The 55,627-nt window shown below is 69.5% G+C and carries 52 protein-coding genes and 1 pseudogene (2 of these 53 running past the window's edge); 31 read left to right on the top strand and 22 right to left on the bottom strand.

The genetic code is table 11. From position 1 onward, the window contains the following. Together dnaA and rpsT are read right to left on the bottom strand one after the other, a co-directional pair. Positions 1 to 663, bottom strand: the beginning of a protein-coding gene (dnaA, locus tag FFK22_RS00755; RefSeq protein WP_138887622.1) for a chromosomal replication initiator protein DnaA. It extends 729 nt beyond the left edge of the window; only the first 663 of its 1,392 coding nucleotides appear in the window; it begins with the start codon at positions 661 to 663; its stop codon lies off the left edge, out of view. A 514-nt stretch (positions 664 to 1,177) separates the two neighbouring features. Continuing rightward, the gene (rpsT, locus tag FFK22_RS00750; RefSeq protein ID WP_138887623.1) at positions 1,178 to 1,438 is read right to left on the bottom strand and encodes a 30S ribosomal protein S20; all 261 of its coding nucleotides are present in this window, start codon (positions 1,436 to 1,438) and stop codon (positions 1,178 to 1,180) included. 164 nt (positions 1,439 to 1,602) lie between these two features. On the opposite strand from rpsT, the gene FFK22_RS00745 reads away from it, so the two are divergent. Further along, the gene (locus tag FFK22_RS00745) at positions 1,603 to 2,712 is read left to right on the top strand and encodes a PA0069 family radical SAM protein (RefSeq protein WP_138887624.1); all 1,110 of its coding nucleotides are present in this window, start codon (positions 1,603 to 1,605) and stop codon (positions 2,710 to 2,712) included. 39 nt (positions 2,713 to 2,751) lie between these two features. Here FFK22_RS00745 and FFK22_RS00740 read toward each other — a convergent pair whose 3' ends face one another. After that, positions 2,752 to 2,958, bottom strand: coding sequence for a hypothetical protein (locus tag FFK22_RS00740; RefSeq protein ID WP_138887625.1), 207 nt, complete (start codon positions 2,956 to 2,958; stop codon positions 2,752 to 2,754). 123 nt (positions 2,959 to 3,081) lie between these two features. On the opposite strand from FFK22_RS00740, the gene FFK22_RS00735 reads away from it, so the two are divergent. Further along, entirely contained in the window at positions 3,082 to 3,702 is a 621-nt protein-coding gene (locus FFK22_RS00735) for a ribonuclease HII (protein WP_138887626.1), read from the top strand. A gap of 48 nt (positions 3,703 to 3,750) precedes the next feature. After that, the gene (locus FFK22_RS00730) at positions 3,751 to 4,869 is read left to right on the top strand and encodes a site-specific DNA-methyltransferase (protein WP_138887627.1); all 1,119 of its coding nucleotides are present in this window, start codon (positions 3,751 to 3,753) and stop codon (positions 4,867 to 4,869) included. A gap of 21 nt (positions 4,870 to 4,890) precedes the next feature. On the opposite strand, the gene FFK22_RS00725 is transcribed toward FFK22_RS00730, so the two are convergent. Next, positions 4,891 to 5,994, bottom strand: coding sequence for a P1 family peptidase (locus FFK22_RS00725; protein ID WP_138887628.1), 1,104 nt, complete (start codon positions 5,992 to 5,994; stop codon positions 4,891 to 4,893). 25 nt (positions 5,995 to 6,019) lie between these two features. Beyond that, the gene (locus tag FFK22_RS00720; protein WP_138887629.1) at positions 6,020 to 6,373 is read right to left on the bottom strand and encodes an MmcQ/YjbR family DNA-binding protein; all 354 of its coding nucleotides are present in this window, start codon (positions 6,371 to 6,373) and stop codon (positions 6,020 to 6,022) included. Between the two features lie 167 nt (positions 6,374 to 6,540). On the opposite strand from FFK22_RS00720, the gene FFK22_RS00715 reads away from it, so the two are divergent. Next, on the top strand, positions 6,541 to 8,133 hold the full coding sequence (locus FFK22_RS00715; protein WP_138887630.1) for an ABC-F family ATP-binding cassette domain-containing protein: 1,593 nt from the start codon (positions 6,541 to 6,543) through the stop codon (positions 8,131 to 8,133). Between the two features lie 50 nt (positions 8,134 to 8,183). Here FFK22_RS00715 and cysK read toward each other — a convergent pair whose 3' ends face one another. From cysK to FFK22_RS00680, 7 genes are all read right to left on the bottom strand, one after another. Continuing rightward, positions 8,184 to 9,158 (bottom strand): cysteine synthase A, encoded by a 975-nt coding sequence (gene cysK, locus FFK22_RS00710; protein ID WP_138887631.1) that lies wholly within the window; start codon positions 9,156 to 9,158, stop codon positions 8,184 to 8,186. A gap of 89 nt (positions 9,159 to 9,247) precedes the next feature. Then, entirely contained in the window at positions 9,248 to 9,706 is a 459-nt protein-coding gene (locus FFK22_RS00705; protein WP_138887632.1) for an Rrf2 family transcriptional regulator, read from the bottom strand. 3 nt (positions 9,707 to 9,709) lie between these two features. Beyond that, positions 9,710 to 10,168 (bottom strand): dUTP diphosphatase, encoded by a 459-nt coding sequence (gene dut, locus FFK22_RS00700; protein WP_138887633.1) that lies wholly within the window; start codon positions 10,166 to 10,168, stop codon positions 9,710 to 9,712. Between the two features lie 10 nt (positions 10,169 to 10,178). Then, positions 10,179 to 11,408 carry a bifunctional phosphopantothenoylcysteine decarboxylase/phosphopantothenate--cysteine ligase CoaBC gene (gene coaBC / locus FFK22_RS00695; protein ID WP_221938283.1) on the bottom strand — a complete coding sequence of 410 codons (1,230 nt, stop codon included), beginning with the start codon at positions 11,406 to 11,408 and terminating at the stop codon, positions 10,179 to 10,181. 126 nt (positions 11,409 to 11,534) lie between these two features. Continuing rightward, complete coding sequence (locus FFK22_RS00690; RefSeq protein ID WP_138887634.1) at positions 11,535 to 11,852, bottom strand: CcdB family protein; 318 nt, start codon at positions 11,850 to 11,852, stop codon at positions 11,535 to 11,537. 8 nt (positions 11,853 to 11,860) lie between these two features. Beyond that, the gene (locus FFK22_RS00685) at positions 11,861 to 12,106 is read right to left on the bottom strand and encodes a type II toxin-antitoxin system CcdA family antitoxin (protein WP_138887635.1); all 246 of its coding nucleotides are present in this window, start codon (positions 12,104 to 12,106) and stop codon (positions 11,861 to 11,863) included. A 93-nt stretch (positions 12,107 to 12,199) separates the two neighbouring features. Continuing rightward, positions 12,200 to 12,976 (bottom strand): class I SAM-dependent methyltransferase, encoded by a 777-nt coding sequence (locus FFK22_RS00680; RefSeq protein ID WP_138887636.1) that lies wholly within the window; start codon positions 12,974 to 12,976, stop codon positions 12,200 to 12,202. 47 nt (positions 12,977 to 13,023) lie between these two features. Between FFK22_RS00680 and mutM the strand changes: the two genes are divergently transcribed. The 3 genes from mutM (at position 13,024) to FFK22_RS00665 (ending at position 17,386) form a co-directional block, all read left to right on the top strand. Continuing rightward, positions 13,024 to 13,854: a bifunctional DNA-formamidopyrimidine glycosylase/DNA-(apurinic or apyrimidinic site) lyase gene (gene mutM, locus FFK22_RS00675; RefSeq protein ID WP_138887637.1), complete on the top strand. Its 831-nt coding sequence runs from the start codon at positions 13,024 to 13,026 to the stop codon at positions 13,852 to 13,854. Positions 13,855 to 13,891: 37 nt separating this feature from the next. Next, entirely contained in the window at positions 13,892 to 14,671 is a 780-nt protein-coding gene (locus tag FFK22_RS00670; RefSeq protein WP_138887638.1) for an enoyl-CoA hydratase, read from the top strand. Between the two features lie 210 nt (positions 14,672 to 14,881). Beyond that, positions 14,882 to 17,386 carry a calcium-binding protein gene (locus FFK22_RS00665; protein WP_138887639.1) on the top strand — a complete coding sequence of 835 codons (2,505 nt, stop codon included), beginning with the start codon at positions 14,882 to 14,884 and terminating at the stop codon, positions 17,384 to 17,386. Between the two features lie 57 nt (positions 17,387 to 17,443). Here FFK22_RS00665 and FFK22_RS00660 read toward each other — a convergent pair whose 3' ends face one another. The 5 genes from FFK22_RS00660 to FFK22_RS00640 form a co-directional block, all read right to left on the bottom strand. Then, positions 17,444 to 17,848 carry a DoxX family protein gene (locus FFK22_RS00660; protein ID WP_138887640.1) on the bottom strand — a complete coding sequence of 135 codons (405 nt, stop codon included), beginning with the start codon at positions 17,846 to 17,848 and terminating at the stop codon, positions 17,444 to 17,446. A 100-nt stretch (positions 17,849 to 17,948) separates the two neighbouring features. Beyond that, positions 17,949 to 18,845, bottom strand: coding sequence for a myo-inosose-2 dehydratase (gene iolE, locus FFK22_RS00655; protein WP_138887641.1), 897 nt, complete (start codon positions 18,843 to 18,845; stop codon positions 17,949 to 17,951). 34 nt (positions 18,846 to 18,879) lie between these two features. Further along, positions 18,880 to 20,733: a 3D-(3,5/4)-trihydroxycyclohexane-1,2-dione acylhydrolase (decyclizing) gene (gene iolD, locus FFK22_RS00650; RefSeq protein WP_138887642.1), complete on the bottom strand. Its 1,854-nt coding sequence runs from the start codon at positions 20,731 to 20,733 to the stop codon at positions 18,880 to 18,882. 13 nt (positions 20,734 to 20,746) lie between these two features. Continuing rightward, entirely contained in the window at positions 20,747 to 22,666 is a 1,920-nt protein-coding gene (gene iolC / locus FFK22_RS00645; RefSeq protein ID WP_138887643.1) for a 5-dehydro-2-deoxygluconokinase, read from the bottom strand. After that, the gene (locus tag FFK22_RS00640; protein WP_138887644.1) at positions 22,659 to 23,477 is read right to left on the bottom strand and encodes a 5-deoxy-glucuronate isomerase; all 819 of its coding nucleotides are present in this window, start codon (positions 23,475 to 23,477) and stop codon (positions 22,659 to 22,661) included. The genes iolC and FFK22_RS00640 overlap by 8 nt, the downstream gene beginning before the upstream one ends. Before the next feature lie 136 nt (positions 23,478 to 23,613). On the opposite strand from FFK22_RS00640, the gene iolG reads away from it, so the two are divergent. The 4 genes and pseudogenes from iolG to betI all read left to right on the top strand — a co-directional run bounded on the left by iolG (position 23,614) and on the right by betI (position 26,287). Next, complete coding sequence (gene iolG / locus FFK22_RS00635; RefSeq protein WP_138887645.1) at positions 23,614 to 24,600, top strand: inositol 2-dehydrogenase; 987 nt, start codon at positions 23,614 to 23,616, stop codon at positions 24,598 to 24,600. A 319-nt stretch (positions 24,601 to 24,919) separates the two neighbouring features. Then, positions 24,920 to 25,150: pseudogene (locus tag FFK22_RS44285) on the top strand (cold-shock protein); the annotation flags it as partial. A 219-nt stretch (positions 25,151 to 25,369) separates the two neighbouring features. Further along, positions 25,370 to 25,558, top strand: a complete 189-nt coding sequence (locus tag FFK22_RS44280) for a cold-shock protein (protein WP_306770059.1) — start codon at positions 25,370 to 25,372, stop codon at positions 25,556 to 25,558. Between the two features lie 129 nt (positions 25,559 to 25,687). Further along, the gene (betI, locus tag FFK22_RS00625; protein WP_221938282.1) at positions 25,688 to 26,287 is read left to right on the top strand and encodes a transcriptional regulator BetI; all 600 of its coding nucleotides are present in this window, start codon (positions 25,688 to 25,690) and stop codon (positions 26,285 to 26,287) included. On the opposite strand, the gene FFK22_RS00620 is transcribed toward betI, so the two are convergent. Next, a complete protein-coding gene (locus FFK22_RS00620; protein ID WP_138887648.1) occupies positions 26,284 to 27,153 on the bottom strand; it encodes a LysR family transcriptional regulator in 870 nt (289 codons plus the stop codon). The two genes, betI and FFK22_RS00620, sit on opposite strands and share 4 nt — an antisense overlap. 153 nt (positions 27,154 to 27,306) lie before the next feature. On the opposite strand from FFK22_RS00620, the gene FFK22_RS00615 reads away from it, so the two are divergent. The 17 genes from FFK22_RS00615 to FFK22_RS00535 all read left to right on the top strand — a co-directional run bounded on the left by FFK22_RS00615 (position 27,307) and on the right by FFK22_RS00535 (position 46,569). After that, a complete protein-coding gene (locus tag FFK22_RS00615; protein WP_221938281.1) occupies positions 27,307 to 28,281 on the top strand; it encodes an aldo/keto reductase in 975 nt (324 codons plus the stop codon). Positions 28,282 to 28,389: 108 nt separating this feature from the next. Further along, positions 28,390 to 30,006, top strand: coding sequence for a hypothetical protein (locus FFK22_RS00610; RefSeq protein ID WP_138887650.1), 1,617 nt, complete (start codon positions 28,390 to 28,392; stop codon positions 30,004 to 30,006). 5 nt (positions 30,007 to 30,011) lie between these two features. After that, the gene (locus FFK22_RS00605; RefSeq protein WP_138887651.1) at positions 30,012 to 30,404 is read left to right on the top strand and encodes a response regulator transcription factor; all 393 of its coding nucleotides are present in this window, start codon (positions 30,012 to 30,014) and stop codon (positions 30,402 to 30,404) included. Continuing rightward, positions 30,401 to 31,756 carry a YaiO family outer membrane beta-barrel protein gene (locus tag FFK22_RS00600; RefSeq protein ID WP_138887652.1) on the top strand — a complete coding sequence of 452 codons (1,356 nt, stop codon included), beginning with the start codon at positions 30,401 to 30,403 and terminating at the stop codon, positions 31,754 to 31,756. Before FFK22_RS00605 ends, FFK22_RS00600 begins: the two co-directional genes overlap by 4 nt. A gap of 4 nt (positions 31,757 to 31,760) precedes the next feature. Continuing rightward, positions 31,761 to 32,798 (top strand): HEAT repeat domain-containing protein, encoded by a 1,038-nt coding sequence (locus tag FFK22_RS00595; RefSeq protein ID WP_138887653.1) that lies wholly within the window; start codon positions 31,761 to 31,763, stop codon positions 32,796 to 32,798. Beyond that, positions 32,795 to 34,225 (top strand): glycosyltransferase family 2 protein, encoded by a 1,431-nt coding sequence (locus tag FFK22_RS00590; RefSeq protein WP_138887654.1) that lies wholly within the window; start codon positions 32,795 to 32,797, stop codon positions 34,223 to 34,225. The genes FFK22_RS00595 and FFK22_RS00590 overlap by 4 nt, the downstream gene beginning before the upstream one ends. 79 nt (positions 34,226 to 34,304) lie before the next feature. After that, complete coding sequence (locus FFK22_RS00585) at positions 34,305 to 35,510, top strand: aromatic ring-hydroxylating dioxygenase subunit alpha (protein WP_138887655.1); 1,206 nt, start codon at positions 34,305 to 34,307, stop codon at positions 35,508 to 35,510. 33 nt (positions 35,511 to 35,543) lie between these two features. After that, on the top strand, positions 35,544 to 37,172 hold the full coding sequence (locus FFK22_RS00580; RefSeq protein ID WP_138887656.1) for an NAD(P)/FAD-dependent oxidoreductase: 1,629 nt from the start codon (positions 35,544 to 35,546) through the stop codon (positions 37,170 to 37,172). 34 nt (positions 37,173 to 37,206) lie between these two features. Next, positions 37,207 to 38,247: a succinylglutamate desuccinylase/aspartoacylase family protein gene (locus FFK22_RS00575; RefSeq protein WP_138887657.1), complete on the top strand. Its 1,041-nt coding sequence runs from the start codon at positions 37,207 to 37,209 to the stop codon at positions 38,245 to 38,247. A gap of 42 nt (positions 38,248 to 38,289) precedes the next feature. Then, a complete protein-coding gene (locus FFK22_RS00570) occupies positions 38,290 to 39,066 on the top strand; it encodes a transporter substrate-binding domain-containing protein (RefSeq protein WP_138887658.1) in 777 nt (258 codons plus the stop codon). A gap of 10 nt (positions 39,067 to 39,076) precedes the next feature. After that, positions 39,077 to 39,790 (top strand): ABC transporter permease, encoded by a 714-nt coding sequence (locus tag FFK22_RS00565; protein WP_138887659.1) that lies wholly within the window; start codon positions 39,077 to 39,079, stop codon positions 39,788 to 39,790. A 3-nt stretch (positions 39,791 to 39,793) separates the two neighbouring features. Continuing rightward, positions 39,794 to 40,540 carry an ABC transporter permease gene (locus FFK22_RS00560; protein WP_138887660.1) on the top strand — a complete coding sequence of 249 codons (747 nt, stop codon included), beginning with the start codon at positions 39,794 to 39,796 and terminating at the stop codon, positions 40,538 to 40,540. A 99-nt stretch (positions 40,541 to 40,639) separates the two neighbouring features. Then, positions 40,640 to 41,473: a transporter substrate-binding domain-containing protein gene (locus FFK22_RS00555; protein ID WP_138887661.1), complete on the top strand. Its 834-nt coding sequence runs from the start codon at positions 40,640 to 40,642 to the stop codon at positions 41,471 to 41,473. A gap of 4 nt (positions 41,474 to 41,477) precedes the next feature. After that, the gene (locus FFK22_RS00550; protein WP_221938280.1) at positions 41,478 to 42,467 is read left to right on the top strand and encodes an amino acid ABC transporter permease; all 990 of its coding nucleotides are present in this window, start codon (positions 41,478 to 41,480) and stop codon (positions 42,465 to 42,467) included. Positions 42,468 to 42,645: 178 nt separating this feature from the next. Continuing rightward, positions 42,646 to 43,941, top strand: coding sequence for an ABC transporter substrate-binding protein (locus tag FFK22_RS00545; protein ID WP_138887662.1), 1,296 nt, complete (start codon positions 42,646 to 42,648; stop codon positions 43,939 to 43,941). Positions 43,942 to 44,029: 88 nt separating this feature from the next. After that, entirely contained in the window at positions 44,030 to 44,671 is a 642-nt protein-coding gene (locus FFK22_RS00540; RefSeq protein WP_138887663.1) for a ThuA domain-containing protein, read from the top strand. Then, a complete protein-coding gene (locus tag FFK22_RS00535) occupies positions 44,668 to 46,569 on the top strand; it encodes a DUF2264 domain-containing protein (protein WP_138887664.1) in 1,902 nt (633 codons plus the stop codon). The genes FFK22_RS00540 and FFK22_RS00535 overlap by 4 nt, the downstream gene beginning before the upstream one ends. 172 nt (positions 46,570 to 46,741) lie before the next feature. On the opposite strand, the gene mdoH is transcribed toward FFK22_RS00535, so the two are convergent. The 4 genes from mdoH to FFK22_RS00515 all read right to left on the bottom strand — a co-directional run bounded on the left by mdoH (position 46,742) and on the right by FFK22_RS00515 (position 52,881). Further along, positions 46,742 to 48,823, bottom strand: a complete 2,082-nt coding sequence (gene mdoH, locus FFK22_RS00530; RefSeq protein ID WP_138887665.1) for a glucans biosynthesis glucosyltransferase MdoH — start codon at positions 48,821 to 48,823, stop codon at positions 46,742 to 46,744. Between the two features lie 22 nt (positions 48,824 to 48,845). Next, positions 48,846 to 49,334 (bottom strand): hypothetical protein, encoded by a 489-nt coding sequence (locus FFK22_RS00525; RefSeq protein WP_138887666.1) that lies wholly within the window; start codon positions 49,332 to 49,334, stop codon positions 48,846 to 48,848. Between the two features lie 20 nt (positions 49,335 to 49,354). Next, positions 49,355 to 50,887 (bottom strand): glucan biosynthesis protein, encoded by a 1,533-nt coding sequence (locus FFK22_RS00520; protein WP_221938279.1) that lies wholly within the window; start codon positions 50,885 to 50,887, stop codon positions 49,355 to 49,357. A gap of 335 nt (positions 50,888 to 51,222) precedes the next feature. Continuing rightward, a complete protein-coding gene (locus FFK22_RS00515) occupies positions 51,223 to 52,881 on the bottom strand; it encodes a sulfatase-like hydrolase/transferase (RefSeq protein WP_186002235.1) in 1,659 nt (552 codons plus the stop codon). A gap of 118 nt (positions 52,882 to 52,999) precedes the next feature. Between FFK22_RS00515 and FFK22_RS00510 the strand changes: the two genes are divergently transcribed. The 3 genes in view from FFK22_RS00510 to FFK22_RS00500 are tightly spaced (at most 25 nt apart) and all read left to right on the top strand, a layout consistent with a single transcriptional unit that may run on beyond the window. Then, positions 53,000 to 54,136: a GNAT family N-acetyltransferase/peptidase C39 family protein gene (locus FFK22_RS00510; RefSeq protein WP_138887668.1), complete on the top strand. Its 1,137-nt coding sequence runs from the start codon at positions 53,000 to 53,002 to the stop codon at positions 54,134 to 54,136. Further along, on the top strand, positions 54,133 to 55,596 hold the full coding sequence (locus FFK22_RS00505) for a RimK family protein (protein ID WP_138887669.1): 1,464 nt from the start codon (positions 54,133 to 54,135) through the stop codon (positions 55,594 to 55,596). The genes FFK22_RS00510 and FFK22_RS00505 overlap by 4 nt, the downstream gene beginning before the upstream one ends. Positions 55,597 to 55,621: 25 nt before the next feature. Then, positions 55,622 to 55,627, top strand: partial view of a DUF4893 domain-containing protein gene (locus FFK22_RS00500; protein ID WP_186002234.1) — the 5' portion only. Its footprint extends 588 nt past the window's final position; the window shows 6 of its 594 coding nt (coding positions 1–6); its start codon is at positions 55,622 to 55,624; its stop codon lies off the right edge, out of view.

The raw sequence follows: 55,627 nt of genomic DNA, 5'->3' as shown, positions 1-55,627 counted from the left end.
CATCTCCTTGAACGTCATCGTGTCCTTGAACCGCAGGGCACGGATGAACTGGTACATGAACTTCTCGGCGGACATGTAGAGCACGCGCCGCTCGGGATGCTTCACCCGGATGTGCCAGGCGATGGCATGCATCAGATGGGTCTTGCCCAGGCCCACCCCGCCATACAGGAACAGCGGGTTGAAGGTGACGCTGTTGGCCTCCGCCACCCGGCGGGCGGCGGCATGGGCCAGTTCATTCGGCTTGCCGACGACGAAATTGTCGAAGGTGAAGCGCTGGTCGAGCACCGCGCCGAACTCGGCCGCCGATTCGGGCGGGCGCTCATGTGTCGGCGCCGGCGACTCGGCGCGCGAGGCCGGCGCCGTTGCGGCCGGCTTGGCGGCGGCCGGTCGGGCGGCCAGCCGGTCGGGCACCACGATCACGTCGACGCTGTGGATGTCCGGGTTCTCGGAATGCCACAGGTTGCGGATGCGGTCGGCGTAATGAGCGGCGACCCAGTCGCGCATGAAGCGGGTGGGGGCGGCGATGCGGACCTCGCCGCCGTCGAGATCGACCACGACCACCGGGCGCAGCCAGCTCTTGAAGGCGCCCTCGCCCACCTCCTCGCGCATGCGGCCGCAGACCCGGGCCCATTGCTGCTCGATCGATGCGATGACTCCCCCCATCGACGACATGCTGCCTTCCGACCCCTCTTCGACTGCGGCGGCCGCGACGCGCTGCCTATCCACGACCCGGACTGTACCTGTTCCCACCATCAGCGGCACCCGATGTCCGATGCGCGGCTGCCATGCCCCAGAACTTCAAACTGTAATAATCACAGTATCACGACCGACGAGCAGGAACAATTCCTCGCAGCTACTTATGAAGTTGCGAAGTTGGTTAATAGAAACTGTACGAATATTGCTAAGGGACGCTCGCGGACTTCTGCCGGTCTTCGTGGTGAAGGCTGGTAGCCGGGCAAGTTGTGTCCTGAGGCGATCTTCAACCTGCCGATAGCAGGCGAACGACGATCATATGCAGGGTGGGCAAGGGCTGGCAACGGAACAAATCCGGACCATCCCAAAACGCAAAAAACGGTCCCGGACAGCGGCTGGTTGTGCCGCATCCCACCGTTCCCCTGGACATGAGAAAAGCCGTTCCGCGGCCGCCGCCGCGGAACGGCTTATCGGTGATCCGGGCTCAGAGAGCCTTGATGCGGCCGGACAGGCGCGACAGCTTGCGCGCGACCGTGTTCTTCTGCAGCACGCCCTTGGTGACGCCGCGATGCATCTCCGGCTGCGCCGCCTTGAACGCCTCGGCCGCGGCGGTCTTGTCGCCGGACAGGATCGCCGCCTCGACCTTCTTGACGAAGGTGCGGATGCGGCTGACGCGGTTGCGGTTGACCAGCGTACGGCGCTCGGTCTGACGGATGCGCTTCTCGGCGGACTTGTGGTTGGCCATTGTCGGTCCCAGTTCGGGCCAACGACGGCCCCAAGAAAAACGAGGGCGCTTGATAGTCCCTCCGCGCCCGGGCGTCAAGACGAGTCTCGACGCTGGCTGCGGCCGAGATGTGGACTGCGCGGTGGGGGTTGGCAAATCGGCCTTTGTGTTCTATATTTGTTCTCATGACGCTCAAACCGCCCGACATCGAAGAACTGGCCGACCAGCCGCGCAAGGGACGCGGCGCGGTCAGCAACCGCACCGGCCGCTTCGAGACCGCGACCCGACACCGGGTCGACGACGGCTGGGCGGGGCTGGCGCCGGAGGGTGAGGAGGGGGAACCGCCGCTGCGCACGCAGCTGCATGTCGACACCGCCCGCACCATCATCACCCGCAACGACTCGCCGGACATCATGTTCGACCGCTCGATCAACCCCTATCGGGGGTGCGAGCACGGCTGCATCTACTGCTTCGCCCGGCCGACCCATGCCTGGCTCGGCCTGTCGCCCGGCCTCGATTTCGAGACCCAGCTATTCTACAAGCCGGACGCGCCGGAGCTGCTGGAGGCCGAGCTGCGGCGCCCCGGCTATGTCCCGGCGGTGATGGCGATGGGCACCAACACCGACCCGTACCAGCCGATCGAGCGCGAGCTGAAGTTGACCCGCCGGGTGATCGAGGTGCTGTCGCGCTTCAACCATCCGCTCGGCATCGTCACCAAATCGGCGCTGATCACCCGCGACATCGACCTGCTGGCGCCGATGGCGGCCAAGGGGCTGGCGGCGGTCTGCATCTCGCTGTCGACGCTCGACCGCGAGCTGGCGCGGACGCTCGAGCCGCGGGCGGCGACTCCGCCGCGGCGGCTGGAGACGATGCGCCAGCTGACCCAGGCCGGCATCCCGGTGATCGTGCTGACCTCGCCGATGATCCCGGGCCTCAACGACCATTCGCTGGAGCAGGTGCTGGAGGCTTCGGTGAAGGCCGGCGCCACCGCGGCCGGCTGGACCCTGCTGCGGCTGCCGCTGGAGATCGCCGGCCTGTTCGAGGAATGGCTCAAGGCGCATGCACCGGATCGCGCCGGGCGGGTGATGTCGCTGATCCGCCAGACCCGCGGCGGCCGGCTCTACAAGTCGGGCTTCGGCGAGCGGCATCGCGGCGAGGGGCCGGTGGCCGACCTGATCCGCGCCCGTTTCAACCACGCCGTCCGCCGTCTCGGCCTCGACCGCAAGCGCTGGACGCTGGACATCACCCAGTTCTCCCCGCCGCCGCGGCCGGGGGATCAGATGAGCTTGTTCTGAGGGGGACATGTTGGCCACCGGTTTGACATCCCGCACGGCTCACCGCAGATTCATGGCATGACGACCGAACCTGAAAACCTCGTCATGGAGCTTCTGCGCGCCGTCCGTGCCGACGTGGCGGAGATGCGGTCGGAACAGCGCGAGCAGCGCGTCCGCCTCGCCGCGATCGAGCGGCATCTGGCACATCTGGAGCGCGACGGCGCAGAGTTCCGCGCCGAGATCGGCGGCCGGTTCGATCGCATCCATGACCGGATCGAGCGGCGCCTCGACCTTTCGGATCAGCCCGCCTAGCCACATTCGGGGACTGCAGGACGCTACGGGCTTGGCTCTTCCGCCCGCCGGCGCTATGCCCTGAGGCAGGAGGGGCGGATGCCGGATTGGAGTCTCGAGATCGAGTGCGGCGCGCCGGTGCGGAGCGTCGCCGGGCTGGACGAGGTCGGCCGCGGTCCGCTGGCCGGTCCGGTGCTGGCCGCGGCGGTGGTGCTGGTCCGGCCGCTCGATCCCGATCTCGCGGGTCTTATAGACGACAGCAAGGTGCTGACGGCGCAGCGGCGCGAGGCGCTGGTGCCGCGCATCCGGGCGGTGGCGCAGGTCGGCATCGGCTGGGCCTCGGTCGAGGAGATCGACCGAATCAACATCCTTCAGGCCAGCATGCTGGCGATGCGGCGGGCGCTGGACGCCTTGCCGGAGCGTCCCGACATCGCCCTGGTCGACGGCAACAAGGTGCCCGACGGGCTGTCCTGCGACGGCCGGGCGGTGGTCGGCGGCGACGCCCTGTCGCTGTCGATCGCGGCCGCCTCGATCCTGGCAAAAGTTGTGCGTGACCACGAGATGTTGCGTCTCTCTACCCATCATCCCGGCTATGGGTGGGAACGCAACGTCGGCTACGGGACACCTGAGCATGTCGCCGCGCTCGACCGGATCGGGGTCTGCGAACATCACCGCCGGTCGTTTGCCCCGGTGCAGCAGCGACTCGCCATAAGAGGCTGATTCAGACGGGGGATTGACGGCGACTCCGCGGCGAATCATCGTCGGCCTATGAGCGAATCACCCATCATCACCGAGCGCCTGCCGCCGGGCTGCCGGATCGTCCTCGGCGACTGCATCTCGGCGATGCGGTCGCTGCCCGCCGGCTCGGTCGATTGCGTGTTCGCCGACCCGCCCTACAATTTGCAGTTGGGGGGCGAGCTGCGCCGGCCGGATGAGAGCCGGGTCGACGGCGTCGATGCGGAGTGGGACAAGTTCAGCGACCTCGCCACCTATGACCGCTTCACCCGCGACTGGCTGGCCGCGGCGCGCCACGCGCTGAAGGACGACGGCACGCTGTGGGTGATCGGCACCTATCACAACATCTTCCGGGTCGGCGCCATCCTGCAGGATCTCGGTTTCTGGATCCTGAACGACATCGTCTGGCGCAAGTCGAACCCGATGCCGAACTTCCGCGGCACCCGCTTCACCAACGCCCATGAGACGCTGATCTGGGCCGCCAAGTCGCCCGACAGCCGCTACACCTTCAACTACGACGCCATGAAGGCGCTGAACGAGGAACTGCAGATGCGCAGCGACTGGACGCTGCCGATCTGCAGCGGCGGCGAGCGGCTGAAGATCGACGGCCGCAAGGCGCATCCGACGCAGAAGCCCGAGGCGCTGCTGTGGCGCGTCCTCCTGTCTTCTACCCGGGCGGGGGAGACGATCCTCGACCCGTTCTTCGGCAGCGGCACCACCGGCGCGGTGGCCAAGCGCCTGGGCCGCAGATTCATCGGCCTCGAGCGCGAAGAGGTCTATGCCCGTGTCGCCGCCCAGCGCATCGCCGCGATCGAGTCGCCGGCAGACCCGAGCGTGCTCGACACCTTGTCGAAGCGCCAGGCGCCGCGCGTGCCCTTCGGCTGGGTGGTGGAGCGCGGCATGCTGCAGCCGGGCGACCGGCTGTTCGACACCCAGCGTCGCTACGTCGCCAAGGTGCGGGCGGACGGCACGCTGATCGCCAGCAACAGCGAGGGCGACCATGCCGGGTCGATCCATCGCGTCGGCGCGGCGCTGCAGGGCGCGCCGTCCTGCAACGGCTGGACCTTCTGGCACTTCGAGGCGCAGCGCGATCGGCTGGCCCCGATCGACCTGCTGCGCCAGAAGATCCGCGCCGAGATGGCAGTGCATTGAGGCGGCCGGCGCCACCTCAACTCATTCCGTCAACCGGTTGTATTTCCTCAAGATCTCCCGCAACCGGTCATGCGGGATCGCATGCAGCGTGTTGCCGTCGCGGCCGGTCATGGTCTCGGCCGCGATCAGGGCGTTGACGATCGCCTCCTCGGTCGCCTGGGCGGCGGCCTCGATCAGACCGTCCATGGCGTCGTTCGGCAGCACCTGCACCAGCCGGCTGTCCCTGCGGCTGAAGGCGCCGGGATTGGCCGTTGAAAAGGCGAGGAAGATGTCGCCGCTGCCATTGGCGCCATAGCCGCCGGTGCGGGCGATGCCGACCGGCGCCCGCCGGGCCAGGCGCTTCAACTGGTGCGGCAGCAGCGGCGCGTCGGTCGCGATCACCACGATGATCGAGCCGGTGTCGCGGTCCGAGCCCAGGTCGGGCAGCAGGTCCGGGATCTCGCGCCCGACCGGCACGCCGGCGATCGTCAGATTCTTGCGGCGGCCGAAATTGCCCTGCACCAGCGCGCCGACGGTATGGCCGCCATCTTCAGGTGGGAGCTGACGCGAGGCGGTGCCCGTACCGCCCTTGAATCCGAACAGCGACATGCCGGTGCCGCCGCCGACATTGCCCTCCGCCACCGGGCCCGGCCGGGCGCCGTCCAGCGCTTCGACCGCGTGCTGCGCCGTGACGTGGAAGCCATTGATGTCGTTCAGCATCCCGTCATAGGTCTCGGCCACCACCGGCAGGCACCAGTAGAGGTCATGGGACAGCGGCGCCACCAGGCCGCGCCGGCCCTGCCACCCGATCACGGCGTCGCGCACGGTGCCGACGCTGTGGCTGTTGGTGATCATCACCGGCCCTTCCAGGAAGCCGGATTCCTCGATCCAGATCGTCCCGGTCATCTCGCCATTGCCGTTCAGCACGGCGGTGCCGGCGAAGACCGGGTCGAAGACGCGGGCGCGCGGCAGGATGGCGGTGACGCCGGTGCGGGCCGGCCCGCGCCCGACCTCCAGCTTGCCGTCGCCGGCGATGATGGTGGCGGTGCCGACCTCGACTCCCGCGATGTCGGTGATGGCATTGAGCGGGCCGGGCTCGCCATCGAAGGGAATGCCCAGCTCGCGGGCCCGTGGCTTCTGCGTCATGGTCGGCTCCTCGGTTCCTTCCGGGCTAGCGCGATGGTGCCGGGCTGTCCATGCCGGTCAGCCGGACCAGCCGCTTCGGCGCCACCTCGCGCCAGGCTTCGGCCACCAGCGCCTCGACCTGCTCGTCGTCGACCTGCGGCAGCGCGACGAAGGTCCAGACCAGCCGGCCCCAGCGTGCCGGGGTAAAGGCTTCGGGACGGGCCGCGAACAGCATCTCCTGGTGGTCGTGCGGCAGCTTCAGCACCGCCCGACGCTCCGCCGGGCGCAGCACGGCAAAGATCCTGCCGCCGACCCGAAAGGACGGCCGCTCCCAATGCGCCTCCTCCGCGACCTCCGGCAGGGCCAGCGCGGCCCGCCGGACCGTCTCCTCATCCGCCATCCCAGGCCTCCTTTCTCCCTGCGGGAAAGATGCGCGCCCGCACGATGGTTTGCCTGGAGAATGTTTGCGGCTATGCTGCCGGCCTCACAGCACCGTAGAGGCCTCGATGGATCGCAGCACGGACCGGCACTTCACCCGCCCCGTCAAGCTGCCTTCGTCGAGCCGTCATGCCTCTCCTTGCTGCCGAGTCGCTGTCCCACCACACCCCTGACCACCGTCCGCTGTTCGAGGATCTGACGCTCGCCTTCGGGGCTGAGCGGACCGGCCTCGTCGGCCGCAACGGTGTCGGCAAGTCCACGCTGCTGCGCCTGTTGCTCGGCGAGATCCCGCCGCAATCCGGCCGGATCCTGCGTCAGGGGCGCATCGGCCTGCTGCCCCAGGCCGTCCGGGTCGTGCCCGGCATGACCGCCGCCGACGCGCTCGGCATCGCCCCGGCCCTGGCCAGGCTCGACCGGCTGCTGGCGGGGGAGGGCAGCGAGGAGGACCTCGCCGCCGCCGACTGGACGGTGGAGGAGCGGGCGGCCGCGGCGTTGCCCAGGCTCGGACTGCCCGCCGATCTCGATCTGCGCCGGCCGCTCGGCACGCTGAGCGGCGGCGAGGCCACCCGCCTGGCCCTGGCCGGGCTGCTGGTCGACCCGCCGGACATGCTGGTGCTGGACGAGCCGACCAACAACCTCGATGCCGATGGCCGCGATGCCGTCTGCGCCCTGCTGGACAGCTGGCGCGGCGGCGCCCTGGTGGTCAGCCACGACCGCGGGGTGCTGCGTCGGATGGACCGGATCGTCGAGCTGTCCGGCCTCGGCGTCCGCTTCTATGGCGGCAACTGGGACGACTATCGCGCCCGGCGCGAGGCGGATGCCGAGGCGGCACGGCGCGACCTGGCCCAGGCCGAGCAGGAGGTGGCGCGGCTGGCGCGGGAGCGGCAGGCGGCGGTTGAGCGCAAGGCCCGCAGCGACTCCCGCGGCCGCAAATCGCGCGCCGGCGGCGGCCAGGCCAAGATCCTGCTGGACTTCAAGAAGGAAAAGGCCGGGCAGAGCCAGTCGCGCCAGACCGGCTTGCGCGATCGCCGGGAGGAGGGGGTCGAGACGGCGCTGGCCGAGGCACGGGCCGCGGTCGAACGGACCGAGACGCTGGCGGCCTCGCTGCCCTCGACCGGGCTGGCCGCCGGCACCTCGGTGCTTGCCTTCGAGCATGTCTCCTGGTCGCCGCCGGGCGCGGCCCTGCCGGTGCTGCGCGACCTGTCCTTCGCCCTGACCGGGCCGGAGCGGGTGGCGGTGACCGGGCCGAACGGCGCCGGCAAGTCGACGCTGCTGCGCCTCGCAGCCGGAGAGTCGGAGCCGGATGAGGGGCGGGTCCGCCGCTTCGGCGGCGGCATCGCCATGCTCGACCAACGGGCCGGCGGGCTGCAGCCGGATCGCACCATCCTGGAGAACTTCCGGACGATGCATCCGGATGCGACCAACAATGCCTGCCGGGCGGCGCTGGCGCGCTTCCTGTTCCGGGCCGATGCGGCGCTGCGCCGGGTCGGCGACCTCAGCGGCGGCGAGACGCTGCGGGCGGCGCTGGCCTGCGTGCTGGGCGGACCGCGGCCGCCGCGGCTCCTGATCCTGGACGAGCCGACCAACCATCTCGACCTCGACTCGATCGCGGCGATCGAGCGGGCAGTCGCCGCCTATGACGGTGCCCTGCTGGTGGCCAGCCACGATCCCGACTTCCTCGCCGCGGTCGGCATCGGCCGGGTCATCGCCCTGGACAAATAAGAAGCGGGCCCGAAGGCCCGCTTCCCCCGCACGCACTGAGAAGGCGGAGCTTAATCCAGCCCTTCGAACAGCGCGGTCGAGAGGTAGCGCTCGGCGATCGAGGGCACGATCACGACGATCTTCTTGCCTTCGTTCTCCGGGCGGGCGCCGACCTCGAGCGCCGCGGCCAGGGCGGCGCCGGAGGAGATGCCGGCCGGCAGACCCTCGAGCTTGGCGACCTGGCGGGCGACCTGGAAGGCGCGCTCGTTCGAGATCCGCACGACCTCGTCAATGATCTTGGTGTTCAGCACGCCGGGCACGAAGCCGGCGCCGATGCCCTGGATCTTGTGCGGGCCCGGGTTGCCGCCGGACAGCACCGGGCTGTCCTCCGGCTCCACCGCGATCGCCTTGAAGCTGGGCTTGCGTTGCTTGATCACCTCGGACACGCCGGTGATGGTGCCGCCGGTGCCGACGCCGGAGATCAGGATGTCGACGCCGCCGTCGGTGTCGTTCCAGATCTCCTCGGCCGTGGTCCGGCGGTGCACCTCCGGGTTGGCCGGGTTCTCGAACTGCTGCGGGATGATCGCGTTCGGGATGCTCTGAACCAGCTCCTCGGCCTTGGCGATGGCGCCTTTCATGCCCTTCGGGCCTTCGGTCAGGTGCAGCTCGGCGCCCAGCAGCTTCAGCATCTTGCGCCGCTCGACCGACATGGTCTCGGGCATGGTCAGGATCAGGCGGTAGCCCTTGGCCGCGGCGACGAAGGCCAGCGCGATGCCGGTGTTGCCCGAGGTCGGCTCGATCAGGGTGCTGACGCCCGGCTTGATCTTGCCCGACGCCTCCAGCGCCTCGATCATCGCCAGGCCGATGCGGTCCTTGACGCTCGACAGCGGGTTGTAGAACTCCAGCTTGGCCAGGATGTCCGCCCTGGCGTCATGGGCCTCGGCCAGCTTCTTCACCCGCACCAGCGGGGTCGCGCCGATGGTGTCGAGGATCGAGTCGTAGATCTTGCCTCGGAACTCGGTCTTCCCGGCGGTGGAAGAGGACATATTACTCTCCAGGGGCGTTAATTTGGTTGTTCAACATTTATACGCGCCGACCCTGGGGAAGGCCAGCCGCTCGGATCCGCGCCGGCCGGCTAGATCGAGAAGTCGACCGGGGCGGCCCGCTCACGCGGGATGCCCCTTTCACGCGCCTGGTTCGACAGATCCTCGATGGTCAGGGCGTCGAGCTTCTTGATCGCCTCTTCCTGCAGCTCCGCCCAAAGCGGGCGGACGATCTCCTGGCCCAGCCGGGATCCGGGCGGCAGGGCCTCCTCCTCGTCTGCGGCGGTTTCCAGCGACCGGATCGCGCGCACGATCTCGCCGACGGTGATGCGCCGGCGCTCCCGCGCCAGGCGGTAGCCGCCGCGCGGCCCGCGCACCCCGGTCAGGATGTCGACCCGGACCAGCTGCTGCAACACCTGCTCCAGATACCGGCGGGGGATGCCCTGTCGCTTGGTGATCTCGGCACTCTGCACCGGCGTGTCGACCGCGTTGTAGGCGATGTCGAGAACCGCCTCGATCGCGAACAGCATCTTCTTCGGCAGTCGGAACATCCCTTAGGCTCCCGTTCCGGTGGATCCATAGCCGCCCGTACCGCGGACGGTGGTGTCGAGATTCGGCCGCTCGTCCCAGGCGACGGTCGCGTGGCGGGCCACGATCATCTGGGCGATGCGCATGCCGCGGGTGATGGCGACCGGCTCGTCGCCATGGTTGATCAGCACCACCCCGATCTCGCCGCGGTAATCGGAATCGATCGTGCCGGGCGCGTTGACGATGGTGATGCCGTGCTTGAGGGCGAGGCCGGAGCGCGGACGCACCTGCGCCTCCCAGCCGTTCGGCAGGGCGATGGCGATGCCGGTCGGGATCAGCACCCGGCGCCCGGGCGCCACCGTCACCGGCTCCGCCACGGCCGCGAGCAGGTCCAGCCCGGCCGATTGCGCGGTGGCGGCGGCGGGCAGGGGCAGGTCGGTGCCGTGTGGCAGGCGGGTGACGGCGATGGAGACGGCTTCGGTCATCGGAATGGGCTCAGGCCTTCTCGAAGTGGCGGGCGATCGCCCCGGCCAGGCGGGTGCCGATATCGGCTTTGCTCAGCCGCGGCCAGGTCTGGGCGCCCTCGGCGGTGATCAGGTGCAGGATGTTCGAATCGCCGCCGAAGGCCTGTGTGCCGGGCGACACGTCGTTGGCCAGAATCCAGTCGCAGCCCTTGCGGGCGCGCTTGGCCTGGGCATGGGCGATCACGTCCTCGGTCTCGGCAGCGAAGCCGACCACCAGCGCCGGCCGGTCGGGGCCGGAGGCGCTCAGCGTCGCCAGGATGTCGGGGTTCTCGGCCAGGGCCAGGGCCGGTGGCCCGCCGGCGCCCTTTTTGATCTTCCGGCCTGAGGGCGCGGCGACGCGCCAATCGGCCACGGCGGCGGCGCAGACCGCGGCATCGGCGGGCAGGGCAGCGCGGCAGGCGGCCAGCATCTCGTCGGCCGTCTCGATCGGCACCAATGCGACGCCGTGCGGCGCCGGCTCGTGGGTCGGGCCGGTCACCAGCGTCACCCGAGCCCCGGCCTGGCGCAGCGCCGCGGCGATGGCGTGGCCCTGCTTGCCGGAGGAGCGGTTGGCGATGTAGCGCACCGGGTCGATCGGCTCGTGGGTCGGGCCGCTGGTGACGATGACGTGGCGGTCCTGCAGCGTCCCCCCGGTGCCGAAGCGGTCGAATTCGGCGAAATAGGCCTCGACGGCGGCGACGACCTCCAGCGGCTCGGACATGCGGCCGGGGCCGTATTCGCCGCAGGCCATCTCGCCCGGGTTCGGGCCGACCACGCGCACGCCGCGGCGCTGCAGCAGCACCAGGTTGTCGCGGGTCGCCGGATGGTCCCACATGCGGACATTCATTGCCGGCGCCACCAGCACCGGCTTGTCGGTGGCGAGCAGGGCGGTGGTGGCCAAATCGTCGGCCAGGCCGGCGGCCATGCGCGCCAGGATATTGGCGGTGGCCGGGGCCACCACCAGCAGGTCGGCGTCGCGCGACAGCCGGATGTGGCCCATCTCCGATTCGTCGGTCAGCGAGAACAGCGCGCCATAGACCTTGTCCTCGGTCAGGGCCGAGACGGCGAGGGGGGTGACGAACTCGGTCGCCGCCTGGGTCAGGATGCAGCGCACCCGGGCGCCGCGCTCGCGCAGGCGCCGGATCAGGTCCAGCGACTTGTAGGCGGCGATGCCGCCGGCGATGACCAGCAGGATGCGGCGGTCACGCAGCGTCAGCGTCACGGCAGGTCCCCAGGGGCGGCGGAGAGCGAATTACATCGCATGAATGTTCTTTAGGGCGCTCAGCCGGATTCGGCAAGCCCTACGATCACCGCTTGCGACGAAATGCGCGACAGGGGCCGTGAAATCCTACCCAAAGCCTCGGTTCATCATCCAGTCGACCGCGGCGATGATGGCGTCGCTCTCGGCGGCGAGATTCGTCACCAGCGGTCCCAGGCGATCTTTCGGAAGGCTGAGAGTGGCCAAGGTCATCAGGGAGAAGGCCTCGCCCTCAATCTCGAACACCGGATTCAACCGCTCGGCTTGCGGAAGCCTGGAGGTGGCCCGAGTCAGCGGGATGACCACGCGCCGCCGAGATTCCTGGAACAGACTCGACTGCAGCACGACCAAATAAGGGAATTCGGCCCTCGTCGTTCCGAGATTCCGATGCACATCAAACTGCGCCATCGGCGGCTTCAGATCTCGCAATACTCGTCGGCAGGCGACCCGAATCGAGCCTCGTGCTCATTCCAGAATCGCATCAAGGCATCGGTCTCCTCTTGGATTCGTCGGCGCTCGGCCTGTTCGATGGCAGTGAGGAGACCGGCTTCGGCAGCAGCCGACACATTGATCCCCATGGCCTTCGCCCGGGCCACGAGGTCGCTGTTCATGCTGCAGTTGACGGGCTTCTTCGGAGCATCTTCGCGATAGCGGGTGAGCATGTTGTCATCCAATCGATGCGCATATCTGACCAAAATCTATGCGCGAATCCGAGCTAATACAATCATCCAGCCTGGATTGTCCGATCCGAACCCTCAGATCCGCCAGCCCGTGTGGATCGCCGCGATGCCGGCCGACAGGTTGGTCCAGCGCACCCGCTCCAGCCCCGCGGCCTCGATTCGCTCGGCCAGGCTCGGTTGGTCGGGGAAGCGGCGGATGCTCTCGACCAGGTAGCGGTAGCTGTCCTCGTCCTTGGCCACTGCCTTGCCCAGGCGCGGGATCACGGCGCGGGAATAGAGGTCGTAGGCGCGGTCCAGGCCCGGCAGCACGATCTTGCTGAACTCCAGGCAGAAGAAGCGCCCGCCCGGCTTCAGCACCCGCCGCGCCTCGCGCAGCGCGTCGTCGATCCGGGTCACGTTCCGGAGGCCGAAGGAGATGGTGTAGACATCGACCGACCGGTCGGCGACCGGCAGCGATTCGGCGTTGCCGACCATGTGCAGGATCGGGCCGACCCGGCCGCGATCGATCGCCCGGTCGCGCCCGACCGCGACCATGCCCTCGGTCAGGTCGCAGATGATGGCGCGGGCGCCCTGGCCTGTGCTGTCCACGCCGGCGCGGTCGAGGAAGCGGAAGGCGATGTCGCCGGTGCCGCCGGCCACGTCCAGCAGGGTCTCGCCCGGGCGGGGCCGGATCGCCGCGATGAACTGGGCCTTCCACAGCCGGTGGACGCCGCCGCTCATCAGGTCGTTCATCAGGTCGTAGCGCTGGGCCACGCTGCTGAAGACGTCGTGGACCCGGTGGGTCTTCTCCGTCGGGTCGACTTCGGTGTCGCCGAACCAGCGGGACTCGGGATTGCGGGGCGCGTCGCTCATGGCCGGGACCATAGCGTCCGGCGCCGGGTCGTGCCAGTGTGCCGGCCATGCCCGAGCTTCCCGAAGTCGAGACCGTTCGCCGCGGCCTTGTGCCCGTCCTGGAAGGCCAGCGCCTGGCCCGCGTCGAACAGCGCCGCCCCGACCTGCGCTTCCCGCTGCCCGAGCGCATGGCCGAGCGGCTGACCGGCCGCCGCATCGTGCGCCTGGACCGTCGCGCCAAATACCTGCTGATCCATCTCGACGACGGCATGGTGCTCTTGATCCATCTCGGCATGTCGGGCCGGATGATGGTCAGCCAGGGCCGGCCGGAGATCGTCAGCCCGCACGATCATGTGGTGTTCGAGACCGAGGCCGGGTCGGTCGTCACCTTCAACGACACCCGCCGCTTCGGCATGATGGACCTGGTCAGCCAGAACGCGCTGCACGCCCACAAGTCGCTGGAGGCGCTGGGGCCGGAGCCGCTGTCGGACGAGTTCGACGCGGCTTATCTCGACCAGGCGCTGGCCCGCAAGATCACGCCGATCAAGGCGGCGCTGCTCGACCAGCGCGTGGTCGCCGGCCTCGGCAACATCTATGTCTGCGAGGCGCTGTGGGCGGCGCGCATCTCGCCTCGCCGGGTCGCCGCCTCGGTCGCCGGGGTACGGGCGGCGCGGCTGGTGCCGGAGATCAAGGCGGTGCTGCAGCGCGCCATCGAGGCCGGCGGGTCGTCCCTGCGCGACTATGTCCAGGTCGATGGCGAGCTCGGCTATTTCCAGCATTCCTGGTCGGTCTATGACCGCGAGAGCGAACCATGCCGCACGCCGAAGTGCCGGGGCACGGTGCAGCGCCTGGTCCAGTCCGGCCGCAGCACCTTCTTCTGCCCGGTCTGCCAGCGCTGACCGGGCGTTCGATCAATCCGATGCGGAGGACCGCTTCATGACCGCGAGCTACGAAACCATCCTGGTCGAGACCCGGGGCCGGGTCGGCCTGATCACGCTGAACCGGCCGCAGGCGCTGAACGCCCTGAACGACGCGATCTTCCGGGATCTCGCCCAGGCCCTGGCGGCCTTCGACGCGGATGACAGCGTCGGCGCCGTGGTCCTGACCGGGTCGGAGAAGGCCTTCGCCGCCGGCGCCGACATCAAGGAGATGGCGTCGAAGGACTTCATCGCCGCCTATCGCGGCAACCTGATCGAGAACTGGACCTGCATCACCAAGCTGCGCAAGCCGATCATCGCCGCGGTCGCCGGCTATGCACTCGGCGGCGGCTGCGAGATCGCGATGATGTGCGACTTCATCATCGCCGCCGACACGGCGAAGTTCGGCCAGCCGGAGATCAAGCTGGGCACCATCCCCGGCTCCGGCGGCACCCAGCGGCTGACCAAGCTGATCGGGCGGTCCAAGGCGATGGACCTGGTGCTGACCGGGCGGATGATGGATGCGGCGGAGGCCGAGCGGTCGGGGCTGGTCGCCCGCGTGGTGCCGGCGGCCGAGCTGCTGGCCGAGGCGGTGAAGGCGGCGGAGACCGTCGCCGGCTATTCGCTGCCGATCACGATGCTGGCGAAGGAGGCGGTGCACCGCGCCGACGAGACGCCGCTGGCCGAGGGCATCCTGTTCGAGCGGCGCCTGTTCCACGCCACCTTCGCCACCGAGGATCGCCGCGAAGGCATGGCCGCCTTCTCGGAGAAGCGCCCGCCGGCGTTCAAGCACCGCTGACGCGGGCATCGCCGATCCGGCACCGCCCGCACCCGCTTTCCCCTCATCCATCCCCCGTTCGGAGGACGCGCCGCCGATTGTGCGGCGCTATGCTGAACGCGATCATCTGGCGGCCGGTCGGGAACAGCCGCGGCGTTCGCACCTTCGGGCGGCGGTGGCCGACGGGCTGCTTGATCGGCTTTGCCGCCTTTCCGACTGAGGAGGGACCTGATGGCGGTGATAGACGGGGGCCAGTTCGCCGACACCCTGCACGGGACAGCGGACAACGACACGATAAACGGCCACGGCGGCAATGATACGCTCTATGGCGAGGCCGGAGACGACATTCTGAACGGCGACGGCAACGACTACGGCTCCGACGTGTTGGACGGAGGGGTGGGAAACGATGTCCTGAATGGGGGGGCCTATTGGGACACCCTGATCGGTGGTGCCGGCAGCGACACGTTGAACGGTGACGGTTACGACGACATCCTGACCGGCGATTCAGGGGCGGATCACCTGAACGGAGGAACCGGGGTCGATCGGGCCGACTACTCCAGCAGCTCCGCCGCGGTGAGCGTCAATCTGGCCACGCTGGCCGCCTCCGGCGGCGATGCCCAGGGCGACGTGATCGGCAGCGACATCGAGGACATCAGCGGCAGCACCGGCTTCGGCGACACCCTGACCGGATCCGCCGGAGCCAACGAGCTCTTCGGCTATGGCGGCAACGACCTGCTTTCCGGCGCGGCCGGCAACGACGTCCTCCGTGGCGGCGATGGCGACGACCGGGTGGAGGGCGGTGACGGTGCCGACAACCTCTATGGCGACGCCGGAGCCGATGTGGTGAACGGCGGCAATGGCGACGACAATCTCTGGGCCGATGCCGGCGCCGACCGGCTCAGCGGCGGCGCCGGCATCGACCGGTTGATCTACGACGGGGACGTCGGCGTGACCGTGACCATCGGCGGCACGGGCCATGGCGGTGACGCGGAAGGCGACATCGTCGGCGTCGATATCGAGGATGTGCAGGCCAGCGGCAGCGGTGGCAACACGGTGACGGGATCGGCTGCCGCCAACGACATCAGCGGCGGCGATGGAAATGACCGCCTCTCCGGCGGGGCCGGCGACGACGAGCTGTGGGGTGGGATCGGCGACGACGTCCTCAACGGCGGCGCCGGGGCGGACCAGTTGCAGGGGCGATCCGGCATCGACACGGTGGTGTATGGCGGCACCATCGGCGTCCAGGTCGTGATCGGGGGCGCCGGCACGGGCGGCGAGGCCCAGGGCGATCAGGTCGAGAACACGGTCGAAAACGTCCAGGGCACGGCCTATGCCGACAATGTGATCGGGGCGCTCGCCGACAATGTGCTCTCCGGCAACGGCGGCAACGACGTGCTCACCGGGCTGGACGGGAACGACACGCTCAACGGCGGCGCGGGCGACGACCAGCTCTGGGGCTGGACGGGTGCCGATCATCTGAACGGCGGCACCGGTGTCGACGAGGTCGTCTATCTCGGCAGCGATGCCGGGGTGACGGTCAACCTGGCGACCCTGGCCGCGTCGGGCGGGTTCGCGGCAGGCGATGTGATCGGCGCCGATGTCGAGAGCGTCGCCGGCAGCGATCTCGCCGACATCCTGACCGGATCGTCGGCCGCCAACGAACTCACCGGCTATGACGGCGCCGACCGGCTGAGCGGCGGCTCCGGCAACGACCTTCTTCGCGGCGGTGCCGGCGCGGACGTGCTCGACGGCGGCGCGGGCATCGACCTTGCCTCCTATTTCGACAGCAGCACCGGCGTGACGGCCAACCTGGCCGCCGGGGCCGGGACGGGCGGCACCGCGCAGGGCGACACCTACACCGGCATCGAGAACGTCAATGGCAGCCAGTTCGCCGACAGCCTGACCGGCAATGCCGGCGCCAACGCGCTGGCCGGCTATGGCGGCAACGACGTCCTCCGCGGTGGTGCCGGCGCGGACGCGCTCGATGGCGGCATCGGCATCGACACGGTCTCCTATTTCGACAACACCACCGGCGTGACCGTCAGCCTGGCCACCGGAACCGGGACGGGCGGCGATACCTATGCGGGGATCGAGAGCGTCAACGGCAGCCAGTTCGCCGACAGCCTGACCGGCAATGCCGGCACCAATGCGCTCGCCGGCTACGGCGGCAACGATATCCTCCGCGGCGGCGCCGGCGCGGACGCGCTCGACGGCGGCACCGGCACCGACCTCGTCTCCTATTACGACAGCGCCACCGGCGTGACGGTCAATCTGGACACCGGCACCGGGTCGGGCGGCGACACCTATGCGAACATCGAGAACGTCAACGGCTCCTCAGGCACCGACACCCTCACCGGCAACAGCCTGTGGAACGTCCTGAACGGCTGGGCTGGAAAGGACACGATGACCGGGCTCGGCGGCGCCGACCGCTTCGTCTTCACCGCCGCCTCGCACAGCGCGGTCGGGGCGAATGCCGACCGGATCACCGATTTCAGCCATGCCCAGGGCGACCGGATCGACCTGTCGGCGATCGACGCCAACACCGGCGCGGTTGGCGACCAGGCCTTCAGCTTCATCGGCAGCAGCCTCTACACCGGCGTTGCCGGCCAGCTCCGGTACTCCGTGGTCGGCGGCACCACCACCATCGCCGGCGACCTCAACGGCGATGGCGCCTCCGACTTCCACATCGTCCTGACCGGCGCTATCGGGCTCCAGTCCGGCGATTTCGTTCTGTAAACGAGAACGGCGGGCTGTGAGGCCCGCCGTTCTTCAAGATACCCGATTGGCTGCGCCTCAGTCGCGGCCCGGCCCGATCGCCCAGGCGCCGGGGCCGAAGGCGGTGACCATCAGCAGGCCGCCGGCGATGGCCAGGTTCTTCATCGCCATCAGCTGGTTCAACTGCATCTCGGCATCGGCCATGGTCCAGAAATGATGGACGATGACGATGGTCAGCAGAGTGAAACCGGCCATGATGAAGGCGGCCAAGCGCGAGAACAGGCCGAGGATCAGCAGGATGCCGCCGCCGAGCTCGACCAGGATGGTCAGCGCGGCGAAGAGCTGCGGCACCGGTAGCCCGTTGGAAGCGACGTAGCCGACGGTGCCCCCGAAGTCGGTCAGCTTGGCCCAGCCGGAGACGACGAACATGACGGCGAGGAAGATGCGGGCGAAGAATGCGAAGAAGGAAGAGAAGGCCGACATTTCACCATCCGGGTGAGTTGATTCGATGCTGTACTATGACATCAACCGCTTCGCCCGGATGGGGAAATCTGCATAAACAGTGTGTTGACCGATCCGGCCGTCAGCTCTTCACTTCGAAGCCGGCGCCGGTTGCGCGCTTCCACAGGTTGCGGTAGCCCAGCCGGGCATAGGTCAGCGGATGCGCCTTGGCCGGGTCCTGCTCGGCCTCCACCACCATCCAGCCGGTGTAGCTCTTCGGCAGCGCGTCGAAGATCCGCGGGAAGTCGATCATGCCGTCGCCCGGCACGGTGAACAGCCCGCCGATGACGCCGTCGAGGAAGCTCCAATCCTCGTCCAGAACCTTCTGCAGGACCTCGCGGCGCACATCCTTGGCGTGGACGTGGTTGATCCGGCTGGCATAGCGCCGGGCCAGCGCCGCCGGGTCGCCACCGGCCACGGTCATGTGGCCGGAATCGAGCAGCAGCCCGACCGACAGGCCGGTGTGCTGCATCAGCAGGTCGACCTCGGCCTCGCTCTGCACCAGCGTGCCCATATGGTGGTGATAGGCAAGCCGCACGCCGCGCTTGGCCATATGGTCGCCGATCGCCGTCAGCTTGCGGCCGAATTCCGGCCAGGCGTCCTCCGGCAGGGTCGGGCGCTGCGACAGCGGCGTGCCGCGGTCGCCATGCACTGCGCCAGAGGTGTCGCAGAAGACCATGACCTTGCAGCCGAGCGCGGCGAGCAGGGTCAGATGCGGCTCCATCGCCGCGATCTCCTCCTCGACCGAGCGGTCGAGCAGGTTGGCGCTGTACCAGCCGGAGATCAGGGACAGGCGGTGCGCCTCCAGGATCGGCCGCAGGGCGTCGGCCTGGCGCGGGAACTTGTTGCCCAGCTCGATGCCGGTGAAGCCGGCCTCGCGCGCCTCGAACAGGCAGGTCTCGAGCGGCGTCTCGCCGCCCAGCTCCGGCAGGTCGTCGTTGCTCCAGGCGATCGGGTTGGTGCCGAGGGTGACGGTCATCGCGGCGGTCTCGTGCGGTCGGTTGGTGGATGGATCAGGCGGAGCGCCCGGTGACGGGATGGCCGGCCAGCTGCTGCTCGTAGCCGGCACGGGCCAGGCGCACCGGGTCGCGGTCGGAGACCTCGGGGACGGCCACGTCCCACCAGGCGCCGCCGGCCTCGGTCGTCACCACCGGGTCGGTGTCGATGACGATGACGCTGGTCTGGTCGGTCGCCTTGGCCCGCAGCAGCGCGCCCTCCAGCTCGGCGACGCCGGCCACCTTCTCCGACGCCGCGCCCATGCTGGCGGCATGGGCGGCGAAGTCGATCGGCTGGGCACCCGCGATGTCGCGGAACAGATTGTTGAAGGAGGCGCCGCCGGTCGCGTTCTGCAGCCGGTTGATGCAGCCGAAGCCGCGGTTGTCGAGCACGACGATGGTCAGCTTGACGCCCTGCTGCACCGCGGTCGCGATCTCGGAGTTCATCATCATGTAGCTGCCGTCGCCGACCAGCACATAGACCTCGCGGTCCGGCTGGGCCAGCTTGACCCCGAGCCCGCCGGCGATCTCGTAGCCCATGCAGGAATAGCCGTATTCCAGGTGGTAGCCGCCCGGCGCGTCGGTGCGCCACAGCTTGTGCAGCTCGCCCGGCAGGCCGCCGGCCGCGCAGACCACGACCGCGCCGCGCCCGGCAGCGCGATTGACCGCGCCCAGCACCTGGGCGTCGGAGGGCAGGGGCGCGTTGCTGGCGGCGGTGGCGCGGTCGACCGAGGCGGTCCATTCCGCGATCAGCCCCTTCGTCCGGTCGGACTGGGCCTTCGGCGCGGTCCAGGAGCCCAAGGCCTCCGACAGTTCGTCGAGGCCGCGCCGCGCATCGGCGACCAGCGGCAGGGCGCCGTGCTTGCCGGCGTCGAACACGGCGGCGTTGAGCTGGATCAGTGTCCGCCCCGGCGCCCGGAACAGGGCGCGGGAGCCGGTGGTGAAATCCGGCAGCCGGGTGCCGACCGCCAGCACCACATCGGCATCGACGGCCAGGGCATTGGCGGCGCTCGAGCCGGTGACGCCGATCGAGCCGGCATTGGCCGGATGGTTCCAGGCCAGGCTGCCCTTGCCGGCCTGGGTCTCCGCCACCGGCAGGCCGTGGCGCTCGGCGAAGCCGGCCAAGGCTTTCTCCGCGCCGGAATAGAGCACGCCGCCGCCGGCGATCACCAGCGGCCGCTCGGCCCGCTTCAGCGCCGCGACGGCCTGGGCCAGCTCGGCCTCGTCCGGGCCGGGGCGGCGGATGCGGTGGATCTGGTCCTCGAAGAACCAGGCGGGGAAGTCATAGGCCTCGGCCTGCACGTCCTGGCACAGGGCCAGGGTCACCGGCCCGCATTCGGCCGGGTCGGTCAGGACGGCCAGGGCGCGGGGCAGGGCGGTCAGGATCTGCTCCGGCCGGGTGATCCGGTCGAAATAGCGCGACACCGGGCGGAAGCAGTCATTGGCGCTGACCGTACCGTCGCCGAAATCCTCGACCTGCTGCAGCACCGGGTCGGGCCGCCGGCTGGCATAGACGTCGCCCGGCAGCAGCAGCACCGGCAGCCGGTCGACATGGGCCAGCGCCGCCGCCGTCACCAGGTTGGTGGCGCCCGGCCCGATCGAGGTGGTCACCGCCATCATCCGGCGCCGGAACTTGGCCTTGGCGTAGGCGACCGCGGACAGGGCCATCGCCTGCTCATTGTGCGCCCGCAGCGTCGGCAGCTGCTCGTGATGGGCGTACAGCGCCTCGCCCATGCCGGCGACGTTGCCGTGGCCGAAGATCGCCCAGCAGCCGGCGAACAGCCGCTCGCGGCTGCCGTCCTCCGCCTCGATCCACTGCGCGGCGAGGTGGCGCACCAGGGCCTGCGCCATGGTCAAACGCACGGTTCCCATCCCTATCGCTCCTTCAGGCCGCGGCTTGCGCTGCGGCGCGGGCATTCTCCCAGGCGGCGATCAGGCTGCCATAGCTGGCGGCCATCCGTCTCACCGCTTCGTCGTCGTCGATGCGCCCGGCGATCCAGTCCTCGGCGGCGCGGCCGAAGATGGTGCGGCCGACCGCGAAGCCGCGGCACCAGGGCTGGCGCGCGGCCAAAGTGAAGGCAGCCGTCAGCTCCTCCTCCGGCGCCTCCAGCCCCAGCAGCACCACGCCGCGGCAATGCGGGTCGCGCCGGGCGATCACCTCCTGGATCGCCGCCCAGGCGGCCTCCGAGGGCGGCGGCGGCAGCTTCCACCAATCCGGATGGATGCCGATGCCGTAGAGATGATCCAGCGCCCGGGCCACGGTGCGGTCGTCGGCCGGCATCGATTTCGGTGGGATCACCTCGATCAGCAGCTCGTGCCGGGTGGCACGGCTGGCGTCGAACAGAGCCAGCAGCTGCCGGTCCTGCTCGGCCTGGATCTGCGGCGGGTCGTCCGGGTGGTATTGCACCAGGCATTTCACCACATGCTCCAGCGGCCATTCCCGCAGAGTGACGCCGACATCCGGCCCGCCTTCGAAGCGCAGGGGGCGCGACCCCGGCAGCTCGATCGGCCGGCCGATCCAGGCGCCGGTGCCGGCGGCGGCGAACAGCGCCTCGCTGCCCAGCCGCCCGTCGATCAGCACGCCGAAGCCGGGCCGGTCGCCATGCGCCTGCTTCGCCGCCTGCCAGGCCAGCAGCTTGAACTCGCCGATCCGCTCCGGGTCGACGCCGTGGCGCGCGACCATCTCCTCCAGCTGGGACCGGTGATCGAAGGCCATGGCATGGACCTCGGGCCAGTCGCGGATCCGGGTCGTCGCCCAATGCACCTGGTTCAGGGCGGGATCCTCGCGCAGCCGGTGATGGGCGCTGCCCTCGGCCAGGAACTGCGACAGCTCCGCCCAGCTCGGGTAGGACGGGGCACAGCCATGGCGCGACACGGCGAAGGCGCCGCAGGCATTGGCATAGCGGCAGGCGGCCTCGACCGGCTCGTCGCGCAGCCAGCCGCGCAGGAAGCCGGCCATGAAGCCGTCGCCGGCGCCCAGCACGTTGTAGACCTCGACCGGGAAGCCGGGGCCTTTCACCCCCTGCTCGATGTCGTCCGGGATCGCGCCGGGGAACACGACGCAGCCCATCGGCCCGCGCTTGACCACGATCGTGGCGGCGCTCAGTTCCCGCACCCGGCGCAGCGCCGCCAGCGTGTCGGTGGCGCCGCCGGCGATGTGGATCTCCTCCTCGGTGCCGACGATCAGGTCGCACTCGGGCAGGATCGCCTGCAGATGGGCGCTGACGGCGGAGCTCTCGACGAAGCGCTCCTCACCCAGCCCATGGCCGGTCAGGGCCCACAGCACCGGGCGGTAGTCGATGTCCAGCACCACGCGGCGAGCATGGGCATGGGCCAGCCGCATCGCCTTCCGGCTCATCGCCGCGACGCCGGGGGTGGAGAAATGGGTGCCGGTGACGACCACCGCCTTGGCCGAGGCGATGAAGGCCTCGTCGATGTCGTCCTCGGACAGCGCCATGTCGGCGCAGTCCTCGCGATAGAAGATCAGCGGGAAGGTGTGGCGGTCGCGGATGCCCAGGATCACCAGCGCGGTCAGGCGCTGCGGATCGCTGATAACATGGCTGGTGTCGACGCCTTCGGCCGCCAGCTGCTCGCGGATGAAGCGGCCCATATGCTCGTCGCCGACCCGGGTCAGCAGCGCGGTGCGCAGGCCCAGCCGGGCGCCGCCGACCGAGATGTTGGTCGGGCAGCCGCCGACATATTTGGCGAAGGACGCCATGTCCTCCAGCCGGCCGCCGACCTGCTCGCCATAGAGGTCGACCGAGGACCGGCCGATGCAGATCACGTCGAGCACAGGCTCAGCCATGACGCGAGACTCCCGCCGGGCGCCAGAACTCGGCCTTCTCGTCCATGGTCCAGCGATGCTCCTCGGTGAACTCCGGCACGGTGTAGGGGTTGCCGGCCAAGTGCCGGATCACCCAGGCGTAGTACATGCCGTAGCCAGGCGCCGCGCATTGTGCATGGTCGAAGCCGTCGAAGATCTTGATGGTGTCGTTGGCGCGTACCTTCAGCACCGTCTCGCCCAGCTCGGCATGGCCGTAACCGCGCGGATCGGTGAAGCGGTAATGATAGATCTCCGGCTGCGGATGGTGGTGCGGCGGATAGCTCGACCAGCGGCCGGGGAAGGTCACCACCTCGCCCAGCACCAGCTCGGCATTCGGGTCGCTGTTGCGCAGGTCGAAGATGGTGCGGACATAGCGGTAGCAGGCGTCGTCGACCTGGCCGCGGCCGCGGTGCTCGTTCGGCACGTCCGCCGGCCCGAAGACACGTGACGGGAAGGGTTTGGCGTTCTTCGTCTCGTAGACTGTGAACTCCGCCTCGGTCTCGGCAGAAAGCCGCACCCGTGCGCCGGTCGCGACATGCACGGCGCTGGCCGATTCATCGAACAGCGACGCGCGGGAAAAGTGCACAGACCGGTTATCGACGGTGACCTCGGCGGTGCCGGACATCAGCAGCCAGGCGGTCTCGTTCGCGGTCTCGATCTCGCGGCTCTCGCCCGGCGCCAGCTTCAGCACGGCGACGGCAATGCCGGTGTCGTCCTCGGGCTCGTCGAAGCGGGTGATCTGCGTCAGCCCCGGGCCGAAGCCGCCGCGGTGGCCGGTCAGATGGCGGGTCATGGGCTGTCCTCCCGAACTCTATTTCGGTCAAATAGAACAAATATTCCATTTGACTGCAACCTCGGAATTCTGATTTTTCTGTCGCAGCAGGCCGTCGCCGGGCCGATGATCCAGCGCGTCGCGAGGGAGAGGACTCATGCTCAAGATCTGCCAGTTCGGTGCCGGACGGATCGGGAAGATCCATGCCGACAACATCGCCCGGAACCCGCGGACCCAGCTGGTCGCCGTGGTCGACGTGCACCACGAGTCGGCCGAGGCGCTGGCGAAGCAGCACGGCGCTGTGGTCGGCGACGGTCTCGCGGCGCTGGACGGCGCCGACGCGGTGGTGATCGCCAGCTCGACCGACACCCATGCCGACCTGATCGAGGCAGCGGCCAAGGCCGGCAAGGCGATCTTCTGTGAGAAGCCGATCGACCTCGACAGCGCCCGGGTCGAGGGCTGCCTCGACATCGTCGCCCAGTCCGGGGTGCCGCTGGCGCTCGGCTTCAACCGGCGCTTCGACCCCAGCTTCGAGGCGGTCCATGCCGGCATCGCCGAGGGCCGCATCGGCAAGGTCGAGCTGGTGGCGATCACCAGCCGCGACCCCGGCCCGCCGCCGGCCAGCTACATTCGCGTCTCTGGCGGGCTGTTCCGGGACATGATGATCCATGATTTCGACATCGCCCGCTGGCTGCTGGGCGAGGAGCCGGTGGAGCTCTACGCGACGGCCAGCAACCTGGTCGACCCGGCGATCGGCGCCGAGGGCGACGTCGACACCGCGGTGGTGACGCTGAAGACCGCGGGCGGCGCCATCGCCCAGATCTCGAACAGCCGCCGCGCCGTCTACGGCTACGACCAGCGGGTCGAGGCCTTCGGGTCACTCGGCATGCTGCGGGCCGAGAACCGGGCCGCGACCACGGTGGAATACGCCAGCGCCGATGGGGTGGTGCGGGACAAGCCGCTGCATTTCTTCCTGGAGCGCTATGCCGATGCCTATCGGCGCGAGCTCGACGACTTCATCGACGCGGTGCTGGAGGGGCGGGCGCCCCGGGCCGGCGGCGAGGATGGCAAGCGCGCCCTGCTGCTTGCCGACGCCGCCTGGGAATCGGTCAAGACCGGCGTTCCGGTGCGGCTGTCGCGCTGAGTCCATCTCGAATTGTCCTGCGAAAGATTCTCTCCGACTCCGGCGGAACGCCTATGGTCAAGGCGCTCGGCCTGAGGTTATAGTTCGCCCGGGTGTCTTCTGTAGGCTCGGCTGAGGGGTAGAGAGACGTTCTTCGCCCGCGGGTGGTCGTCACGCGCGGGCTGGTTGTCTCTAGGTAACGAATGGTCGTCTCGACAAAAACGTTCAGACCGTCCAGCACCGGGGAAAATCCGGTTGCGAGCGGACAGATTCTGGTTTCCGCTCGCGGAAGCCGCACCCTTGGTCCTGGTGCAGCACTTTCTCTTGGAGTTTCAGTTCAATGATGAACCGACGTCATCCGCCGCGCGTCGGAGGCGGCGAATATCGCCGTGACGTGACGGCAGTGGTCAAGTGGTTCAACCCGACGAAGGGCTTCGGCTTCGTCCAGGTGACGGACGGTTCGCCGGACGCGTTCCTGCACGCCTCGGTCGTGGAACAGTCCGGCCATCGCGAGATGTATGAGGGCACGAAGATCGTCTGCGATATCGCGGAAGGTCAGAAGGGCCCGCAGGTCGCGGTGATCCATCGTGTCGAAGAGCTCGGCGCTCCGCCGGCCGGCGGAGCCGGCGCTGGTGGTGGCTTCCGGCCCAACCGCTTCGGCGACCGCGGTGATCGCGGCGGCTTCGGCGGTGGTGGCGGCTTCGGCGGCGGCGGTTTCGGCGGCGATCGTGGCGGCTTCGGCGGCGACCGCGGCGGCTTCAGCGGCCCGGCGACCGAGGTCGAGGGCACGGTGAAGTTCTTCAATGCCGAGAAGGGCTTCGGGTTCGTGACGCCGGATGACGGCGGCAAGGACGTCTACGTCGCCTCGCGCGCGCTGCAGAAGGCCGGCCTGCCGAGCCTGAACAGCGAGCAGCGGGTCCGGCTGACGGTCCGCATGGGCCAGAAGGGCCCGATGGCGGAAGCCGTCCAGCTGCTGTGACGACGGACACGGCCCGGGGGCGACCCCGGGCCGTTGCCTTTCGTGGCCGAGTCCCGCTCCGCCCCATCCGATCGCGTGCCTGACGATAAATCAGGGCCGCGCGCGAAATTCACGCGCGAACTGCCGGCGGTGCGACGCCGGGCGCTGATCGAAGCCACGGCCCGATGCCTGGCCGAACGCGGCCATGCGGCCACGTCCGTGCGCGAGGTGTGCGCCCGTGCCGGCGTGTCGCCCGGCTTGGTGCGCCATTATTTCGGCGGCATCGACACCCTGATCGCCGAAACCTACCGATCCATCGGCAGCCATGTCGCCGAGACGCTGGCGGTCGCGTTGGACGCGGCGGAGCCGACGCCCGAGGCGCGGTTGCGCGCCTTCATCGATGCCAGCTTCCGGCCGCCGGTGCTGGACCCCGACCTGCTGTCACTCTGGCTGTCCTTCTGGGCGCTGGTGCGCCGCGACGAGGCGATCCGCCGGATCCACCGCGATGTCTACGCCGCTTATCGCCAGCGTCTGGAGGGGCTGATCGTCGCCGCAGCCGAAGCCCGGTCGCGCCGGGTCGACGCGGCGCTGGCGGCGCTGGCCTTCACCGCCATGCTCGACGGGCTGTGGCTCGAGCTCTGCCTGGACCCTTCCGTGTTCACGCCGGAGGACGCCGTCCGCATCGCCAATGGCTGGGTCGACGGCCTCCTGTCCGGCAACGCCATGGGGCTGGCGGCGGACGGTGCCTAGGCGTCTGCGCCGCTGCCTTCGCCCCGCAGCAGCGCCCGGTTCTCGCGCATAAGCCGGACGATGCGCTCGATCACGGCGCGCACCGCGGGGTGGCGGCGCTCGTCCTGGTGCAGCACCAGCCATTGCTGGTGGCGCAGATCCTCGATCTCCTGCAGCCGCTGGAGCTCCGGATCGGCGTCGCCGACGAAGCAGGGCAGCACCGCCCGGCCGACGCCGCGGCGCAGCAGGTCCAGGATCAGGCGGGGATCGTTGCCCCGCACCACGGTGGCGGCGGCGTGCCGCTCCGCCACCCAGCGGGCGGAGGGGGTGACGGCGCCGTCGCCGGTGACGCCGATCCAGCGCTGCTCCAGCGCATCACCGCGCCGGCCATAGACGGCGAAGGCTACGTCGCCGGTCCGCCGCCCCGCCAGCCACGGCTCTTCCGGCCGGCGGTTGCGCACGCCGATATCGGCTTGGCCGCGGGCGATGTCGAGCCGGGCGTTGGCGGCGACGAAGTCGATCGTCCAGGGCTCGCCGGGCGACCACAGCGCGTCGATGTGCCGGGCCAGGAACCAGGAGGTCCAGGTCCCGGCCGAGATCCGCACGGTGCGGCGCGGCGACAGGCCGTCGCGCCAGCGCTCGATGCCGGTGGCGGCCGCCTCCATCTCCTCGGCCTGGGCCAGGAACTGGCGCCCCGGCTCGGTCAGCCGGTAGCCCAGCCGCTCCCGCACGAACAGGCGCTGGCCCAGGCTGCGCTCCAGCGCCGTCATCCGGCGCCCCAGCGTGGCCGGGCTCGACCCCGCCTGGCGGGCCGCGGCGCTCAGCCCCTCGCCGCGGGCCACGGCCAGGAACAGATGGATGTCCTCCCAGTCTACCGAGCTTTTCATTTCTGCAACGCTTGTTTCAATGCTGTCTGTTCCAGGGTTGGACCATAGCCGATAGCCTTTCTCTGGTTGATCCAAATTCTTTTCGATGATGAAAAGGTAGGTGCCATGACTGACCGACCCGAACCGGCAATTCGCCTATGGGATGGGCGCGAGGTGCCGCGCCTCGGCCTCGGCTGCTGGGCGATCGGCGGCCCGTTCTTCGCCGGCGACACGCCGCTCGGCTACGGCACGGTCGACGATGCGGAATCGACGGCGGCCATCCGCTGTGCCGTCGATCTCGGCATCCGGTTCTTCGACACCGCCGACGTCTACGGCGCCGGCCATTCCGAGGAGGTGCTTGGCCAGGCCCTGGAGGGTCACGACGAGGTCGTGATCGCAACCAAGCTCGGCAACCGCTTCGATCCGGTGACAAAACAGATGGCTGGCAGCATCGCGGATGGCGATCTGCGGCAGGAGACGCGCAGCGCAGTCGAGGCGTCGCTGCGCCGGCTGCGCCGCGACCGGATCGACTTGGTGCAATTGCACCTGAACGACGTGGCGGTCGAGCCGGCCGGCGAGGTGTTCGACGAGTTGGACCGGCTTCGCGCCGCGGGTGTCATCGGCGCCTATGGTTGGAGCACCGATTTCCCGGATAGGGCTGCGGCCTATGCCGGGCGGCCGGGCTTCGTCGCCGTACAGCACGGCATGAACCTGTTTTTCGACGCACCCGGCCTGCTCGGAGCGGTCGAGGCGCATGGCCTGATCTCGATCAACCGCTCGCCGCTGGCCATGGGGCTGCTGACCGGCAAGTTCGCGGCCGGGCAGGCGCTGCCGGCGGACGACGTCCGGTCCAACACCTTCGGCTGGATGGACTATTTCAAGGATGGCCGCGTGGTGCCCGGCTTCGCCGAGCGGCTGGATCGGATTCGGCACCTGCTCACGGCCGGCGGCCGCAGCCCGGCCCAGGGGGCACTTGCCTGGCTCTGGGCCAAGTCGCCGCGGACGCTGCCGATCCCCGGCTTCCGGTCAGTGACGCAGGTGCGGGAGAATGCGGGTGCACTGGGGAAAGGGCCGTTGCCGGACGACGTCATGGCCGAGATCGAGCGGCTGGTCGACCGCCCGCCGGAGGGCGCGGCGCGGGCGCGGTGAGGATCAGAGTCCTCGCGCGAATAGAATATTTTTCGCGACGATCGGATTTCTGCGGCGGCGGTTCCTAACTATACTCGATGCCGAACATTACTCGGATTCGGTGCTTGGATGGCGCTTGCCGCCGCTGCTTCGATCGTCTGGCTGAGCGTGTGCGCGTCACCGCCGGCCGGGGCCAGCCTCAGCCGGGTGTCCGAGGACATGGCCGGGGCCCGGCTCGTGCTCGCGATCTCGCCGGACCGGCCGGCGTGTCCCGCACTGGCCCTGCCGGTCGGCGCCGCCCGCGTGCGGTGGCTCGGGTTCGAGCCTGCCTCGCAGGACCGCAATCCGGTGATCCGGCTCATCGGGCCTGTGCCGGCCGCTCCGGACGACCCGATCGCGATCTCCGAGATTGAGCTCGATGACGGGCACGCCTCGGCCTCCGGTCCCATGCTGCCGGTCGGGCCGGACCTGCTCGACCAGGCCAGGCCGCGCGCCGTCGGGCGGGCGGTGCTGCGTCGGGCCGCTCCGGGGACCGTGGCGGTGGAGTGTGCGGCCGGGACGGCGGCGGGTTCGGCCATCGTGGAGCTGCCCGGCCATCTCCCGCGTGGCGCCCGGCTGGACCTGGCGGCCGAGTACGACGCGGACACGCCCTTTGATATTTCCCTGGGCAGTGAGGCGCCGATCGGCCGCCTGCCGCCGGGCACGGGACAGCAGGAGGTCGTCCCGCTTGCGGGCGATCGGGATGCTCGGGTCGCGGCGACCCTCCGCTGTCCGGAGGGGTCGGCGCGGATCTCGCTTCGCTCCCTCCGGCTGCGCGGGGGCGAGGACCGGCCGGTGCCGCTGTCGACTTGGGCCTGGCGTCCGGCGCAGTGGCGGGACGATGGCGACGGCCTCATCGCCGCGGCGCGGGATCGCGGGCTGGACCGGATCTTCATCGGCCTCGACATCCGCGACGGCGCCGTGGCGGATGCCGGCCGGCTGCGATCCTTCCTGCAGGCTGCCCGCGCCGCGGGCCTGTCGGTCTGGGCGGTCGAAGGGGACCCGGCGGCCATCACCAAGGCGGGCCGGCCGCCATTCCTGGCGCGCACGCGGGCGATCGCGGCCTTCAACCGCGGCTCACCGGCCCTGGACGGAATCCAGTACGACATCGAGCCCTATCTGCTCGCCGGCTGGCCGCTCGACCGGGCCGCCGGCATCGCCGCCTATCTCGGCACGCTGCAGCGGCTGAAGCGAGAAGCTGCCGGCCCGGTCGAGGTGGTCCTGCCCTTCTGGTGGCTCGATATGCCGGAGATGGCCGGTTCTCTCGACCGGCTCGCCGCGGCGGCGGACCGCTTCGCCGTCATGGCCTATCGCACCAGGCCGGACGAGATCGTCGCCGCCGCCGAAAGCGCCCTGGCCTGGGCTGGCGCGCACGACCGGCCCATGACCGTCGCGCTGGAGGCCGGGCCGCTGCCGGATGACCGCGTCCAGTCGTTCCGCCCGGCCGCGGAGGGCGAGCTGTGGCGAGTCACGCTCGACGGCCGTCGGATTCTCGTTCTGCTCGACCGGCCCCGCGCCAGTCCGGCGGGGCAGGCCTATCGCCGCCGGGGCGACCACCGGCTGCCCGCCGGCCGGCTCAGCTTCCTCGGCGACGCCGCGGCGCTGACGGCGGCGATCGACCGCATCCGGCCGGTCCTCTCCGTCTGGCCGGCCTTCGCCGGCATTGCCGTGCACGGGCTGCTCGACAGCCCCCGCAAGGAGCCCTGAGCCACATGTCGCCTGCCAAGCCGAAGATCCTGGTCGTGGATGACGACGAGCTGCTGCGCGACCTGCTCGAGTTCAAGCTGCGCAGCCGCGGCTATGAGGTCGAGCTGGCCGAGGATGGCGAGGCGGCCCTCGAAGTGGCCTCGGCATCGCCGCCCGACCTGATCGTGCTCGACGGCATGATGCCCGGCCTCGACGGCTTCCAGGTCCTGCAGCGGCTGTCCGACAGCGGCGTGACGTGCGACGTTCCGGTGATCATGCTGACCGCGCGCCGGCAGGAGCAGGATGTGGTGGCCGGCCTGTCGCTCGGCGCCCATGACTATCTGGTCAAGCCGTTCCTTCCCGACGAGCTGGTGCTGCGAATCCAGCGGATTCTGCGCAATCGCCAGAGGCCGTCGTGACGCCAGGCCGCGGTGCCTGCGCCGCCATCCTGCTCGCGCTCGCATTGACCACCGCCGCAATTCCGGCCGCCCGTGCGGCCACGGCCGAGGAGCTGTACAAATCGGCGCTGGAGGCGCGCCGGGCCAATGATTTCGACCGCGCCGTCCAGCTCCTCACTGAGGCCCGGACGATGGCGCCGAAGGACGCCGACATCCTGCTGCTGCTCGGCCAGATCCAAGGTTTCCAGCAGCGCTACGACCTGGCGCTCGACACGCTCGGCCAGGCGCAGGCGCTGGCGCCGGATTATGCCGATGTCCGGCTCGCCATCGCGCGGATCCGCAGCTACCAGGGCCGCTATGCCGAGGCGGCGGCGGAGGTCGATGCCGTGCTGGCGCGGGACCCGGGCAATGCCGAGGCGCTGGCCCTCAAGGGCCGCATCGCCCTCTACCAGAACCGGCTGGACGAGGCCGAGGGTGCCTATCGCGCCGCCCGGGACGCGGCCCCGAATCTGGCCGACCCGCATGTCGGGCTGGGCGACGTTGCCGCCGCGCGCGGCCAGTTCGACGCCGCAGCCGCCGAATACGACGAGGCCGAGGCCCGCGAGCCGGGCAATGCCGACATCGCCGAGCGGCGCCGGCGCCTCGCCGCCGGCACCACGGTCGAGCATCCCTGGCGGCTCGACCTCAGCGGCGGATACAGCGTCTATGACGGCGCGGCGCGGGCGCCCTGGCGCGAAGGCGGCGTCACCATCGGCTACCGCTTCTCGCCGGCCACGGCCGTCTTCGGCGGCGTGTCGTTCCATAGCCGCTTCGGCGAGTTCAGCGAGCAATTCGAGGCCGGGATCTTCCAGCGCCTCGCCGATGGGGTCGAAGGCACGCTGGCCGCCACCATCGCCCCGGATTCGGAGTTCCTGCCGCGCTGGTCTCTGGCCGGCGGCACCACCGTCACGGTCAGCGCCGGAGACCGGCAGGGCTTCCTCGGCCGCACCGCCCTGACCGGCGACGTCCGCTATCAGTCCTACGACGGCTTCGACGTGCTGACCCTGGCGCCGGGGTTCCAGCAGCACCTCTTCGCCGAGCGGCTGTGGCTGACCTTCCAACTGCCGCTCAGCCGCGACCGGTATGGCGACTGGCAGGTCGGCTGGCTGGTCCGCGGCGACTGGCAGGCGAAGGACTGGCTGCGGGTCTTCGCCGGCTACAGCCGGGCGCTCGACACCGAGATCAACACGACCATCGAGACTCGCACCGTCTTCGGCGGGCTCGGCGTCGACCTGGACGACCAGGTCGGGCTGACGCTGACCGGCGAGGGCGAGGAGCAGTTGGACGGCCCGACTCGCTACGGCGTGACGCTCGGCCTGACCTATCGGTTCTGACGCCATGCTGCTTGCCATCTGGACCGTCTCCCTCGCGCTGGCCCTGGCCGCACTGGTGGTGATGGCGGTGCTGATCCTGCGCCGGGCGCTGCTGCAGGCCCAGGCCAGGCGAAGCCGGGCCGTCGTCAGAGTCCTGCAGGGCAAGATCTTCGCCTTCCTCGGCAACGAGATCGACGAGAGCGCCCTGCGGCGGGCGCTGGCCGAGGCCGATGGGCGCTCCGTGGTCGATCTGCTGGTCCGGATCGACCGGCTGATCCGGGGGGACGGCCTGCGCCGCCTGGTCGACCTGATCCGGTCGCTGGGCCTGGACACCGTTCTCAGGCGCCGGCTGGCCAGCCCGGCCGGGGCGGATTCGGTCGCGACGATCCACAGCCTGCGGCTGTTTCCGGGGGCGGAGACCGAGCGGACGCTGCGGCAGGTGGTGGAAAGCGGGCCCGGCGCTGCGATGCGCCTGGCCGCGGCGGAGGTGCTGGTCGATCTCGACGCGCCGCTCGATGCCGGCCGGCTGGTGTCGTTGCTGGCCGAGGCGGGCGGCCTGGAGTCCCGCGCCTCCGCACGGGTGTTCCGCCGGCTGGTGTCGCAGCATCCGGAGCTGTTCCTGCGGCTGGCCGGCGCGGCGCCGGATATGCGCCAGCGGGTGCTGGCGCTCGATGCGCTCGGCGAGGCCGGCATGCTCACGGCCCTGCCGGTCGTGCTGGCGGCGGCCGGCGACCCGATGGTCGATGTCCGGGCGGAGGCCTTCCGCGTGCTCGCCAGGCTGGCGCATCCGGCGGCCGCCCCGGCGGTGCGGCGGGGGCTGGCCGATCCGGCCTGGGAGGTGCGGACGCAGGCCGCGCGCTGCGCCGCCGCGATCGGGCTGACCGAGCTGACGGCGGATCTCGAGGCCCGGCTGGACGACGAGGTGTGGTGGGTCCGGATGCGGGCGGCCGAAGCCTTGGCCAAGCTGGGCGAGGCGGGGCTGGCGATCCTGCGCCGGCGGGCCGAGGAGCCGGGCGCGGCCGGCCGGATCGCCCAGGCCGTCCTGATGCAGGGGGCAGGATGACGGACTTCCTCGCCGGCGCCGAAGCAGTCCTGCTGGTCCTGGCGCCGATCATCGGCTGGCTGGTGATCGCCACCGGCCTGGCGCAATCCGCGATCTATATGGTCGAGCTGGCCGTCGCCTTCTGGACCCTGCGCCGAGCCCCGCCGGTCGAAGCCAGCCCATCGCTTTGGGCCGCCTATGCCGATGTCGCGCCGCCGATCTCGCTGCTGGTCCCCGCCTATAACGAGGAGGCGACGGTGGTCGAGAATGTGCGGTCGCTGCTGGGGCTGCAGTATCCGCGCTTCGAGATCGTGGTGATCAACGACGGCTCGAAGGACGCCACCATGGCCCGGCTGATCGAGGCCTTCGAGTTGGTACCGGTCACCCGCGCCTATGAGGACATGATCCCACACCAGCCGATCCGCGGCCTCTACGGTACGCCGCGGCAGCCCAACCTGGTGGTGGTTGACAAGACGAATGGCGGCAAGGCGGACGCGCTGAACGCCGGCATCGTCGTGTCGCGCAACCCGCTGTTCTGCGCCGTGGACGCGGACAGCCTGCTCGAGGCCGACAGCCTGCTGGGCGTGGTCCAGCCCTTCGTCGAGGATCCGGTGCGGACGGTGGTGTCGGGCGGCACGATCCGCATCGCCAATGGCTGCGAGGTCCGCTCCGGCCGGGTGGTGCGGGTCGGCCTGCCGCGCCAGATCCTGCCGCTGTTCCAGACCGTGGAGTATCTGCGGGCCTTCCTGATGGCCCGGCTGGCGCTCAGCCGGATGCAGGCGCTGACCATCGTCTCCGGCGCCTTCGGCCTGTTCCGCCGCAACGTGGCGGTGGCGGTCGGCGGCTACAGCCTGGGCACGGTCGGCGAGGACCTGGAGATCATCGTCAAGATCCACCGCCATCTGCGGGACGCGAAGCGCGACTACCGCGTCGTGTTCGTGCCGGAGCCGGTGTGCTGGACCGAGGCGCCGAGCGACCTCGGCACGCTCGGGCGCCAGCGCAGCCGGTGGCAGCGCGGCGCGCTGGAGACCTTCTTCAAGCACAAGGACATGCTGTTCCGGCCGCGCTACGGCGCCGTCGGTACGATCGGGTTCGGCCAGATGCTGCTGGTCGACGTCATCGGTCCGCCGCTTGAGGTGCTTGGCTATGTGCTGATCCCGCTCTTCGCCGCGCTCGGGCTGCTCAGCGTCGACTACCTGATCGCCTTCACGGCGCTGACCTTCATCTACGGCGTGTTCGTCAGCGTCGGCTCGCTGGTGCTGGAGGAGATCCAGCTGCGCCGCTATCCGCGGCTGCGCGACATCGCGGTGCTCACCATCGCCGCGGTGGCGGAGAATTTCGGCTACCGCCAGCTCAACAACTGGTGGCGGGTGGTCGGCTGGTGGCGCTGGCTGCGCAAGGCGGAGGGCTGGGGCCGGATGGCGCGGACCGGATTCAAAAAGGTCTGACGGAAGGCGTTGACCCTGTCCTTCCGATTGTTATACGGTCATATAACAAGGTGGCCTGAAGGCCGCGGGAGGCCAGTCCATGATCGAAGCGATGCACCGGCGTGCCGAAGCGAGCCTGCCGGATGACGATGTCAGCCTGCCGGCCTGGCTCTATCACGATGCCGAATTCTTCTCGGTCGAGCAGGAGGCGGTGTTCCGCACCTCATGGCAGGTGGTCTGCCACCTGAACGACATCCCCGAGGCGGGCGACTTCCACACCTTCGAGTTCCTGGGTGAGAACGTGGTGGTGCTGCGCGGCCGCGACGGGCAGGTGCGGGCCTTCCACAATGTCTGCCGGCACCGCGCCGCGCGGCTGCTCGACGGGCCGAAGGGCCAGTGCGGCAGCCGCATCGTCTGCCCCTACCACGCCTGGACCTATGAGCATGACGGCCGGCTGATCGGCATGCCGCAGCGCTCCAGCTACGGCGATTTCGACTTCGGCAGCCACGGGCTGGTCCCGGTCGAGCACGAGGTGTTCTGCGGCTTCATCTTCATCCGCCTCGCCCCCGGCACGCCGAGCGTGGCCGAGATGATGGGCGGCTATGCCGAGGAGATGGCGGCCTACCGGATCGAGGAGATGGTGCCGCTGGGCCGGGTGACGATGCGGCCGCGCTCGGTCAACTGGAAGAACGTCGCCGACAACTATTCCGACGGGCTGCACATCACCGTCGCCCATCCCGGGCTGACCCGGCTGTTCGGCCGCGGCTATGGCGTCGAGGCCCGGCCCTGGGTCGACAAGATGTGGGGCCAACTGCAGGAACGGCCGTCGGCCGTGCTGTCCGAGCGCGCCTATCAGCATTTCCTGCCGGAGGTGCCGCATCTGCCGCCGGAGCGGCAGCGGCTGTGGACCTATTTCAAGCTCTGGCCCAACGTCGCCTTCGACATCTATCCGGACCAGATCGACTTCATGCAGTTCATCCCGGTCTCGCCGACCGAGACGATGATCCGCGAGATTGCCTATGTCCATCCGGACCACCGGCCCGAGATGAAGGCGGCCCGCTACCTGAACTGGCGGATCAACCGCCGGGTCAGCCTCGAGGACAAGACGCTGATCGACCGGGTGCAGGCCGGCATGGGTTCCTCCAGCTACACCGTCGGCCCGTTGGGCACGACCGAGGTCTGCCTGCGCAGCTTCGCCCGGGCGATGCGCCGGCTGATCCCGGAAAGCCGGCTGCACCGGCCGCCGCCGCCAGGCTGGAGCCTGCGGCGCGAGGCCTCGCAGGCGCCTGCCTTCGCGGCGGAATGACGTTTAGAAAAGAACAGGGCCGGGCGGATCTTCATGGCGAACACACAGGTCTTCGACGTCGCGATCATCGGCGGGGGCCATAACGGCCTTGTCTGCGCCGCCTATCTGGCGGCCGCCGGGCTGAAGGTGACGGTGCTGGAGCGGCGCCGCGTCGTCGGCGGCGCCGCAGTGACCGAGGAGTTCCATCCCGGCTTCCGCAACTCCGTCGCCTCCTACACAGTCAGCCTGCTGAACCCGAAGGTGATCCGCGACCTCGACCTGCCGGGCCACGGGCTGAAGGTGGTGGAGCGGAGGCTGTCCAACTTCCTGCCGGTCGACGATCACCGCTACCTGCTGGCCGGGCCGGGCCGGACCAAGGCGGAGATCGCCCGCTTCTCGGCCCGCGACGCCGAGCGCTACGATGCCTATGGCGACCGGCTGGACGCGATCGCCGACGTGCTGCGCGACATCGTGCTGCGCACCCCGCCCAACGTCGCCGTCGGCGGCTGGTCGGCGGCGCTGCCGGAGCTGATGCGGGCCGGGTCGCTGGGCAACCGGCTGCGCAAGCTCGACATGGTGATGCGGCGCGACCTGCTGGACCTGTTCACCAAATCGGCGACGGACATCCTGGAGGGCTGGTTCGAGACGCCGGTGGTGCAGGCGCTGTTCGGCTTCGACAGCATTGTCGGCAACTATGCCAGCCCCAGCCATGCCGGCACCGGCTATGTCCTGCTGCACCACGTCTTCGGCGAGGTCAACGGCAAGAAGGGCATCTGGGGCCATGCCATCGGCGGCATGGGCGCAATCACCCAGGCGATGGCCAAGTCGGCGGCGTCGCGCGGTGCCGTGATCCGCACCGACGCCGCGGTGCGCGAGGTGATCGTCGAGGGCGGCCGCGCCGTCGGCGTGGTGACCGAGGCCGGCGACATCGTCCGCGCCGGCTGCATCGTCTCCAACCTCAATCCGAAGCTGCTCTACGGCAAGCTGGTCGACCCGGCGGCGCTGCCGCAGGATTTCCGCGAGCGCATGGACCGCTTCAAATGCGGCTCCGCCACCTTCCGCATGAATGTGGCGCTGTCGGAGCTGCCGGACTTCACCTGCCTGCCCGGCAAGAGCTTGGCCGACCACCACACCAGCGGCATCATCTTCGGCCCCAGCCTGGACTACATGGACAAGGCCTATCTCGACGCCAAGGCCGGCGGCTGGTCGAAGACGCCGATCGTCGAGATGCTGATCCCGTCGACCCTGGACGACACGCTGGCCCCGCCCGGCCAGCACGTCGCCAGCCTGTTCTGCCAGCATTTCGACCCGAAGCTGCCGGACGGGGCCAGCTGGGATGACCATCGCGAGGCGGCGGCCGACCTGATCATCGACACGGTTGATGCCTGGGCGCCGAACTTCAAGGCCTCGGTGCTGGGCCGGCAGATCAACAGCCCGCTCGACCTCGAGAGGACTTTCGGCCTGATCGGCGGCGACATCTTCCACGGCGCGCTGTCGCTGGACCAGATGTTCTCAGCCCGGCCGGTGCTGGGCCATGGCGACTACCGGGCGCCGGTGCCCGGCCTTTACATGTGCGGATCGGGAACCCATCCGGGCGGCGGCGTCACCGGCGCGCCCGGCCACAACGCGGCGCGCGAGATCCTGGCCGATTTCAAGCGACGCCGCCTGACGCGCGCGGCATGATCGGACTCCCATCCGACCACGGGGCAGGGCAGGTATGGACCGATCCTGGGACGTGATTCCCGGCGACATGCCGGGTCTCGAATGGCGCATCCCGGTGCTGCGCTTCCGCGGCCGTGGCGGCGGCCCTTCCGCCTACCTCCAGGCGGCCCTGCATGCCGAGGAGTTGCCCGGCGTCATCGCCATCGACGCGCTCTGCGCCAGGCTGCGCCGGGCCGAGGCGGCGGGCGACATCCGCGGCGACATCACCATCGTGCCCTGGGCCAACCCGATCGGGCAGCAGCAATGGCTGCACGGCTCCGGCCAGGGGCGGTACGATTTCGACAGCCGGGTCAACTTCAACCGCGGCTTCCCACGGCTGGACCGGCCGGACCCGTCGCTGCTGCCGGGTGACGATGCCGTGGTCACCGCGACCGAACGGCTGAAGGCTCGGCTGCTGCACCTCGCACTGCCTTCCGAGATCGTTCTCGACCTGCATTGCGACGATGAATCGCCGCTCTATCTCTACATCCCGTCCACGCTGTGGCCGGCGATGACCGATCTTGCCGCCGCGATGCGGGCGGACACGGTCCTGCTCTGGGACAGCGATGGCGGCGGGGCCTTCGACGACGCCTGCCTCGAGCCCTGGCTGCGCAGCGGCGATCTGGCCGGCCGCGCCGTGTCGACGGTCGAGCTGCGCGGCATGGGCGACGTCGATGCCGGCCTGGCCGACAGCGACGCCGAGGGGCTGTTCCGCTTCCTCACTGGCCGTGGCGTGATCGCCGGCGATGCGGGGCCGCTGCCCGACTGGTCGGGCCCGGCCGTGCCGCTCGACTGGGTCGAGATGATCAAGGCGCCGGCGGGCGGCGCGATCTCCTTCGCCCGCAGGCCGGGCGACCGGGTCGAGGCCGGCGACCTGCTGGCGACGATCCTGGTGCGGCCGGGCGAGGAGAGGGGCGGGGTGCCGGTGCTGGCGCCGCAGCCGGGCGTGGTCCTGACCCGCCGCGCGCATCGCCGCACCCGCCCGGGAGACGATCTGATGAAGCTGGTCTGCCGGTCGCCCAGCGCGGCCGCCAGGCCCGGGCCCCTCGAACCCTGAGGGGCGGAACACCGTCGAACCAAGAAACAGGGAGCGCAGAGCATGAACCGTCCGATCCTTTCCGCCTGCCTGGCCGTGGTGGCCCTGGCCGGTCTCGCCGGTCCCGTCGCGGCGCAGGAGGTGGTGCGCCTCGGCACCACGCCGGAATCCTACCCGCCTTTCACCTGGGTCGACGCCCAGGGCAAGCTGAACGGCTTCGAGATCGACCTCGCCGACGCGCTCTGCGCCCAGATGCAGGTCAAGTGCGAATGGGTGCTGCAGAGCTGGGACGGCATCATCCCGGCGCTGCAGGAGAAGAAGTTCGACGCCATCATCGCTTCGATGTCGATCACCGATGAGCGCAAGCAGGTCGTCGACTTCAGCGACAAATACTACAACTCCCCGGCCATCTTCATCGGCCCGAAGAGCGAGACCGTCGACATTTCGCCGGACGGGCTGAAGGGCAAGACCGTCGGCGTCCAGGTCTCGACCATTCATGCCAGCTACATCGAAGCGAAGTACAAGGGCATCGTCACGATCAAGACCTACGACACGCAGGAGAATGCCAATCTCGACCTGATCGCCGGCCGGGTCGACCTGCTGCTGGCGGATTCGGTGGCGCTGACCGACGGCTTCCTGAAGTCGCCCGAAGGCGTGGATTTCGAGATCAAGGGCAAGCCCTTCACCGACCCGCTGATGGGCGACGGCGCCGGCGTCGCGGTGCGCAAGGGCGACCCGCTGGGCGCGAAGTTCTCGGCCGCGATCAAGGCGATCCGGGACAACGGCGTCTACAAGAAGATCAACGACAAGTATTTCGGCTTCGACATCTACGGCAGCTGAGCCCAAGGGGATGGAGGATCTCGCCGCCCTCTTGGGCTTCGGGGAGAAGGGGTGGGGCGGCCAGCTCCTGGCCGGGGCGGTGGTGACGATCGAGATCGCCGTCGCCTCCTACCTGGTCGGGCTGCTCCTCGGGCTGCTCGGGGCCTGGGCCAAGCTGGCCGGCCCCCGGCCGCTCCGCGTGCTCGGCAACGCCTACACCACGATCATCCGCGGCGTGCCGGACATCCTGATCATCCTGTTGGTCTATTACGGCGGCACCGGCGCCCTGCGCGCGCTGATCGGCCTTGTGGTGCCGGGGGTGACGGTGGAGATCGACGCCTTCGCCGCCGCCGTCGCCTCGCTCGGCTTCGTCTCGGGCGCCTATGCGACCGAGGTGTTCCGCGGCGCCATCCTGGCGGTGCCGCCCGGGCAGATCGAAGCGGCGAAATCGCTGGCCCTGCCGCCGCGGGTGATGTTCTTCCGTGTGGTGCTGCCCCAGGCGATGCGCTTCGCCCTGCCGGCGCTGGGCAATCTCTGGGTCGTGGTGCTGAAGGACAGCGCGCTGATCAGCGTGGTCGGGATCCGCGACCTGCTGGGCAGCGCGGCCACCGCCGCCGCCACCACGCGCATGCCCTTCACCTTCTACGCCGTGGTGGCGCTGATCTTCCTGCTGATGACCATTGTCTCGGTCGGGCTGTTCCAGCTGGCCGAACGCGCCTATGGCCGCGGCTACCGGAGGTCCTGAGACATGGATCTCGACTTCGTCCAGCGCATCCTCGTCAACCTGCTGAACGGCGTCGTCGTCACCATCATTCTGGTGGCGGCGTCGATGGTCTGCGGCAATGCCATGGCGGTGCCGGTGGCGCTGGCCCGGGTGTCGCGGCGCTGGTGGTTGAAGGCGCCGGCCTTCCTGTTCATCCTGTGCATCCGCGGCACGCCGCTGATCGTGCAGATGTTCATGATCTATTACGGCCTGGCGCAGTTCCCGGCGGTGCGGCACAGCGTGCTGTGGCCGATCCTGCGCGAGCCGATGTGGTGTGCCGTGATCTCGCTCAGCATCAGCACCGCCGCCTATTCCGGCGAGGTGCTGCGCGGCGCCATCCAGGCGGTGCCGCGCGGCGAGGTCGAGGCCGCGCGCTCGGTCGGCATGCGGTCTGCGCTAATGATGCGGCGGATCGTGCTGCCGATCGCGCTGCGCCAGAGCCTGCCGGTCTTCGCCAATGAGACGGTGCTGCTCTTGAAGGCCAGCGCCATCGTCTTCACCATCACCGTGCGTGACCTGATGGGCGAGGCCAACATCATCCGGGCGCAGACCTTCCGCACCTATGAGCCGCTGATCACCGCCGCCCTGATGTATCTGGTCCTGACCTGGATCATCGTCCGCGCCTTCGCCTGGCTCGAGGTCCGGCTCAGCACGCACCGGCGGGCGATCTCGGCTGCGGCACCCGGGCGTCCCGCGCCGGCCACGGCAACCGTGCCGCTCGATGCGCGCTGATCCCGCTTATCACCTGTACGGTGCTGCGGCACGGGACTAGGCTTCCTCCGGGCGGACGTCCGGAAGAGGCGCCGTCCCCGCGCCACTGGGAGATCGATCATGCGTCTGCGCAGCATCGTCCTGGCCGTTGCCGCCATGGGCGTCCTGTCCTCGAGCCCGGCCTTCGCCGGCGCCGTGCTGGACCGGATCCAGCAGAACAAGAAGATGGTGATGTCGACGGATCCGGAATATCCGCCGCAGTCCTCGCTCAACGCCAGCAACCAGTTCGAAGGCTTCGACATCGATGTCGGCACCGAGATCGCCAAGCGGCTCGGCGTCTCGATCGAATTCGTCACCCCGGGGTGGGAGACCATCGTCTCCGGCAAATGGGCCGGGCGATGGGACGTTTCGGTCGGGTCGATGACGCCGACCAAGGCGCGAGCCGAGGTGCTCGACTTCCCGGCGATCTACTACTATACGCCGGCGGCCCTGGCGGTGAATTCGTCCAACACCACGATCAAGACCCCGGCCGACGCCTCGGGCAAGAAGATCGGCGTCGGCGCGGCCACGACCTATGAGAGCTATCTGCGCGGCGACCTGGTGATCGACGCCGCCGGTGCGCCGCCGTTCCAGGTCGTGATCAAGGACGCCAAGATCCAGTCCTACGACACCGATGTCCCGGCGCTGGACGACCTGAAGCTCGGCGACGGCACCCGGCTCGACGCGGTGGCGACGGCGCTGCCGACGATCCAGGGCGCGATCAAGAGCGGCTACCCGATCAAGGTGGTGGGGTCGCCGCTGTTCTACGAGCCGCTATCAGTGGCGATCGAGAAGGGCGATCCGGAGCTGACCGCCAAGCTCGCCGAGATCGTCAAGGCGATGCATGAGGACGGCACGCTGACCAAGCTGTCGATGAAATGGTACGGGGCGGACCTGACCAAGCCCGCGGCCTGACAGGGTGATCCGCCTGTTCGAGGCCCTGGCGCAGCCGCTGCTGCTGCGCGGGCTTCTGTTCCTGCTGTCCGTCGCCGTGCTGGCCGGCTTCGACTATGGCGGGCTGGTCGCACGGCTGGCGGAGGTCGTGCCGGCGCTGGCCCTGCCGGCCGGCCAGGCGGCCGGGCCCTGGCTGGTCATCGCCGTCCTGGCCGCCCTGGTGGTTCTGAACTTCTGGCTGCTGTCGCACCTGCCGTTCCGGGCCCAGGCGACGATCATCTGGGTCGAGCTGCTGGCCCTGTTCACAGCCTTCTGCTGGAGCTTCGGCCTCAGCTATTCCTTCATGCTCGACCGGGCGCCGATCCTGCTCGGGCTCGAGCTGCGCGACGGCTTCATCCAGGGCGCCGCGCTGACCCTGTTCATCTGCGCCGTCTCGATCGCGATCTCGACCGTGATCGCGCTGGCCGCGGCCCTGGCCAGGCTGTCGGACAGCGGTCCGGCCTTCGGCATCGCCACCTTCTACACCTCCTTCTTCCGCGGCACGCCGCTGCTGCTGCAGACCATGCTGATCTATCTCGGCCTGCCGCAGCTCGGCCTCGTCATCGACGCTATCCCGGCGGGCATCATCGCCCTGTCGCTGTGCTACGGCGCCTATATGGCCGAGATCTTCCGCGCCGGCATCCTGGCGGTCCCGCGCGGCCAGTCCGAGGCCGCCCTGTCGCTCGGGCTGAAGCCGGCCGAGGTCACCTGGCTGGTGGTGCTGCCCCAGGCGATGCGACTGATCATCCCGCCGACCGGCAACCAGTTCATCGCCATGCTCAAGGATTCCTCCCTGGTCTCGGTGATGGGGGTCTGGGAGATCATGTTCCTGGCCCGCACCCATGGCCGGGCCGAGTTCAAATACATGGAGATGCTGATCGTCGCCGCGCTGATCTACTGGGCGATGTCGGCCGTGTTCGAGCTGGTCCAGGCGCGGATCGAGAAGCGCTTCGGCAAGGGTGTCTCGGCCCGCTGAGTCGGGTTCGGAGACGCGCGTTAAGTTATATCCAACTGGTTACATCCGACCGCGCCGCCAGGCGGTGCCTGGTTTGCCATTCGTCATTTGACATCCTCGGGCGACGATCAATAATAAGTAACCAAACGGTTATAACGTGGCGGCCGAACGCCGCCGTGCCAGAAGGGGAGGCAAACCGATGAAGGCTTTCAACCGTCGTTCGTTCCTGCAGGGTTCGCTTGCCGCCGGGGCCGCCGTCGGGGCGCTGTCCTTCGGCACCGGCTCCGCCCGGGCCGCAGAGACGCGGATGCGCATGACCTGGTGGGGGTCGCAGGACCGGGCCAAGCGCACGCTGGGCGTGGCCGACCTGTACAAGCAGAAGGCGCCGGACGTGACCATCGTCGGCGAGCCGATCAGCGGCGACGCCTACTGGACCAAGCTGTCCACCCAGATGGCCGGCCGCAACATCTCCGACATCTTCCAGCTCGAGCCGGGCACCATCTCCGACTACTCCCGCCGCGGTGCCACCATGCCGCTGGACGGGTTCATCCCCAAGCCGCTCAACGTCGAGGCCTTCGGCACCAAGGTGCTCGACCTGTGCAAGGTCGACGGCAAGATCCACGGCATCGGCCTCGGGCTGAATTCGTTCTCGATGTTCTGGGACACGGCGGTCTTCACCAAGGCGGGGCTGCCGGCGCCGACAACGGAGACCACCTGGGCCCAGTTCGCCGAGCTGTCGGTCGAGCTGACCAAGGCGGTCGGCAAGGACCAGTTCTGGGGCGCGCCCTACGGCGCCCGCTACGCCTCGGTGCTCGACGTCTGGCTGCGCCAGCGCGGCAAGGCGCTGTTCACGGCGGAAGGGCCGCTCGGCTTCGGCGTCGAGGACGCCAAGGAGTGGTACGCCTATTGGGAGGACCTGCGGGCCAAGAACGGCACCGTCACCCCCGACGTCCAGAGCCAGGAGCAGAACATCATCGAGACCAACCCGCTCAGCCGGGGCAATTCGGCGATGGGCTTCACCTATTCGAACCAGCTGGTCGGCTACCAGGCGGTGATGCCGAACAAGCTCGGCATCACCATGGTGCCGCAGGCCGGCGGCGGCGCGCCGTCCGGCCACTACTACCGGCCGGCGCTGATCTGGAGCATCGGCGCCACCTCGAAGAATGGCGAGGCGGCGGCGGCCTTCATCGACTTCTTCGTCAACGACATCGAGGCCGGCAAGATCCTGGGGGTGGAGCGCGGCGTGCCGATGTCGCCGAAGGTGCGCGAGGCGATCCTGCCCCAGCTGAACGAGACTGAGCGGGCCTCGGTCGACTATGTCAATCTCCTGGCCGACAAGGTCAGCGCCTATCCGCCGCCGGTGCCGAAGGGGTCGCAGGAGTTCGACCGAAACGTCGTGCGCCGCACCTCCGACGAGCTGGCCTTCGGCAACCTGACGATCGACCAGGCGGCGCAGCAGCTGGTCGAGCAAGGGAACGCCATCATCAAGCCCTAGTCGACCCGGGGCGCATGATCGATCGCCACCAAGGACCCAGATGCGCCGGCGATGACGAACGCCGGTTCCGGAGCTTGAGAGGATTGCGATGAAACGCGCCATGATCGTCTGGGGCGGCTGGGAGGGGCATGAGCCCGAGCCGGGCGCCGCTTATGTCGCCGCGATGCTGCGGGACGAGGGCTTCGAGGTCCGGGTCGAGGGCGACATCGACGCCTTCGCCGACCCCGCCGTGCGCGAGATGGACCTGATCGTGCCGTGTATCACCCGCGCCGCCATCGGCAAGGAGCCGCTCGACAACCTGCTGGCCGCGGTCCAGGGCGGGGTGGGGATCGCCGGCTATCACGGCGGCCTGGCCGGGTCGTTCCGCGAGGCGGTGGGCTTCCACTTCATGGCCGGCTGCCAATGGGTGGCGCATCCCGGCGGCATCATCCCGTTCCGGGTCGAGGTCACCCGGCCGGACGACCCGGTCATGGACGGGATCGGCGACTTCGACTACCGGTCGGAACAGTATTTTCTGCATGTCGACCCGGCGGTGGAGGTGCTGGCCACCACCACCTTCTCGGGCGAGCACGCTCCCTGGATCGACGGCGTCACCATGCCGGTCGTCTACAAGAAGCACTATGGCGCCGGGCGGGTGTTCTACACCGCGCTGGGCCATGTGGTGCGCGAGTTCGAACACCCGCAGATGCGCGAGATCCTGCGCCGCGGCCTGCTCTGGGCATCCCGATGACCGATACGACCGCCGACCGCATCCGCGCCAATCCGCTGGCCAACCGGGCCGACGTCCAGCGCCTGCTGCGCGACCTGACCGCGCCCCTCGAATCCGGCTTCAGCGCCGGCCGCGCCCAGATCCGCCTGGGCCTGGACTCCGCCCATTTCAACCGCAAGGCGCAGTGGTTCGAGGGCTATGCCCGGCCGCTCTGGGGCCTGGCGCCGCTGCATGCCGGCGGCGGCGGCTTCGACTTCTGGGACAAGTTCCGCGAAGGCCTGGCCAGCGGCAGCGACCCCGACCATCCGGAGTACTGGGAGGCGGTCACCGACATGGACCAGCGCTCGGTCGAGATGGCGGCGCTCGGCTTCGCCCTGGCGCTGGCGCCGGACAAGCTGTGGGACCCGCTGCCGGACGCGGCGAAGCGCCGGGCGGCCGAATGGCTCGGCGGCATCCAGTCGGTGCAGATGGCCGACAACAACTGGCACTTCTTCCCGGTCATGGCCGGGCTGGGGCTGGAGCGGGTGGGCGTCGCCATCGACACCGCCTCGCGCGACCGCCACCTGGCCCGGATCGATGCGTTCATCGGCGCCGAGGGCTGGTACGGCGATGGCGAGGGCGGCTGGATCGACCACTACAACGGCTTCGCGCTGCATTTCTACGGGCTGATCTACGCCACCCATCGGGCGGAGCAGGACCCGGCGCGGGCGCAGGCCTATCGCGACCGCGCCACAGCCTTCGCCCAGGGCTTCGGCCATTGGTTCGGGGCCGACGGCGCGGCGCTGGCGATCGGCCGGTCGCTGACCTACCGCTTCGCCATGGCCGGGTTCTGGGGTGCCTTGGCCTATGCCGGGGTCGAGGCGCTGCCCTGGGGCCAGATCCGCGGCTTGTGGGCCCGGCAGATCCGCTGGTGGATGCAGCAGCCTATCCTCGACGCCGCCGGCCGCCTGCCGGTCGGCTATCGCTGGCCGAACTACCTGATGAGCGAGGAGTACAACTCCCCCGGCTCGCCCTACTGGGCGTTCAAGGCCTTCCTGCCGCTGGCCCTGCCGGACAGCCACCCGTTCTGGACGGCGCGGGAGGAGGATCTCGACGCGCCGGACGGCACCGCCACGTTGCGCGGCGCCTCGATGGTGGTGCGGCGCAGCGGCGGCGACGTGGTGGCGCTGCCGGCCGGCCCCGTGCGCATGGAGATGCGCGGCTCGGTCGATAAATACGGCAAGCTGGCCTATTCCTCGCGCTTCGGCCTGGCGGTCGAGGGCGACCGCTGGCTGGGGCACGGCTTCTGCGGCGACAACATCCTGGCGGTCAGCCGCGACGGGCAGGAGTTCCGGGCCCGCGGCGCGCTCACCGCCTCCCGCGTCGGCGACGGCTGGATCGAGACCGTCTGGCAGCCCATGGCCGGGGTCAAGGTGACGACGCTGCAGGGCTTCGCCGGCGACTGGGAGCTGCGGCTGCACCGCATCGCCGCCGATGCGCCGCTGGCGGTGATCGAGAGCGGCCACGCGGTGCCGGCGCACAGCCGCACCCGGGGCAAGCTGAAGCAGGCCTTCGACATCCGGGCTCCGGGGCCGCAGGGCCTGACCATCGCGGTCGCCGACGGCCACGCCTCCAGCCTGGCCGATCTCGGCGGGCTGCGCCGCGCGGTCGAGGCGGATGTGGCGCCGAACACCCATCTGGTGTTCCCGCAGGCCTCGGTGCCGGCCCTGGTCGGCCGGATCGGCGCCGGCGAGACGCTGCTGGTCACCCTGGCGCGGCCGACCTATGGCGTGGACCTGGGTGCGCTGGCGGCATCGTTGCCCTCGGCCGACGACCTCAGTGCGCTCGCCGAGGCCGCCGGCTGGAACGCCGCGATCCTCGACTGGGCGACCGTGCCCCGCCTGGAGGTGAGCAGCAAGCCGGTGGCGGAGTGGGGGTGAGGGGAGATCCTACTCCAATTTCCTGATCGTCATCCCGGGCGCGGCGCAGCACGCAGTGATGCGCTGCAGACCCGGGATCTCTCGCAGGACCGCATCGAGATCCCGTGTCTGCGCAGCGGCACTTTGCGCCGCACGCGCACAGGACCACGGTCAAAGGGATGAAGGGTTAGCCTCAGACCCTTGGCGCGGCCTGCAGGCGGCCGCCGGCCAGGGCGGTCAGGTGCAACTCGCTCAAGGACCGGGGGTCGAACAGCAGCGCCGTCTTCTCGTCGCGGCTGAGGGCGCCGGTGGCGAGCGTGCCCGGGCCGCCGGCGGTCAGCTTGCGCCGCGCCGCCTCGACCAGCTTCGGATCCTCGCGCCCAGCCTCGGGCGACCCGGTCAGAAGCGTCATGTGGATGGCGTTGGCCAGCGGGTCGCGGATCACCATCCCCAGCCCGTCCTCGACCGGCCGGGTGGTGGCGGAGAGCTGGTCGCCCAGGGCCGCCGCCTCGACCACGATCTGCGGCTTCTGCCGCTCCTCCGGCGTCACCAGCAGGCCGAGCTTGCGGGCCCAGACGCCTGTGGAATGGCGCGAGGTGATCACCGACAGCGGGATCGACAGCAGCAGGCCGATCACCAGCGGCGACAGCCAGGCCAGCATCGACGGCGAGATCCACAGCGCCACCACGCCCAGCACCGCGCCGAAGATGGTGTGCCCGCGATGCATCTGCACCGCATCGGCCCAGGTCGTGCCGCGATCGTCGCGCGACTGCGTGCCCCAGCCGGAATCGCGGCCGAGGAAGGCCTGCAGCACGAAGCTGGAGTGGAACAGCATCATCACCGGCGCCTGGAAGATCGAGAAGAAGGTCTCGAACAGCAGGCTCAGCAGCGCCCGGAAGGCGCCGCCATAGCCGGCGGCCAGGCGGCGGTCGAACAGCAGCAGCGTCCAGCCGAAGATCTTCGGCGCCATCAGCATCAGGAAGGAAATGACCAGCAGGCGCACCGCCAGCGTCTGGTCCTGCACCGGCCAGACCGGGAACAGCGCCTCGCCCTGCGGGAAATAGACCGGGATCTCCAGCTTGTGCTCCAGCGCCGTCAGCATGCCGACGCAGATGAAGATCAGCCACAGCGGCGAGGAGACGTAGCTCATAACCCCCATCGCCATGTGCTGGCGCGAGAGGGGATGCAGCCCGCGCGCCACCAGGACGCGCAGATGCTGCATGTTGCCCTGGCACCAGCGCCGGTCGCGCTTGGCGTGATCGATCATCGTCGGCGGGCATTCCTCGTAGCTGCCGCCGAGCTCCGGCACCAGCCAGGCGGTCCAGCCGTTGCGCCGGATCAGCGCCGCCTCGACGAAGTCGTGCGACAGGATGTGGCCGCCGAAGGGCGGGCGGCCCGACAGGATCGGCAGGCCGCAGCTCTCGATGAAGGCGCGGGTGCGGATGATCGCGTTGTGGCCCCAGTAATTGCCGTCGCCGAGCTGCCAGAAGGCCAGGCCGGCGCCGACGATCGGGCCGTACAGCGCGCCGGCGAATTGCTGCATCCGGGCCCACAGCGTGTTGCGGTTCACCACCAGCGGCGGCGCCTGGATGATGCCGGCGCGTGGGTTGGCCTGCATCAGCCGGGCCATGGTGACCAGCGTGTCGCCCGCCATCAGGCTGTCGGCGTCCAGCACCACCATGAAATCGTAGCGGGCGCCCCAGCGGGTGCAGAAATCGGCGATGTTGCCGGCCTTCTTGGCAACATTGTGCCGGCGCTTGCGATAGAAGATGCGGCCGCTGCCGTCGGTGCGGCGGCACAGGGCGCTCCAGCCGATCTCCTCCGCCACCCAGGTGTCCGGGTTGGTGGTGTCGCTCAGGATGAAGATGTCGAAGGCGTCGAGATGGCCGGTCCGCGCCAGGCTGTCATGGATCGCCTGCAGGTTGGCGTAGATGCCGGTCGTGTCCTCGTTGTAGATCGGCATCAGCACGGCGGTGCGGCTGCGCAGCGGCGCCACCGCCTCCGCCCCCTGCGGCCACACCAGGCCGGGCTGGCCCCAGCGCAGCAGCAGCGTCAGGAAGCCGGGCAGGGCGGTCCAGAAGGATAGCGCGATCCAGGAAAAGTTGATGGCGAACATCACCACCAGGGCCAGCTCCAGCCCGGTGACGCCGCCGACCGACAGGAAGCGGTAGAGGGCGAAGGCGGCCGCCAGGGTCGAAAGCCCGGTCGCGCCGAAGACGGCTAGGCGGCGCCAGCGAGCCGCGGAGGCGTAGGACGCCGCTTCGAGTCCGGTCATCGGCTAGGAGATCGCCTTTCCGTCAGGCCGGGCGCCGTTCGGCGGCCTCGGGCGACCACCAGCCGAAGATGCGCTTCAGCGGCTCGCCGGCCCAGACCGGGTCGAGCGGCTGGTCCAGCATCGGTGTCGGCTTGGCGCGCGGCACCGGCACCGGCGACACCCGGCGCAGGGCCTGCTCCATCGCCTGGGGCAGTGGCTCCTCGGACAGGAAGTGCTCGGGCCAGCGGCGGGCGGCGTCGGTCAGGAGATAGGCGGCGCGGCCGATGGTCAGGATCGCGTCGTCCTCGCGCTCGCTGCGGTTCAGCACCACGGCGAACCAGTCGGCGGTGCGCCGGCGGGCGTGGTCCAGCAGGGCGGGGGCCGGCATCGTCGACGAATCGACGTCGCAGAACGCCGTCTCGATCGCGCCGGACAGCGCGGCCGGATCGGTGAATCCCAGGCCCTGGAAGAAGGCAATGACGTTGTCAGGCATGTTGATGTTGACCGGGGTGCGTGACCCGGCTTGGGACATGGGACGATTCCGATGCGTCGTCAAGGCGTCCATTGGAAACTCCATGTTTCGGTCAGGGCATCGCTACCCTGCCGTAAGAAGCACCGAAGCTCGGCAGGATCGTCGCCGGCAGGTTTCAGATCGAAGAAAGCCCGCCAGCCGCCGAGTTCCGGATTCCGCTGTGCGACCGGGAACTGGATTTCCCCGGCAGAAGCCGTGACCACGGCCTCCAATGACGCGTCCTGCGGCAGAGAGTCAAGCGCGCCGCCCCGGAAGTCGATCACGAACTTGCGGGTATCGCTCGATTTGCTGTCGCCGCCGGACACGCCGCCGGCGCCGGTGCGGGTCGAGACCACGGCGCCGCGGTCGCTGCTGACCGGGGGATTCATGCCCCAGTGCAGCCGGTAGGACAGCTTCCATTCCTGGCCGGCGTCGACCGGCTGCTTCGGCACCCAGAAGGCGACGATGTTGTCGTGGATCTCGGCGTCGGTCGGAATCTCGACCAGCTGCACCACGCCCGGACCCCAGCCGCTCAGCGGCTCGACCCACAGGCTGGGGCGGCGCTCATACATCGCCTCCAGGTCCTGGTAGCTGGCATAGGAGCGCTGGCGCTGCATCAGCCCGAAGCCGCGCGGATTCTCGTCCATGAACGAGCTGATCAGCAGCCGCGACGGGTTGCGCAGCGGCCGCCAGATCCATTCGCCGGCGCCGGACCACATCGACAGCCCGTCGCTGTCATGTACCTCCGGCCGGAAGTCGTCGAAGGTCCGGTGCTCTTGCGGCCCGTACAGGAACATGCTGGTCAGCGGCGCGATGCCGAACTTCTCGATGGCATGGCGGGGATACAGAGTCGCCTCGATGTCGACCGTGGTGATTTCGCCCGGCTTGATCAGGAAGCTGTAGGCGCCGCTGACGCCAGGGCTGTCGAGCAGGGCATAGAGCCGGATCTGCTTGGCATCGGGCGCCGGGGTCTCGACCCAGAACTGGCGGAAAAGCGGGAACTCCTCGCCGCGGGTCGACCCGGTGTCGATCGCCAGACCGCGGGCGGACAGGCCGTAGATGTTCTTCTGGCCCAGGCAGCGGAAATAGCTGGCGGCCAGGAACACCGCGATCTCGTCCAGGAATTCCGGCCGGTTGATCGCGTAGTGCAGCCGGAAGCCGGCAAAGCCGAGATGGTCCGACGGGGTGTCGGGGAATGTGTTGCCGCCCAGGTCGAACAGGTCCTGTCGGTACAGCACCTCGCGCGCCTGATAGCCGTCGACCTGGAAGATGTGGACCGGCTTGTCGAACAGAGCGCCGAGATGGAAGAACTGCATCTGGAACGGCAGGTTCTCCGGCCGCCACAGTGCCTGTTCAGGCAGGAAGCGGATCGCCCGATGCTGGTCATAGCTGAGCTGGGTGATCTCCGCCGGCAGCTTCTCGTCGGGCGGCACGAAGGGCGCCTGCGACACGGTCTTGGCCCGGTCGATCAGCCAGGTCATGCTGAACGGCGTGGTCTCGCCCAGGCTGGGGGCAGCGATGGCAGGACGGCCGGGCGCGAACAGCGAAGACGCCGCCAGCGCGGTCGTTCCCATCAAGATCTGGCGTCTGGTCAGCCCCACGTCACCACCGGATTTTTGCACTGCAACATGCTGGCACAATTCATCGCGATTGTGGCGGTTCCTGGACGACCGCCACCGCACGCGGCAGCCGCTGCGCCGCGCGGCCCAAACCCTCACAACCCCCAGCCCCAGCCGCAACGCTTCTGGCGGCGCCGCCTGCAGGGATCGTCGGATCAACGCTACCTTCGTGAATTTGTTCCGACGCTACCCTAGCCGCTCTGTGTGCAGCGCAACAGCGGGCGAACCCAGGCGCAGCGGCAGGTACAGCCCTGCATTTTCACAGATTGACATGCGCAATTGGCTCGCTTCTACGGGGAGAAGGATCTGGCGAACGCGTCCCGAAACGTCGACATTGGCGCCACCGGGCCGGTCTCCGGCGGATTGAGCCCGTCGACGAAGCCCCAGTCGTGGAACCGGGCCACCAAGTCGGGGTCGCGGCTGAAGACATGCACCGGCACGTCGCGCGGCGTGCCAGGCCCGGTCACGATCGGCGCCGGCTGGTGGTCGCCCAGCACTACCATCAGCGTGTGGTCGCCCATGACACGGGCGGCGTAGTCCAGCACCGAGCGCAGCGAATAGGCCATGGACTGGCCGTACTGGTCGCGGATTCGGTCCGGGTCGCTCCACACCTCCTCCGGCGTGCCACCGCTGGCCGGCAGGCTCTTGTACAGGCTGCCGTCGCCGATCCTGCCCCAGTCGTCGACCAGGGTCGGCACCGGGGTCCAGGGCGCGTGGCTGGACACCAGCACGACCTCGCTGAACAGGGGCTTCGGCTGCTGCTGCCGCCAGCGGTCATAGGCGGCCAGCGTGTACTGGTCCGGCATCGTCACCCAGCCGAAGGGCGGGCCGGCATAGCCGAGATCGTCGGCGAACATCGTCTGGTCGAAGCCGAAGAAGCGCTTCGCCTCGGGCTCGCGGGCGGTGATCGCCGGGGCGATCAGCCCGGTGTGGTAGCCGGCCTTGGCGAACAGGCGGGTCAGGGTCATGCGCTTGCCGGTGACCAGCAGATCGTAGCGCATCTGGTCGTCGATCTGCATGCCGCTGGCCAGAGTCGCGTGCGCCAGCCAGGACTGGCCGCCGCGGGTCGGCGAAGCCAGCCAGCCGGAAGCGGTGTACACCCCGGCGGCGGCCAGCTTCGGCGCCATCTCGGCCAGCGCCGCCTTGGGCAGGGTGTCGAAGCGGGAATCCTCCAGCGCGCTGCGGCCATAGGATTCGAGGAAGACGACGGTGACGTCGGCGCCACCCAGCCCGCCCAGCGGCGTCCTGGACACCCCGCCGACCAGCGGGTCCACCGCCTCCTCGGCCCGGAACCGGCTCTCCATGAAGAGGGCCGGGACCAGGCGGCGGATCTGGTCGGCGACCATGAAGCTGGCGGTGTCGTTCATCGGGCGGGCCGGACCATAGGCATCGGGCACGGCCTGGCCGACGGCGAAGACCAGGATGGCCAGCGCCGCCAGGCCGCCGGCGACGCCGCGCCCGGTGGTGGAGGCACTGAGGGCTTGCTGCACCTGCCGCACCGACCGGGCCGTCGCCCGCCAGATGCACCAGCCGGCGACTGCCGCCCCCAGGGCGATGCCGATCAGGCCGACGGCGCCGAGCACCCCGTTCGCCAGATGCATGCCGTTGACCAGCAGCAGCCGGTCGACATAGAGGCTGACCGGCCGGCCGAAGGAGAGTTGGGTGACGAGGTCGGCCAGCTTGATCGCGGCGACCAGCAGGCCGAGGCCGCCGAGGATGCCGGCGAAGCCGCGCGACCGCCGCAGCGGCGGCGACAGGACCAGGGCGGCGACCAGCACCGCAAGCTCGACCGGGACCGAGGCCAGGCCGTAGATCTGCCAGCCATCCGGGGCCGACGGCACGCCCAGCAGCAGCACCAGCCACAGCAGCGCCACGGCCAGGCGCAGCCCGCCCAAAAGCGGGGTGAAGCGGGTGCGGGGGCGGGGCAGGGTGGTGTCGGTGGCGGCCATGGGGCGAGACGATGGCACAGCTTCCCGTGGCGATCGGATGAATTCTCCGCAATCTCGGAATACACCCTGGTGCCGGACCGGTATCGGCGCGATAACCAGACCGAGATTCGACCGTGCGATGCCCGACGACAGACCCGCCGCCCCGACCGCAGAGACCATCCGGCTCGCCACGTCCGACGACGTGTCGCGGCTGCTGGAGATCGAGTCCCGAGCCTTCGATCATGACCGCCTGAGCCGGCGCAGCTTCCTGCACCTGCTGACCCGAGGCCACGCAGTCTGCCTGGCGGCGGAGGCGGGGGGGCGGCTGCTCGGCTATGCCCTGGTGCTGCTGCGCCGGACCACGGCACTGGCCCGGCTCTACTCTCTCGCGGTCGATCCGGACATGCGCGGCCGCGGCCTCGGCGCCCGGCTGCTGGAGGCGGCGGAGCGGGCGGCGCACGACGAGGGCGCCCTGTTCCTGCGGCTCGAGGTGCGGCCGGACAACGCCAAGGCGATCGCGCTCTACGAGTCGCGCGGCTACCGCCATTTCGGGCGCTATCTCGACTTCTACGAGGATCATGCCGACGCACTGCGTTTCGAGAAGCGGCTCGGCGCTGAGGACCCGCCGCAGATCGACCTGCACGTGCCCTATTACGCGCAGACCACCAACTTCACCTGCGGGGCCGCGACGCTCCTGATGGCGCTGAAGACGCTGGACCCGGAGACGGAGCTGAGCCGGGCGCGCGAGCTGCGGCTGTGGCGCGAGGCGACGACGATCTACATGACCTCGGGCCATGGCGGCTGCGACCCCTACGGCATGGCGCTGGCGGCGCATGACCGCGGCGTCCGGGCGCGGATCTTCGTCAGCGACGAATCGATCCTGTTCCTCGACGGCGTGCGCAGCCCCGACAAGAAGGCGGTGATGACGGTGGTGCAGGAAGATTTCCGTACCCGCTGCGCCCGCCGCCGTATCGAGGTCGAGCACCGTGCCCTCGGATTGCCCGAAATGTGCGCCCTGATCAGCGAAGGCGCGATTCCGATCGTGCTGATCAGCTTGTTCCGGGGCTATGGCGAAAAAAATCCGCACTGGGTGGTCGCAAACGGCTTCGACGAGCGTTTCATCTATGTGCACGACCCCTGGGTCGCCGTGACGGAGATGGAGAGCGCCTCGACCAAGGCCAATCTCCCGATCCCGCGCCGGGAATTCGAGCGCATGGCCCGCTACGGCCGCACCCAACTCAGGGCCGCGGTCGTGCTCAGCAGGAAGGCCCAATGAGCGGTTGGATCATCGTCGTCGACCGTATCGGTGACTTCAAGGGCGACCCGGACGGCCGCCAGCTCATCACCACCCGGGACTACATCGCCCGGCCGCAGGCGATCAAGGGAGGGGACGCGAAGGTCATCAACCTGTCGCGCTCCACCGCCTACATGACCCGGGGCTACTACGTCTCGCTGTTGGCCGAGGCCCGCGCCCACCGGGTCATCCCGATGGTCGAGACCATCCTCGATCTCGGCCAGAAGACGCTCTACAAGATCGCCCTGCCGGACCTGGAGGACGACCTCAACCGCCGGATCAAGCGGCTGGCCCCGCCGCCGGGCGGCCCATTCAAGCTGATCATCAGTTTCGGCCGCGCCGATGACGACCGGTTCCAGGATTTCGGCCGCCGGGTGTTCGACTGGTTCCGCGCGCCGATCCTCGAGGTCAAGGTCCGCTTCACCGACCGCTTCCGCATCGCCTCGATCGGCGAGCTCTCGATCTCCGACATCGAGGGCGAGACCGAGGCCTTCTTCTACGAGACGCTCGACCTCTACACCCGCCAGAGCTGGCGCAACCCGAAGGAGAACAAGCCGGCGAAATACACCCTCGCCGTCCTGTTCAACCCGAAGGAGGAATTCGCGCCCTCGACCCAGCGTTCGCTGCTGAAGCTCGCCCGCGTGGCCGAGACCATGGACATGGAGGTCGAGCTGATCGAGAAGAAGGACCTGCTGCGCCTGGCCGAATACGACGCGCTGTTCATCCGCGAGACAACGGCGATCGACAACCACACCTTCCGCTTCGCCCGAAGGGCGGAGCAGGAAGGCATGCCGGTGATCGACGACAGCACCTCGATCCTGCGCTGCGGCAACAAGGTCTACCTCTACGAACTGCTGACCGCGAACAAGATCCCGACGCCGAAGACCGTGGTGGTCGACAGCCTGAAGAACGTCGAGCGGGTGGAGGAAGAGTTCTCCTACCCGATCGTGCTGAAGATCCCGGACGGGTCCTTCAGCCGCGGCGTGTTCAAGGCCAATGACCGGCGCGAGCTGGAGCAGATGGCCGAACAGCTGCTGGACGATTCCGACGTCATCCTGGCACAGGAGTTCATGCCGACGGACCATGACTGGCGGGTCGGTGTGCTGGACGGCGAGCCGCTGTTCGTCTGCCAGTATATGATGGCGAAGAAGCACTGGCAGATCGTCCGCCACTCCGCCGACGGCAAGGTCGGCTGGGGCAACTTCAAGACCTTCGCCCTCGACGAGGTGCCGGCCGAGGTGCTGGACGTCGCCGTGCGCGCGGCCAGGCTGATCGGCGACGGGCTCTACGGCGTCGACCTGAAGCAGACCGAGAAGGGCGTGTTCGTGATCGAGATCAACGACAACCCCAATCTCGACCATGGCTGCGAGGATCTGGTCGCCAAGGACGATCTGTGGCGGCGGATCTGCCGCTGGTTCATCGACCGCATCGACGCCGGCTGACCCGGCCGGGCGGAGGGGAGGGGGAATGGCA

The organism is Mycobacterium sp. KBS0706 (assembly GCF_005938675.2).
In the GTDB taxonomy this organism is placed as follows: domain Bacteria; phylum Pseudomonadota; class Alphaproteobacteria; order DSM-16000; family Inquilinaceae; genus Inquilinus.
Note: the sequence above shows the minus strand (reverse complement) of the source record. Positions and strands in the feature narration are given on the sequence as shown.

What these genes read in the sequence shown, in the direction of transcription:
- iolG (WP_138887645.1), top strand. Translation starts at nt 23,614, where the DNA reads ATGCTCAAGATCTGCCAGTTCGGTGCCGGACGGATCGGGAAGATCCAT.
- FFK22_RS00505 (WP_138887669.1), top strand. Translation starts at nt 54,133, where the DNA reads ATGAGCGGTTGGATCATCGTCGTCGACCGTATCGGTGACTTCAAGGGC.
- FFK22_RS00580 (WP_138887656.1), top strand. Translation starts at nt 35,544, where the DNA reads ATGGCGAACACACAGGTCTTCGACGTCGCGATCATCGGCGGGGGCCAT.
- FFK22_RS00570 (WP_138887658.1), top strand. Translation starts at nt 38,290, where the DNA reads ATGAACCGTCCGATCCTTTCCGCCTGCCTGGCCGTGGTGGCCCTGGCC.
- cysK (WP_138887631.1), bottom strand. Translation starts at nt 9,158, where the DNA reads ATGTCCTCTTCCACCGCCGGGAAGACCGAGTTCCGAGGCAAGATCTAC.
- dut (WP_138887633.1), bottom strand. Translation starts at nt 10,168, where the DNA reads ATGACCGAAGCCGTCTCCATCGCCGTCACCCGCCTGCCACACGGCACC.
- FFK22_RS00555 (WP_138887661.1), top strand. Translation starts at nt 40,640, where the DNA reads ATGCGTCTGCGCAGCATCGTCCTGGCCGTTGCCGCCATGGGCGTCCTG.
- FFK22_RS00685 (WP_138887635.1), bottom strand. Translation starts at nt 12,106, where the DNA reads ATGCTCACCCGCTATCGCGAAGATGCTCCGAAGAAGCCCGTCAACTGC.
- FFK22_RS00590 (WP_138887654.1), top strand. Translation starts at nt 32,795, where the DNA reads ATGACGGACTTCCTCGCCGGCGCCGAAGCAGTCCTGCTGGTCCTGGCG.
- mdoH (WP_138887665.1), bottom strand. Translation starts at nt 48,823, where the DNA reads ATGACCGGACTCGAAGCGGCGTCCTACGCCTCCGCGGCTCGCTGGCGC.
- FFK22_RS00665 (WP_138887639.1), top strand. Translation starts at nt 14,882, where the DNA reads ATGGCGGTGATAGACGGGGGCCAGTTCGCCGACACCCTGCACGGGACA.
- FFK22_RS00520 (WP_221938279.1), bottom strand. Translation starts at nt 50,887, where the DNA reads ATGGGAACGACCGCGCTGGCGGCGTCTTCGCTGTTCGCGCCCGGCCGT.
- FFK22_RS00535 (WP_138887664.1), top strand. Translation starts at nt 44,668, where the DNA reads ATGACCGATACGACCGCCGACCGCATCCGCGCCAATCCGCTGGCCAAC.
- iolD (WP_138887642.1), bottom strand. Translation starts at nt 20,733, where the DNA reads ATGGGAACCGTGCGTTTGACCATGGCGCAGGCCCTGGTGCGCCACCTC.
- FFK22_RS00540 (WP_138887663.1), top strand. Translation starts at nt 44,030, where the DNA reads ATGAAACGCGCCATGATCGTCTGGGGCGGCTGGGAGGGGCATGAGCCC.
- FFK22_RS00660 (WP_138887640.1), bottom strand. Translation starts at nt 17,848, where the DNA reads ATGTCGGCCTTCTCTTCCTTCTTCGCATTCTTCGCCCGCATCTTCCTC.
- iolE (WP_138887641.1), bottom strand. Translation starts at nt 18,845, where the DNA reads ATGACCGTCACCCTCGGCACCAACCCGATCGCCTGGAGCAACGACGAC.
- FFK22_RS00690 (WP_138887634.1), bottom strand. Translation starts at nt 11,852, where the DNA reads ATGGCGCAGTTTGATGTGCATCGGAATCTCGGAACGACGAGGGCCGAA.
- FFK22_RS00575 (WP_138887657.1), top strand. Translation starts at nt 37,207, where the DNA reads ATGGACCGATCCTGGGACGTGATTCCCGGCGACATGCCGGGTCTCGAA.
- FFK22_RS00595 (WP_138887653.1), top strand. Translation starts at nt 31,761, where the DNA reads ATGCTGCTTGCCATCTGGACCGTCTCCCTCGCGCTGGCCCTGGCCGCA.
- FFK22_RS00515 (WP_186002235.1), bottom strand. Translation starts at nt 52,881, where the DNA reads ATGGCCGCCACCGACACCACCCTGCCCCGCCCCCGCACCCGCTTCACC.
- mutM (WP_138887637.1), top strand. Translation starts at nt 13,024, where the DNA reads ATGCCCGAGCTTCCCGAAGTCGAGACCGTTCGCCGCGGCCTTGTGCCC.
- FFK22_RS00620 (WP_138887648.1), bottom strand. Translation starts at nt 27,153, where the DNA reads ATGAAAAGCTCGGTAGACTGGGAGGACATCCATCTGTTCCTGGCCGTG.
- FFK22_RS00705 (WP_138887632.1), bottom strand. Translation starts at nt 9,706, where the DNA reads ATGTTCCGACTGCCGAAGAAGATGCTGTTCGCGATCGAGGCGGTTCTC.
- FFK22_RS00680 (WP_138887636.1), bottom strand. Translation starts at nt 12,976, where the DNA reads ATGAGCGACGCGCCCCGCAATCCCGAGTCCCGCTGGTTCGGCGACACC.
- FFK22_RS00725 (WP_138887628.1), bottom strand. Translation starts at nt 5,994, where the DNA reads ATGACGCAGAAGCCACGGGCCCGCGAGCTGGGCATTCCCTTCGATGGC.
- FFK22_RS00545 (WP_138887662.1), top strand. Translation starts at nt 42,646, where the DNA reads ATGAAGGCTTTCAACCGTCGTTCGTTCCTGCAGGGTTCGCTTGCCGCC.
- FFK22_RS00670 (WP_138887638.1), top strand. Translation starts at nt 13,892, where the DNA reads ATGACCGCGAGCTACGAAACCATCCTGGTCGAGACCCGGGGCCGGGTC.
- FFK22_RS00510 (WP_138887668.1), top strand. Translation starts at nt 53,000, where the DNA reads ATGCCCGACGACAGACCCGCCGCCCCGACCGCAGAGACCATCCGGCTC.
- FFK22_RS00525 (WP_138887666.1), bottom strand. Translation starts at nt 49,334, where the DNA reads ATGTCCCAAGCCGGGTCACGCACCCCGGTCAACATCAACATGCCTGAC.
- FFK22_RS00640 (WP_138887644.1), bottom strand. Translation starts at nt 23,477, where the DNA reads ATGACCCGCCATCTGACCGGCCACCGCGGCGGCTTCGGCCCGGGGCTG.
- FFK22_RS00740 (WP_138887625.1), bottom strand. Translation starts at nt 2,958, where the DNA reads ATGGATGCGATCGAACCGGCCGCCGATCTCGGCGCGGAACTCTGCGCC.
- iolC (WP_138887643.1), bottom strand. Translation starts at nt 22,666, where the DNA reads ATGGCTGAGCCTGTGCTCGACGTGATCTGCATCGGCCGGTCCTCGGTC.
- rpsT (WP_138887623.1), bottom strand. Translation starts at nt 1,438, where the DNA reads ATGGCCAACCACAAGTCCGCCGAGAAGCGCATCCGTCAGACCGAGCGC.
- FFK22_RS00560 (WP_138887660.1), top strand. Translation starts at nt 39,794, where the DNA reads ATGGATCTCGACTTCGTCCAGCGCATCCTCGTCAACCTGCTGAACGGC.
- FFK22_RS00745 (WP_138887624.1), top strand. Translation starts at nt 1,603, where the DNA reads ATGACGCTCAAACCGCCCGACATCGAAGAACTGGCCGACCAGCCGCGC.
- FFK22_RS00715 (WP_138887630.1), top strand. Translation starts at nt 6,541, where the DNA reads ATGCCTCTCCTTGCTGCCGAGTCGCTGTCCCACCACACCCCTGACCAC.
- FFK22_RS00720 (WP_138887629.1), bottom strand. Translation starts at nt 6,373, where the DNA reads ATGGCGGATGAGGAGACGGTCCGGCGGGCCGCGCTGGCCCTGCCGGAG.
- FFK22_RS00735 (WP_138887626.1), top strand. Translation starts at nt 3,082, where the DNA reads ATGCCGGATTGGAGTCTCGAGATCGAGTGCGGCGCGCCGGTGCGGAGC.
- FFK22_RS00730 (WP_138887627.1), top strand. Translation starts at nt 3,751, where the DNA reads ATGAGCGAATCACCCATCATCACCGAGCGCCTGCCGCCGGGCTGCCGG.
- FFK22_RS00610 (WP_138887650.1), top strand. Translation starts at nt 28,390, where the DNA reads ATGGCGCTTGCCGCCGCTGCTTCGATCGTCTGGCTGAGCGTGTGCGCG.
- FFK22_RS00565 (WP_138887659.1), top strand. Translation starts at nt 39,077, where the DNA reads ATGGAGGATCTCGCCGCCCTCTTGGGCTTCGGGGAGAAGGGGTGGGGC.
- FFK22_RS00585 (WP_138887655.1), top strand. Translation starts at nt 34,305, where the DNA reads ATGATCGAAGCGATGCACCGGCGTGCCGAAGCGAGCCTGCCGGATGAC.
- FFK22_RS00605 (WP_138887651.1), top strand. Translation starts at nt 30,012, where the DNA reads ATGTCGCCTGCCAAGCCGAAGATCCTGGTCGTGGATGACGACGAGCTG.